Source organism: Streptomyces adustus (assembly GCF_009377175.1).
Lineage (GTDB): Bacteria > Actinomycetota > Actinomycetes > Streptomycetales > Streptomycetaceae > Streptomyces > Streptomyces adustus.
Window position 1 is genome coordinate 1 of the sequence record NZ_VJZD01000039.1, and the last position, 51,684, is coordinate 51,684.

Sequence of the window (51,684 nt, forward strand, 5' to 3'; positions counted from 1 at the left end):
GGCAGGGACGGTGCCGGGCGGGCCTCGACGGGGCGTGCCGGGTGTGTCCGCGCGCGCCGGCAGGCTCGTACGTCAACTGCCAAGCGGGATCTGTGAGTTACACATGGGGCGCCTGTGATTCATGTCATGGATGGGGAAAGCTGGCCGGTATTGCATGTGCACTTCACGTGAAGAAAAGATTCCTTGACCTTCTTTAGACCCTCTTTAGCTGCGGGTGATCTGTGTTCGAAGCAGGGAAGACGTGGCGGCGCAGTGCTGTCACTTTCGTGACAGGTGCATTACTTGTCTTTGGGGTGGGCTTAGGCGGAACACCAGCCGCTGCCGCCGTCGCGTGCCCGTCCGGAGTCGAGTCCGACTTCAACGGCGACGGCATCCGGGACACGGCGATCGCCGACCCGGAGGCGACCGTCGACGGAATGGCGAAGGCGGGCCTCGTGCACGTCGTCTACGGCGGCGGCAAGGGCACCCTCGCCCTCTCGCAGGCCACCGACGGCATCCCCGGCGCCCCCGAGACGGGCGACCAGTACGGCTACTCCCTGGCCGTCTACGACGCCGACCTCGACGGATGCAGCGACCTGGTGGTCGGCTCCCCGTACGAGGACATCGGCACCGTGCCCGACTCCGGTCTGGTCCAGGTGATCTACGGCGCTCCGGCCGGCCTGGGCAGCGGCACCAAGGCCGTGACCGAGTTCCTCCAGGGCAGCGACAAGCCCCTCGGCGGAACCCCGGAGACCGATGACTGGGTCGGCTACGCGGTCGCCGCCGGGAAGACCTCCGCCGGCACCCCGTACCTGCTGATCGGTGGCCCCGGCGAATCCATCGGCACCGTCGAGGACGCGGGCGACTTCTACTACGTGAGCGGCACCGCTCTGACGGTCGTCGGCATCACCCAGAACACCGAGACCGGCGGCGCCGTCCCCGGAGTCGCCGAACAGGACGACCGCTTCGGCTCCACGCTCGCCGCGACCCCGACCCACTTCGCGGTCGGCACCCCCGGCGAGGCGCTCGGCACCACGACCTTCGCGGGCGGCGTGGCCTACTTCAGTCACACCCTCACCTCCGGTTACCCGAAGCCGCTCGGCGGACTCGGCCAGGACCAGGACGCGATCAGCGGGGCCGAGGAGGTCGGCGACCAGTTCGGCGCCGCGCTCGCCATGGTCCCCTACCGGGCCGCGGGCGCCACCTCCACCACCGAGTCGCTGCTCGCGGTCGGTGTCCCCGGCGAGGACCTGTCGACCACCGTCGACGCGGGCGCCGTCCAGGTCTTCCGGCTCGCCGCGAACGGCACCTTCACCGAGACCGCCTGGATCGACCAGAACACCGCGGACGTGGACCAGGAGGCGGAGGCCGGCGACTTCTTCGGCCGACGGCTCGCCGCCGTCAACACCTCCCCGAACGCCACCTCCACCGGTACGAACACCCGGCTCGCGATCGGCGTGCCCGGCGAGGAGTCGTCCGAGGACAACCCCGAGCAGGGCGGCGTCCAGATCGTCCCGCTGGTGGGCGCGCCCGGTGCCTCCGACCAGTGGCTCGAACCCGGCTCCGGCATCCCGTCCGGCCCCGCGCCGCGCATGCTCACCGGCCTCTCGCTGGCGGCCACTCCCTCCCTGCTGTACGTGGGTACGCCCTACGGCCCGGCCGCGGGACAGGCGGTCTACGGATTCCCCTGGGGCGTCGCCTCGGGCGGTGCGCCGACCCAGACGTTCAAGCCCGGCGAGGGCGGCATCCCGGCGACCGGCGTCGCCTTCGGGACGACCGTCCGCTGACCTCTCGTACGGCCGTCGGGCCCGTACGTCCGCCGGACCCGCACGGCCCCTGGGCCCGCGGGTCCGACGGACCTCGGACGTCCGACGGACCCCGGACGTCCGACGGCCGCGTCGGCCTTCCCGTCTTCCCGGGCTTCCCGGACTTCCGACACAGACATGACCCGACTGGAGAGTGGACGCGTGTCCGCAGACAGACACAGACCGATACGGCGCGGCCCGGTGCTGCGTGCCGCCGTCGCCGCGGCCGTCACCGGCGCGGTGGTGGCGGGCACCCTGGCGGTCCTGCCGGGCGGCGGCACCCGCGCGACCCAGACGCCGGTCGCCGCCGACCAGCCCATGCAGACCGAGCAGCAGGCCATGGCCGCCGCGCAGGACAGCGGCAGGAAGACCGAGGTCGTCGGACTGCGCACCGAGCGCAGGGAGATCTTCGCCGAGCCCGACGGCACCTTCACGGCCCGCGAGTACACCGAGCCCGTCCGTACGGTCCAGGGCGGCAAGTGGGTCGACATCGACCCGACACTGGTGAAGCGGTCCGACGGGAGCTGGAGCCCCAAGGCCGCCACCGTCGACCTGGCCTTCTCCGCCGGTCAGGCGGGCGAGCCGTTCGTGACGATGCAGCGGGCGGGCCGCGAGTTCGCCCTGACCTGGCCGTACGGCAAGCTGCCCGCGCCGACCGTCGACGGCGACACGGCCACCTACGCCGACGCCCTGCCCGGCGTCGACCTGACCGTGCGCGCCGAGGCCGACGGCTTCGGCCATCTGCTGGTCGTCAAGACGCCCGAGGCGGCGGACGACCCCAGGCTGGCCCGGCTCGACCTGGGCATGACCACCGACGGCCTGAAGGTGACGGAGGACTCCTCCGGCGCGATCGTCGCGAAGGACGCCGAGGTCGGCGGCACCGTCTTCGAGGCCGGCAAGCCCGCGATGTGGGACTCGGCCGCCGTCCGGGAGACCGCCGCCGCCAAGCAGGGCCCCAAGGCCGTAGCCAAGGCACTGACCGCCGCGGCCGCCGACGCGCCCGGCACCCCGGCCGCCCCCGAGCCCGCCCTCGAAGGCCCCGGCGGCGGCGGACGGGTCGCCCCGCTGGACGTCGAGGTGGGTAAGGGCAAGCTGAGCCTGGTCCCCGACCAGAAGCTCCTCAAGGGCGCGGACACCGTCTTCCCCGTCGTCATCGACCCGATCCAGCGCACCACCTCGCGCACCGCCTGGACCGGCGTCATGTCCGGCATGCCGAGCGAGCAGGACTGGAAGTACTCCGGCAGCGCGGGCGTCGGCAAGTGCCCCACCGACTACAACCCGGTCTCCTGCAACGGGGTCGGCACCCGGCGCGTGCTGTTCACGATGCCGCTCTCCTTCTACAAGGGGAAGCAGATCCTCGGCGCGACCTTCTCCGCCCGGGTCGAGTTCATCTACAGCGCCACCCCGACCGCGGAGCCCATCAAGCTCTACCGGGTCGGCGGCAAGAACTACACGATCAATTCGTCCAGCAACTGGTCCAACACCAACGGCGACTGGGTCGACTACCTCCAGACCGTCGACAAGGCGATCTCCCCGACCTCCTGCTCCAGCCAGGCCAACCTGAACTTCGAGAGCGGCGCGACCGGCGAGCTGACCAGCGAGATCAAGACGGCCGCCGCCGACGGCTGGAACTCGATGACGCTGGGCCTGCGCGCCTCCGACGAGTCCCGCTTCGCCGAGTGGAAGCGGATCTGCGGCAACGCCTACCTGTCGGTCAAGTACAACAACCTGCCGCGACAGATCAAGACGAGCGACATGTCCACCGACCCCGGTGGCCTGTGCAAGTGGGGTGCGAGCCGCGAGTACACCGAGGTCCCGCCCAAGCTCCAGGCCATCGCGAGCGACCCCGACCACGGCAACGGCCAGACCGACAAGGTGAAGGTCGAGTTCAAGGTGGAGTGGACCGACCCCACCACCAAGGAGGCCAAGTCCTACAGCTACACCACCCCGGACTGGCTCTCCCCGACCGCCAACACCCGGTTCACGCACACCGTCAAGTCGTCCATCCCGCAGAACACCGTCATCTACTGGAGCGCCCGGGCCAACGACGGTGACGGCAACGGCCCGTGGAGCTACGAGGGCGACACTCCGCAGCGCTGCGAGTTCATCTACGACAAGACCATGCCCGGCAAGCCGAACGTGCTGTCCAAGCAGTACCCGTCCGACACCGTCTACCACGACGGCGTGGGCACCTACGGCACCTTCACCTTCGCGCCCAACCCGAACGACTCCATCCCGGACACCGACGTCGTCAAGTACCGGTACGCCTTCGACAGCACCGCGAGCCCGGCGACCGTCCTCACCCCGTCCGCGGCGGGAGGCTCCGTCTCCACGACCTGGATGCCGACCCGGTCGGGCCGGCACTGGGTGGACGTCGTCGCCGTCGACAAGGCGGAGAACCCCAGCACCAGGGCGCACTACGAGTTCCTCGTGAGCGAGGGCAAACCGGTCGTCGCCCAGTGGAACCTCGCCGACCAGACGGGCGACACAGAGGCGCACGACGAGAGCGGCGAGTTCTCGGCGACCGCGGGCAGCGCCGTCGCCTTCGGCGCGGACGGCCCCGGCGGCAAGGCCGACAAGGCGGCGCACTTCGACGGCACCGCCGACTCCTACCTCGACGCCGACGAGACCGTGCTCGACACCACCAGGAGCTTCAGCGTCAGCGCCTGGGTCCGGCCCACCGCACTGGACCGGAACATGACCGTGGTCAGCCAGGACGGCACCGGCGAGCCCGGCTTCTTCCTCGGCTACGACGCCTCCGCGGCGACCTGGAAGTTCTCCGTCCCGGTCAACGACGTGGACTCGCTCGGCGAGTGGAAGGCCGTCTCCACCGGAATCTCCGTGGTCAAGGACCAGTGGGTGCTCCTGACCGGCGTGTACGACGCGCAGAAGACCGACGGCCCGCTGCTCCAGCTCTACATCAACAAGGACCTGAAGGGCTCCGCCGGCCGACGCTCCAGCTGGAAGTCGTACGGCCCGCTCCAGATCGGCCGCACCACGGCCAGGAGCGGCTACCGCGACAACTTCACCGGTGACCTCGCCGAGGTCCGGGTCTTCGACCGGGTGCTCCCGGCCGCCCAGGTCGCCGAGCTGATGACCGTCAAGCCGGAGCGCAAGGGCTACTGGCAGCTCGACACGGCCACGAGCGGCGCGGCGGCCGAGACCGGCGGCGGCCAGGCACTGACCCTCGCGGGCAACGCCTCCATCTACCGCCCGGCCGACCCGCTGTTCGACACGGCGGCCCTGGTCGGCGACGGCAACCTGGTCCTGGACGGCGACGGGGACTACGCGTCCACCGCCACCGCCCCGGTCCCCGGCAACAGCAGCTTCACCGTGACCGCCCGCGCCCAGCTCACCTCGCTGGACCCGGAGAAGTCGCAGACGGTGCTGTCCCTGCCGGGCGCCAACGCCAACCGCGTCCAGGTCCGCTACCAGGCGGCCACCGGCCAGTGGGAGCTGGCCGTCGCCAGGACCGACGTGACCGCCCCCGAGATCGTCACCTTCACCGACGACCAGGAACTGCCCGACACCGGCGGCTCCGGCCAGCACCTCGCGGTGGTCTACGACGCCTTCGCCAACTCGATCCGCCTCTACGTCGAGGGCCAGCTCGTCGCCGGCGCCTACGGCAAGGACGACACCCGGTGGACCGCCACCGGCGGCCTCCAGGTGGGCCGTTCGCTGCGCGGGGCGAGCGAGTACTTCGCCGGCGCGATCGACGAGGTCCGCGTCTACAGCGGCGCGGCCGACCCGGTCGCGGTGCAGCAGATGGCCTCACTGACGGCACTGCCGGACATGTAACCGAACCCCCATCCCTCCGTGTGCCGGGCCCCGACGGGCCCGGCACACCCTTCCCCATGCCTTTTTCCTCCGACCAGGGAGTTGTTCGATGTTCTTCCGTGGCCGCTCATTGAGCCGCCGCATGCCCAGATCGGCGGTCGTCGCGACAGTGCTCGGGCTCTCGCTCGCACTGTCCGCATCGTCGGTCCAGGCATTGGCGCTCGACGACGGCGCCCGGGGCCGCACCAGCCGCCCCGGCGTCCAGGACGACGGGGATCCCGCCAAGGGGTCCGACGCGAGAGCGAAGTCCCGCCCCTCCGACGACCCGGCGCGCAAGGCCGCGGTCAAGGGGCTCGACAAGGCGGTGTGGCCCAAGCAGGGCGGCGCCGAGGTGAAGCTCGGGGCCACCGCGGCGGCCGGCGGTCTGCCGGTCAAGGTCACCGCGGCGAAGTCCGAGGCGAAGGCCAGGGCGAAGGCCAGGGCGGCGCAGGCGGCCGACAAGGTCCGGGTCGACGTCCTCGATCCGAAGCGTGCCGCCCAGCTGGGTGCCGGTGTGCTGCTCGGCGTGCAGCGGGCCGACGGCGAAGGCGAATCCGCCAAGGTCCGTCTGACGGTGGACTACTCGGAGTTCGCGGAAGGCTTCGGCGGCTCCTACGCCTCGCGCCTGCGGCTGGTCCAGCTTCCGGCCTGCGCCACGGTCGCGACACCCGGCAGCAAGGCCTGCCCGGAGCAGCCCAAGGTGCTGCCCACGGTCAACGACGTGAAGACGGGCACCGTCTCGGCCGATGTGACCGCTGCCCCGGCCCCCGTCGAGGGTGCCTCCACGATGGCGGCCACCGCGACCTCCCTGGTCGCCCTCGCCGCCGGCCCGTCGAGCGCGCAGGGCACGTACAAGGCGACGGCACTGTCACCGTCGGCCAGCTGGAGCGTCGCCACCTCCTCCGGCGGGTTCAACTGGAACTACCCGCTGCGTACGGTTCCCACCCCGGGCGGTCTCGTCCCCACGGTCGGTCTCGGCTACTCGTCCCAGTCGGCGGACGGCCGCACCTCGGCGACGAACAACCAGGGTTCCTGGCTGGGTGAGGGTTTCTCCTACGACCCGGGTTACATCGAGCGCCGCTACAAGCCGTGCGCGGACGACGGCCACTCCGGTTCGGGGGAGCAGTGCTGGGCGTTCGACAACGCCACGATCATGCTCAACGGCTCGTCCGGGGAGCTGGTCAAGGACGACACCACCGGTGAGTGGCACATGTCGGCCGACGACGGCACCAAGGTCGAGAAGCTGACCGGCGCCACCAACGGTGACGACGGCGGCACGGGTGACAAGGGCGAGCACTGGAAGGTCACCACCCCCGAAGGCATCGAGTACTACTTCGGTCTGAACCGTCTGCCGGGCTGGGCCACGGGCAACGAGGAGACCAACTCGGTCTGGACGGCGCCGGTCTTCGGTGACGACTCCGGTGAGCCGTGCTACAACGCCACCTTCGCCAGCGCGTACTGCCAGCAGGCGTGGCGGTGGAGCCTGGACTACGTCAAGGACACGCACGGCAACGTGATGTCCTACTTCTACGACCGCGAGACGAACTACTACGCGCTGAACGCCAAGACGGACGTCAACGGCACCGCGTACCACCGCGGCGGCTACCTGAAGCGCATCGACTACGGCCAGCAGGACGGCAAGGTCTACGCGGCGAAGGCCCCGGCCCGGGTCGTGTTCAACACGGCCGAGCGCTGCCTGCCCACCGCGGACTTCGACTGCGCGGAGAGCAAGCGCACCAAGGCGAACGCCGCCTACTGGCCGGACGTGCCGATCGACCAGGAGTGCAAGTCAGCCACCAAGTGCACCTCACCGGTCACGACGTTCTTCACCACGAAGCGGCTGACTTCGGTCGTCACGCAGATGCGCAAGGACGCCACGAACTACCAGGACGTGGACGCCTGGAGCTTCACGCACCTGTTCACCGACAACGGTGACGACTCCAAGACTCTGTGGCTGTCGAAGATCGAGAACGAGGGCCGGGTCGGCACGGCGGTCAAGCTCCCCAGCGTGGACCTCTTCGGCGAGCAGCTCGCCAACCGGGTGGACGCGATCGGCGACAACATCGCGCCGTTCTACCGCTTCCGGCTGTCGATGGTGCTCAGCGAGACCGGCGCGCAGCTGGACGTGAACTACGCGCCCACCGACTGCACCAAGGCGACGCTGCCCAGGCCGGGTGAGTCGACCAAGCGCTGCTACCCCGTGAAGTGGGCCCCGCCGGGCTACATCGACCCGATCACGGACTGGTTCCACAAGTACGTCGTGTCGGCGATCATCGAGACCGATCGCACCGGCGGCAGCGACGGCATGGTCACCCGCTACGACTACCAGGGCGACGCGGCCTGGCGTAAGGCGAAGCCGGACGGCATCACCGACGACAAGTACCTGACCTGGGGCGGCTGGCAGGGCTACGGCAAGGTCAAGGTCACCAGCGGCTCCGCCGACCAGCAGACCACCCGCGTCGACCACACGTTCATGCAGGGCATGGACGGCGACAAGGACGCCGACGGAAAGACTCGTTCGGTGACGGTCAAGGACTCCACCGGAGCCTCGTACACCGACGAGGAGGAGTTCACCGGCCAGGAGCTGGAGACGGTCACCTACGACGGGGACAAGCTCGTCGGCAGGACGATCAACACGCCGTGGAAGTACTACACGGCCACCCAGACCAAGAGCTGGGACACCACTCACGCGGCGATCGTGCGCACCCAGACGGGCCGTGGCTTCAGCCTGAAGTCCGACGGTTCCTGGAGCGAGACGAAGTCCACCACGACGTACGACACCTCCAACGGCACCGGCCGGGTGCTGAGCGTCGACGACCAGGGTGACGTCTCCACCACCAAGGACGACACCTGCACCCGCACCACGTACGCGGACAACACGGCGAAGAACATCCTCTCGCTGCCCGCACGCAGCGAGGTCGTGTCGGTCAAGTGCGCCACTACACCCGACCGCAAGACGCAGGTCCTCGGCGACGAGCGCACCTCGTACGACGGCGGTGCGTTCGGGGCGGCGCCCACCAAGGGTGACGCGACCAAGACGGAGCGGCTGACCGCGCACGACGGGACGACGGCGACGTACCAGGTCACGGGCGCCACGACCTACGACTCCTACGGTCGTCCGCTGACCCAGAAGGACGCCAAGCAGTACGGCACCACGGACCAGACGAAGACCGTCTACGCCGAGACCAACGGCCTGCTGTCCAAGACCACGGTCACCAACGCCCTCGGCCACAACACCGTCACCGACTACGCCCAGGCCTGGGGGATGTCGACTGGCCAGACCGACCCCAACGGCAAGCGCACCGACCTGGCCTACGACGGTCTGGGCCGGCTGACCTCCGTCTGGCTGGCGGACCGGGCGAGCACGCAGACGCCGAGCATCAAGTACTCCTACAACGTCCGTAAGGACAAGGTCACCTCGATCAAGACCGAGAAGATCGAGAACGACGGCTCCTACGGCGCCGAGTACCAGCTCTACGACAGCATGCTCAGGCCTCGGCAGATCCAGACCGAGGGCCCCGACGGCACCCGCATGTCCGCCGACACCTGGTACGACGCCACCGGCAACGTCAAGAAGACCAACGCGACCTACAACGCGGCCGGTGCGGCCTCGGACGAGCTGCTGCTCGTGCACAACGGCGAGGTCGGCGAGCAGAGCCTGCTCGAGTACGACGGCCTGGGACGTACCACCGCCCAGATCTTCGCGGTCTCGGGTGTCGAGCAGTGGCGCACCACGACCGCCTACGACGGCGAGATCACCCGTGTCGACCCACCGGTCGGCGGAGTGCCCACCACGACGATCACCGATGACCAGGGCAACGTCTCCGAGATCCGTCACCACCGCGGCGCCTCGCCGAACGCGGGCGTGCCGTACGACTCGACGAAGTACACCTACAACACGGCCGGTCTGCTGGAGACGGTCACCGACGCCAAGAACAACGTCTGGCGTTACGAGTACGACCAGCTCGGGCGCAAGACCAAGTCGATCGACCCCGACGCGGGCACCTCGCGCACCGAGTACGACGAACTGGACCGGCCGGTCGTCTCGTACGACGGCCGGAACAAGAAGACGACCACGGTCTACGACAAACTCGGCCGGGTCACCACGACCTGGCAGGGCGACGCCGACACCGGTACCAAGCTGACGGAGACGAAGTACGACAAGGCCGGCTGGCTGGGGCAGGCCTACGGCACCCTCAGCTACATATCGCCGACCGAATACTTCGCCACGGCCATCCAGTCGATGGACGAGTTCTACCGTCCGCTGAAGACCGGATACCAGGTCCCCGCATCCCAAGGAGCCCTGGCCGGCACCTACGTCTACACCTCCACGTACAACCGGGACGGAACGCTCCAGACCACCGGCCTGCCCGCCATGGCAGACCTGCCGTCGGAGGCGGTCACCTACACGTACGACACGTTGCAGCGCCCGAAGACCATGACGGGCAGCACCTCGTACGTCACCGACACCGTCTACGACAAGAACAGCCTCCTCAAGCAGCTGGAGCTGTCGACGGGCGGAAGCGGCAAGAAGGTCTGGCAGACCTACGACTACGAGACGGGCACGGGCCGGCTGACCCGCTCGGTGGTGGACGTCTACGGCGCGACCACTCCGGTCAAGGAGTCGACGTACTCCTACGACCAGGCGGGCAACGTCCTGTCCATCGCGGACGCGGCGAACACCGCCTCGCCGGACGTGCAGTGCTTCGCCTACGACAGCCGGCAGCGGCTGAGTGATGCCTGGACCCCGTCGGCGACCGCGGCGACCGCGGCCGGCTCCGGCACCCGTGGTTCCACCGCCCCGCTGGACGGCACCGGCCCCACGGCCTGTGACTCGGCGGCGGGTTCGAGCGCGCTGGGCGGCCCCGCCCCGTACTGGAAGTCGTACGAGACCGACGCCATCGGCAACCGCGTCACCGAGGTCAACCACGACACCGGCCTGAACGCGGGCAAGAACGTCACGCGCAGCTACGAGTACGGCGGCGCGGGCGCCCTCGGCGACGGACCGCACCAGGTCACCAAGGTCACCGAGAACACCCCGACCGGGGACCGGCAGTCGACGTACGAGTACGACGACGCGGGCAACACCACCAAGCGCACCATCGGAGGCAACGCCCAGGTCCTCAAATGGGACGACTCCGGCGCGCTGAACAAGGTCACCGAGGCGTCTGGCTCGGAGACCGGTTACCTGTACGACGCGACCGGCAACCGGGTGCAGCGCAAGGACCCCTCCGGCACCACCGTCTACCTTCCCGGCACGGAACTGAAGCTGTCGGCCGACGGCACCAAGACGGAGGCCACCCGCTACTACGAGTACGCCGGAGAGACCGTCGCGGTCCGGACCGCCGCGAAACTGTCCTTCCTCACCGCCGACCACCACGGCACGAGCGAGCTGGCGATCGACTCCGCCACCGGGGCGGTCTCCCAGCGGCGCTACGACCCCTTCGGCGTCGCACGCGGCGCGGAGACCGGCACCTGGCCGGGGGAGAAGGGCTATGTCGGAGGCACGATCGACGCCTCGACCGGCCTCACCCACCTGGGCGCGCGGGAGTACGACGCGACGATCGGCAAGTTCATCTCGGTCGACCCGGTCATCGACTACACCCAGCCGCAGCAGATCAACGGCTACGCCTACGCCAACAACTCCCCGGTCACCCACGCCGACCCCAGCGGCATGATCGTCCCGGAGTGCCGGGAGGGCCTGATCGAGTGCCGTGGCGGCGTGCCCGTCACGAACACCGACCCGGACGTCGTGAAGGCGCAGTCGGATCAGAGCAAGGCGTCCAGCGATGTGGCGGCGGCGGAGCAGCAGCAGGCGAGCGCCAAGCAGCGGATCAAGTCCGCGGGCAAGGCGCTGGTCAAGATCGCCCGGGACATCCTCGGGGTGGACGCCGCCCTGGACTGCATCTCCACCGGTGACCTCGGTTCCTGCGGCGAGACCCTGCTCAACATCGCCGGCTCCTTCGCGGGCGGCCTGGCGGGCAAGATCCTCGCCAAGTACGGCGCGCCGTGGAAGTGGGCCAAGGGCCTCAGGCTCGTGAAGCGGGTCACCGGCCTGGTCAAGGACCTGGTCGGCAGCGTCAAGGGCCTGTGGAACGCCAGCAAGGCAGTGGGCAAGGCGAGAGTCGGCCTGGCCAAGGCGGCCGAGAAACTGGCGGCAGCCAGGAAGAAGGCGGCGGCGGCACTCAAGAAGTCGAAGACGGAGTGCCACAGCTTCCTGCCCGGCACGAAGGTGCTGCTGGCCGACGGCACGACCAAGCCGATCGAGAAGATCGCGCTCGGCGACAAGGTCGCCACGACGGACCCGAAGACGGGCCGGACGACGGTCCGTGAGGTCGCGGGCACCATCGTCACCGAGGACGACAAGAGCTTCTCCGACCTCATGGTGAAGACCGCCTCGGGCAGGGAAGCGAAGCTGGTCGCCACGACGACCCACCCCTTCTGGGTGGAGTCCGAGCAGGCGTGGATCAAGGCCGGCGACCTGAAGCCCGGCATGAAGCTGCGCACCCCGGCCGGCGACACGGTCGAACTCGCGGCCAACCGCCACTTCGAGGAGCGCCAGCGCACGCACGACCTGACGATCACGGGCATCCACGCGTACTACGTGCTCGCGGACGTGACGCCACTGCTGGTGCACAACTGCGGAACGATGACGCTGCACAAGTGGGCCGATCCGGACGACCCGGGCGGCACGCCGCACTTCAGCGTCGAGATCGACGACGGCAAGCTCAAGCCTCTGCACACGGAACAGGTGCACTCCGAGGACTACAGCCAGACGTGGATCACGCGGTTCGACCAAGGAGACCTGGAGCACGTCAGCTCGATATCGGTCCGAATCCCGAACCCCCGCGCGGCCATGCGTGCGCAACTGGATCTGATGCGCAAGGGAGATCTCGGCAAGTACGACCTGGTCACCAACAGTTGCGCCTCCCACTGCAGAGTGGTGGGCGACGCCGGTGGCCTGGCAACCACCGGGTTGCGTGACTTCGCGGGACGGTTCGGCCTCCATTGGCGGGAATTGATGGAATGAGGAAGGACCTTGCGATGACCGGACACACCGGACATGAAGGAGTGGCGCCCCCGGGCACCCCGTTGCTCGGGGAACTGCTCTCCAGCGGGCTGTGCGACGACGCCGTGCAGTACGAGACGGGACGCGTGCTCATGGCGATGTCCCGGTCGGCCTTCGGCTCGCCTCGGGAGATCAAGGCTCTGGGCGGCGAAGCGATGCTGGAGGCGCTCGAACGGCTGGATGACAGCTGGGAGAGCGTACGGGCCGCGTGGGCCGGGCTCGCCGCCGCGGGAGCGGTCCTGGCCGGCGAGAAGGCCGCCGCTGTCGAGCGAACGGGAGGCGATCGTGCCGCTCGCCTCGAAGCCCTCTCCGGGCTGCCCTCCGACGCCTCCTACCGGGCGGCCAGGGCCGGGATGGCCGAAGCACTGGGGCGGCTGGCGGACGTCTACCAGCGGTACCCGGCGAGCGGCCGGAGCTGACAGCAGCCGTCCCTTGACGTGACATCGCGTCGCTTCTGATGTGTGCCGGGCTCTTCATGGGCCCGGCACACTCGTTCTGTCCCTCCTGCAGGAAGCAGATCGATGTTTTTTCGTGGCCGCTCATTGAGCCGCCGCATGCCCAGATCGGCGGTCGTCGCGACGGTGTTCGGGCTCTCGCTCGCGCTGTCCGCTTCGTCGGTCGAGGCATTGGCGCTCGACGACGGCGTCCGGGGCCGCGCCAGCCAGCGAACTGGAACCTGGGCATGGAATATCCGGACGGCCTGCCGGGCATGGGCTTCTTCCGGAAGGGGCTGAAGATCGCGTTCGTTGCGCTCGTCCTCACCCGCCCGGATCAGCAGGTGGCGCCTTCCCAGGGACTGGACTTCGCCCTGAGGGCGGCGGCCGCCCGGCCCTCCGATGTCCGCATCGACTCCTTCACCCGGCTCGCGGACTTCGAGGCGGCCTGCCGGCAGGGGGGCGGAGGAGCCGCTGCGGACACACGGCCTGCCCGCCCTGTGGGAGCTCGCCGAGGCGAGGTCCGAGCGGTACCGGCGGGTGGCGGAGTCGCTCGTCGGGTAGGCGCACGGGGCCCGGTTTGACCCCTCAAGCCGGGCCCCGTAACCTTGACCGTCGGCGTGTCGACTGGCATGCCACATCCCCGTAAACCTCTTCCTCTCGGGCGCTTCGGTGGCCGGGAGAGGCCGCCCGTGTTCGTTCCCGGGCGGCTGGACTGCGGGGGTGCCGTTCCCGAGCGAGAGAGTGAGATCCGCGTGTACGCCATCGTGCGCAGCGGTGGCCGCCAGCACAAGGTTGCTGTCGGTGACATCGTTGAGGTTGACAAGATTTCCACTGCCAAGGTTGGCGACACGGTCGAGCTCTCGACCCTGCTCGTTGTCGACGGCGACGCTGTGACCAGCGACCCGTGGGTGCTGGCCGGCATCAAGGTCCAGGCCGAGGTCGTGGACCACCACAAGGGTGTGAAGATCGACATCCTTCGCTACAAGAACAAGACCGGCTACCGCCGTCGTCAGGGCCACCGCCAGCAGTACACGGCGATCAAGGTCACTGAGATCCCCGCGGCTGCGAAGTAAGGGACTGAGGAGACATGGCACACAAGAAGGGCGCATCGTCCACCCGGAACGGTCGCGACTCCAATGCCCAGCGGCTCGGCGTGAAGCGCTTCGGCGGTCAGGTCGTCAACGCTGGTGAGATCCTGGTCCGTCAGCGCGGCACCCACTTCCACCCGGGCTCCGGCGTCGGCCGTGGCGGCGACGACACGCTGTTCGCGCTTCAGCCCGGTGCGGTGGAGTTCGGTACGTTCCGCGGCCGCAAGGTCGTGAACATCGTTCCGGTCGCCTGATCGGAAGCTTTCGCGAGGCGGACCTCACTTCCCGTTCGGGAAGGCGGGTCCGCCTTTCGCGTGTTACGCAGGAGAGAGACCGGCAGCGCACAGGCCGGCAGCAAGAAAACCGTAAGTAAGACCGAAGTGCTGGAGGCACCCCACCATGACCACCTTCGTGGACCGCGTCGAACTGCACGTCGCCGCGGGTAACGGAGGCCACGGCTGTGCCTCCGTACACCGGGAGAAGTTCAAGCCGCTCGGCGGCCCGGACGGCGGCAACGGCGGACGCGGCGGGGATGTCATCCTCACCGTCGACCAGTCCGTGACCACCCTCCTCGAGTACCACCACTCCCCGCACCGCAAGGCCACCAACGGCAAGCCCGGCGAGGGCGGCAACCGCTCCGGCAAGGACGGCCAGGACCTGGTCCTGCCGGTGCCGGACGGCACGGTCGTCCTGGACGCGGCGGGCAACGTGCTCGCGGACCTCGTCGGACACGGAACGTCCTACGTCGCCGCCCAGGGCGGCCGCGGTGGCCTCGGCAACGCGGCGCTGGCCTCCGCCCGCCGCAAGGCGCCCGGCTTCGCGCTGCTGGGGGAGCCCGGCGACCTCGGGGACATCGTCCTGGAGCTGAAGACCGTCGCCGACGTGGCGCTGGTCGGCTACCCGAGCGCGGGCAAGTCCTCGCTGATCTCCGTGCTGAGCGCCGCCAAGCCGAAGATCGCCGACTACCCGTTCACCACCCTCGTCCCGAACCTGGGCGTCGTGACCGCCGGCTCGACCGTCTACACGATCGCCGACGTCCCGGGCCTCATCCCCGGCGCCAGCCAGGGCAAGGGGCTCGGCCTTGAGTTCCTGCGCCACGTGGAGCGGTGCAGCGTGCTGGTGCACGTGCTGGACACGGCCACGCTGGAGTCCGAGCGCGACCCGGTCACCGACCTCGACATCATCGAGGAGGAGCTGCGCCAGTACGGCGGGCTGGACAACCGTCCGCGCATCGTCGTCCTGAACAAGATCGACGTACCGGACGGCAAGGACCTCGCCGAGATGGTGCGCCCGGATCTCGAAGCGCGCGGTTACCGCGTCTTCGAGGCGTCCGCGGTGGCGCACATGGGGCTGAAGGAGCTGTCGTTCGCGCTCGCCGACCTGGTGGCGAAGGCGCGCGCCGCCCGGCCGAAGGAGGAGGCCACGCGGATCGTCATCCGGCCGAAGGCCGTCGACGACGCCGGGTTCACCGTCACCCTGGAGGAGGACGGCCTGTTCCGCGTGCGCGGCGAGAAGCCCGAGCGCTGGGTGCGCCAGACCGACTTCAACAACGACGAGGCCGTGGGCTACCTCGCCGACCGGCTCAACCGCCTCGGCGTGGAGACGGAGCTGATGAAGGCGGGCGCCCGCTCCGGCGACGGCGTCGCGATCGGCCCCGAGGACAACGCGGTCGTCTTCGACTGGGAGCCGTCGGTCACCGCCGGCGCGGAGATGCTCGGCCGACGCGGTGAGGACCACCGCTTCGAGGCGCCGAGGCCCGCGGCCCAGCGCCGCCGGGACCGGGACGCGGAGCGCGACGACGCCTCCCGCGAGTTCGACGACTTCGAGCCCTTCTAAATCCCTTCCGGAGTCCTTACGGGACTCTCGCGAAGTTCTTACGGTGCCGTTCCGGATGCCTTCCGGGACGGCACCGGCATGAGGTGACACCACCGTCCGGACTGTCCACCCGCAGTCCCCGGGACCCGTTGCGGCAAGGGCGCGTTCGTCCCGCCTTCGCCACCCGGCAACGGGTCCCTTCTTGTCCGTCCGCTTGTCATGCACGCGAAGTCCGCTGTTCAGCGGACCGGCCGGCCGCCCGTGGGAGCTTCCGAACGACCAAGAGGCCAGCGAGGCAGGGGAGTTCGCCCCATGACCCCAGTGACCGGACCCGAATCGCCCGACCGCCGCCGCCTGTTGACCGCCGGCGCCGCCGCGCTCGGCGCCGCGGCCGCCGCCCAGCTGTGGCTGCCCGCCACCGCCAGTGCCGCCCAACCCAATTTGCCCGCAGGACTGTTCAGCCTCGGAGTCGCCTCCGGGGACCCGCTGCCCGACGGCATCGTCCTGTGGACCAGGCTCGCCCCCGACCCGCTGCACGGCGGCGGTATGCCGGCCCGTACCGTGCCGGTGCAGTGGGAGATCTCGGAGGACTCGCGTTTCGCCACGGGCGTGCGCCGGGGCACCGCGCAGGCGAAGCCCGCGTACGGACACAGCGTTCACGTGGATGTACGGGGGTTACGCCCGGACCGTACGTACTGGTACCGCTTCCGCGCCGACGGCCAGATCTCGCCCCGCGGCCGCACCCGCACCGCGCCCGACGCCACCGGCCGCGGCCCGCTGCGGGTGGCGCTCGCCTCCTGCCAGAACTGGCAGCAGGGCTACTTCACGCCGTACGCCGACATGCGGGCGCAGGATCCGGACGTCGTCGTCTTCGTCGGCGACTACATCTACGAGTCCCCGCCGTCGGCCACGGGCGTACGACGGCACGAGGGCGCGGGGGAGCCGCACACCCTGGTGCAGTACCGCAACCGTCACGCCCAGTACCGCAGGGACCCCGACCTGCGGGCGATGCACGCGGCCGCCCCCTGGGTGGTCACCTTCGACGACCACGAGGTCGACAACGACTTCGCCGGCCAGGTCCCGCAGGACCCCGACAAGCAGTCGCACGCCGCGTTCGTCGCCCGGCTGACCGCGGCCTACCAGGCGTACTACGAGCACATGCCGGTACGGGCGAGCGCGGTCCCGAACGGTCCGCACATCCGGATGCACCGCCGGCTGGACTTCGGGCGCCTGGCCAGGCTCAACGTGCTGGACACCCGGCAGTTCCGCAGCAACCAGGCGACCAGTCAGGCGGGCGCCCGCAGCCCGTCGCGCACCATGCTCGGCGCCGCCCAGAAGAAGTGGCTCCTCGACGGGCTGCACGATTCCCCGGCGAGCTGGAACCTCGTCGCCTCGCAGATCATGATGGCCGAGACCGATCTGCTGATCGGCGCGGGCAAGCAGTGGTACTACGACGCCTGGGACGGCTACCAGGTCGAACGCAACGCACTGCTCGCCCGGTTCGCGACCGTACGCAATCCGGTCGTGCTCAGCGGCGACCGGCACGTCACGATGATCAGCGATCTGAAGCGGAACTTCGCCGATCCGCGCTCGGCCGTCGTCGGCGCCGAGTTCGTCGGCACCTCGATCTCCAGCGGCGGCGACCAGGACCAGGCCGCCTTCCACGCCTTCATGGATCCGCGCAAACCCGACAACCCGCACTGGAAGCTGGTCGACGCGCACCGCGGCTACCACCTCTTCGACATCCATCGCGACCGCATCGACGCGCAGGTCAGGGTGGTCGACACGGTCCTGCGGACGACGGCGCGGGCGCGGACGCTGGCCCGCCTGCGGGTCGACGACGGCAGGCCGGGCGTGCGGCGCGTCTGACCCGCCCGACGCGGGCGGCCCCGGCCTTCCGGGGCCGCGATCCGTGTGCGAGGAGCCTGGGACTCATCCATGTCCCAGGCTCCTCTCAGCATGCCCTCAGGAACGCCGTCTACCGTTCGTTGACCATGGAGACGGATGGAGACGGGCTGTACGACAGACCACATCCGGGTGAACGCCGCCGTGATCGCCGCCGCGCCGCCCGGGAACCGCGAACCGTTCGCGCGCCCTCGCGGAGATCGGAATGCTGTGCAATCCCGATAAGGAATTCCGCGGCAATGGACTGCCCGGCGAACCGAATTCGAGACGTGTCCGAAACGGTGCCGTCATGCATATGAAGAACACGTGCAGCCGGAGATCGTGGAAGGTGAAGATTACGACTCCCGGGTGGGCCGTCGAGGCCGCCGCGGAGATCGGCGCGGGAATGGCGGGACGCATCGAGACCACAGGGATCCATGTGGTCGACGATCCGGGTCCGCTGTCGGTGGCCGGAGTCCCGGTGACGTGCGATTCCGGGGCCCGGACGGCGGCCGTGCATCGTAGGTCGTCGAAGGAGCCCGCGCGGGTACACGGACACCACTGCCCCGAGCGACGACGGCGCCGCTGACCCCTCGCAGCCGTCGCTCCCGGGCGGGTTCGACCCCCTGTGGAGTTACTCACAGCAAAATGTCCGCATGGAAGGGTGGAAGGTCTTGCCGCGGCTCGGCTATCACCATCGGTGCAAGATGAATGACAGGTTGCGCGCACATATGCGGTGGAGGTCTCTCACCTTGCACAGCGGTAACCAGAAGTGGGACCCTTTCCAAGTTCCCTGTCGCCCCAAGGTAGGTCACCTGTGTTCCAGCACATAGCCAAGCCCCGTACCACCGCAGTGATCCTGGCCGGTGGCACCGGCCAGCGGGTGGGTCTGTCGATCCCCAAGCAGTTGCTGAAGATCGCCGGCAAGGCAGTCATCGAGCACACCCTGACCACCTTCGAGGAAGCCGACTCCATCGACGACGTCATCGTGCTGATGGCGCCCGGCTACGTGCCGGACGTGGAGAAGATCGTCGCCAAGGCGGGCCTGAAGAAGGTCTCCAGGATCATCGAGGGCGGCGCGACCCGGAACGAGACCACCGAGCGCGCCATCGCCGCCCTCGGCGAGGGCCTGGCCGAGGGCGAGGACGCCAACGTCCTCTTCCACGACGCCGTGCGGCCGCTGCTGTCGCAGCGCGTCATCGACGACTGCGTGACGGCGCTGGAGCGCTACCAGGCCGTCGACGTCGCCATCCCGTCCGCGGACACCATCATCGTCACGCGCACGCACGGCGAGGACGGCGAGTTCATCACCGAGATCCCGGACCGCTCCCGGCTGCGCCGCGGCCAGACGCCGCAGGCCTTCAAGCTGTCCACCATCCGCCGCGCCTACGAGATCGCGGCCGGCGACCCCAACTTCCAGGCCACCGACGACTGCTCCGTCGTGCTCAGGTACCTGCCCGACGTGCCGATCCACGTGGTCGCGGGCGACGAGTACAACATGAAGGTGACCCAGCCGGTCGACGTCTTCATCGCCGACAAGCTGTTCCAGCTCGGCTCCACCGCCGCCCCGGAGCAGAAGGACGAGGCCGCCTACCGCGAGCTCCTCACCGGCCGGACGGTCGTCATCTTCGGCGGCTCCTACGGCATCGGCAAGGACATCGCCGAACTCGCCGAGGCCTACGGCGCGCACGTGTACGCGCTGGGCCGCTCCACCACCGGCACCCACGTGGAGAACCCGGAGGAGGTCGACGACGCGCTGTCCAAGGCGTACGCCGAGACCGGGCGCATCGACTACGTCGTCAACACCGCGGGCGTGCTGCGCATCGGCAAGCTGGCCGAGACCGACAACGCCACCATCGAGGAGGCGCTGAAGGTCAACTACCTGGCGCCGGTGCAGATCGCCCGTTCCGCGTACAAGTACCTCGCCGAGACCAAGGGCCAGTTGCTGCTGTACACCTCCAGCAGCTACACCCGCGGCCGCGCCGAGTACAGCCTGTACTCCTCCACCAAGGCCGCCATGGTGAACCTCACCCAGGCCCTGGCCGACGAGTGGGCCGGCGACAGCATCCGCGTCAACTGCGTCAACCCGGAGCGCACCGCCACCCCGATGCGCACCAAGGCCTTCGGGCAGGAGCCCGCGGGCAGCCTGCTCTCCTCCGAGGCGGTGGCCCGCACCTCGCTCGACGTGCTGCTGTCCGAGCTGACCGGTCATGTGATCGATGTCCGCCAGCAGGACCCCACGGCGTCGGCCGGCAAGGCCTCCGGCTTCGAGCAGGCGCTGGCCAGTGTCCTGGACCGTCAGGACGGCGTGGCATAATTAGCGGCAATTAGCCTTAAGTCATTCAGGCCTCTGTGGTTGCCCGTTCATCCGGCATTCGCAGAGGCCTGAGTCCTTAAGGATTGCACAGTCTTCACAAGGTGATTTTCCGGCGTATTCCGGACTTTGATTTCGCCCAGACAACCAGCACCCCTCCCAGAGCAGGTTCCTCCGTGATATCCACAGCTATTCGCGTCGCCCGGGTGGGCAGCGTGGCCGAGCTGGCCGCGGCGGCCCTCATGATGCTGGGCTTCCCCTGCCTCATGCTGGCCGCGCTCGTCCCGAGCGTCCCCGCCTTCGCGGCCACGGCCGCGGTGACCTACCTGGCGGACCACTATCTGCACCGCAAGGACAGCTACCTGGTCAACCGCCTGAGCAAGGTACGGGCCGGCCTGTCGACCCGCTTCCTGATCCGCGAGCTGCTCCTGGTCCTGCTGCTCGCCCGCCTGGACCTCGGGGAAGACCTGATCTTCTACGGCGCCATCGCCTGCTTCATCGCCTTCTACGGCCTCCAGGCCCCGCACGGCGTGCTGGCCACCCTGATCGAGAACCGCCGCCGGATGCCGGTCGCCACCCGCAACGTCGACCTGGTCTCCCGCATCCGCATCCCGGACGCGCCGCCGCGCCGCCTGCTGAGCCGCGCCGCCGAGAAGATGCTCCACCTCGACCTCGCGGCCGTCGCCGGCCTGCTGGTCTCCGCGGCCACCGGCCGGACCCTGCCCGGCGCCATCGGCATCGGCGTCACGCTGCTCCTGGGCGCCTTCTACGTCCTCGCGCTCCTGCCCCACCTGCGCGGCAGGCGGATCCCGCCGAAGGCCGACAAGGTGCTGGGCGCGGTCAGCGGCTGGCTGCGCGAGTACCGCCCGGAGACGGTGCTGTACTTCTCGGGCTCCAAGGACTCCGCCTACCAGGTCAACATGTGGCTGGAGACGATGGAGCAGCTGGACACCCGGCCGCTGATCCTGCTGCGCGAGCACGTCGTCATGGAGAAGCTGCTGCCCACCACGGTCCCCGTCATCTGCGTGCCCGGAGGGGTGCACCTGATGAACCTGGACCTGTCGACCGTGCGCGTCACGCTCTACGCGGCGAACGTCGGCAAGAACATCCACATGCTGCGCGTCCCCACCATGAAGCACGTCTTCATCGGACACGGCGACAGCGACAAGCTCGCCAGCGTGAACCCGTTCAGCAAGGTGTACGACGAGGTGTGGACCGCGGGCCGCGCGGGCCGCGACCGCTACGCCATCGCCGACGTCGGTGTCCGCGACGATGACATCGTCGAGGTCGGCCGCCCGCAGCTGGCCCCGATCCGCACCGCCCAGGACGCGCCGGCCGACGGCCGCTGCCCGACCGTCCTGTACGCGCCGACCTGGGAGGGCTGGGACGACAACCCCGGCAACACCTCGATCCTGCTGGCCGGCGAGAACATCGTGAAGAAGCTCGTCGCGGCCGACCCCCCGGTCCGGGTGCTGTACAAGCCGCACCCCTTCACCGGCACCCGCAGCGCCAAGGCCGGCGCCGCGCACCGGCGCATCACCGCGCTGGTCGAGAAGGCGGCCGCCGAGCGCGCCGCCGACCCGCGGTTCGCGGGCGACGCGGCCGCCCAGGCCAAGGCGAAGGCCGAGCTGGCCCGCACCGCCGCCCGGCTCGCCCAGCTGACCGGGCCCGGCAGCGAGCGGGGCGACGAGGCGGAGGCCGCCCGTGACGGCCTGGTCGACCTCAGGAAGCACGAGGAGGTCGCCCGGCTGCGCGCCGAGTGGAACGACGCCTACTGGCGCTCCTTCGGCACGGCCGAGCACCGGGTCGTCACCGGCGCCGAGCCCCGCCTGTACGACTGCTTCAACGTCTCCGACGCGATGGTCTCCGACATCTCCAGCGTGGTCTCCGACTTCATCGCCAGCGGCAAGCCGTACGCGGTGACGGACTCCGCCGGGCTGGGCGTGGAGGAGTTCAAGCGGCAGAACACCGCGGTGCGCGCCGCGGTGATCCTCTCCAACGACGCGGACCGGCTCGGCGAGCTGCTGGACGCCGTGCGCGACCCGGCCGCGGACCCGCTGGCCGAGGACCGGGGGGAGCTCAAGCGGTACCTGCTCGGACCGGACGAGCCGACGTCCATCGAGCAGTTCAACGCCGCGGTGGCCGACCTCGCGCTGAAGGCCGAGGCCCGCAACGCGGGCCAGCACTCGCACGCGGCCCTCGACCAGGCGGTGCCGGCGAGGACCGTACCCGGACAGCGGGTCGCGACGGCCGGTGAGACGGACGGCGTGGCGGCGGCCAACTGACCGCCCCTGCAACGGAAACGGCGCGGCCCCCGGAGACTCTCCGGGGGCCGCGCCGTTTTTACCTGTGCTCTTACCGTCCCGGTATAACCTGATTTCTCGACGGCAGTTCTGTGATGTGGATCACGGATGCGACGGGGCGAGACAACCGCTTGCCGAGACCGCCCGTCTACCAGGTAGCCGGTCGGCTGATTCGAGGGGAAGTTCTCGTGATGAGGGGGAAACGTGTCCGTGGCGCAGCCTGATGTGAGCGTGATCATCGGGGCGTACGAAGCCATGCCGTACCTGGTCGAGTGCCTGGCGTCGGTCGAGGCGCAGACCCTCGACCCGGCACGCGTCGAGGTCATCGCGGTCGACGACGGTTCCACCGACGGCACCGGCGAGTACCTGGAGGAGTTCGCCGCCCGCGCTCCCATGACGGTCACGGTCATCCGGCAGGAGAACTCCGGCGGCCCCAGCGGCCCGCGCAACGTCGGCCTCGACAAGGCCACCGGGCGCTACGTCTTCTTCCTCGACGCCGACGACCGGCTCGGCCCCGAGGCCCTGGAGCGCATGGTCGCCATGGCCGACGAGAACGGCACGGACGTCGTCCTCGGCAGGATCGAGGGCGTCAACCGCAACGCGCCCAAGTCGATGTTCGGCAAGACGCTGAAGCGGACCGACGTCTACTCCTCCAACATCAAGTTCACCCTCAGCGCGCAGAAGCTGTTCCGCCGCGCCCTGCTGGAACGCCACGGCATGCGCTTCGACGAGTCGCTGTGGACCGGCGAGGACGCGCTGTTCACGATGGAGGCGTATCTGCGCGCCGACGGTGTCTCCGTGGTCGCCGACCACACCTGCTACTACCTGGTGGGCCGTGACGACGGCAAGCATGTGACCAAGAGCGGCAGTTACAAGCTGCGCTTCGACTCGGCGCGGGCGCTGATGGAGCTGCTCGCCCGGATGCTGCCGCCCGGCGCGGAGCGGGACGTGCTGATGGTCCGCCCGTTCCTGGTCACCCTGCTGCCGCAGTTCGGGCCGGTCTTCCTCAGGAACGACGAGGAGACCCGGCGCACCAAGATGGAACTGGCCCGGCCCCTGATGGACGCCCACTGGAACGAGGGCGTCGCCCAGCGGCTGCGGGTCCACGAGCGGCTGCGGCTGTACCTGGTGGCCCGGCAGCGCCCGGACCTCCTCATGGACGTGATCCAGTTCATCAAGGACAAGCGGGAGCCCGCCCCCGTCCTGAAGAAGGGCAACACCCGGCTCTACCTGGCCTACCCGCACTTCCGCTCCAAGGCGGCCGGTGTGCCCGACCGTGTCTACCTCGCCGAACCGCGCGAGGCCAAGGAGTACCCCGGCTGGCGGAAGAGTCCGGCGGAGTCGTTCCTGCGGAAGGCGGTACGCAAGGTACGGCGCCGGCTCTCCCGGCTGCGGACGGCTCCGCGCAGCGCCGCGGTCGGGTGAACGGCCGGCCGGGAGGGTGCGGCGATGCGCCGCCGCACCTCTCGGCTCCGCGGGGTTACTTCGACTTCAGCGCCTGCCGCAGCGGACGTCCGACCGCCCGCCGCGCCCGCCGGTAGATCGAGGGCGCGGGAAGCGCCGCCTTGGCGGCGGCCTTCGCGCCGGACCGCGCCTTGACCAGGTCCCGCTTCAACTGCGTGTTGTGGGTGTCCAGTTCGGTGATCCGCTGCTGAAGCCACCCGAACCGGCTGGTCAGGGAGGCCAGGTCGGCGTCGATCCACGGGCGCACGCCCGCCGGGAACGACAGCGACCGCAGCTTCTTCTCGAAGGCCGCGCCGCCGTCGCCGTGCGTGAAGGTGTTCTCCAGGCCGTTCTTGTCCAGGAACGAGGTGAAGCGGTCGAAGCGCTGCTTGTGATTGCCGGTCAGCGGGCCGAAGTCCGACTGCTCGTACAGCTCGGCCGGGTCGAGGTCCGCGGGCACCTCGCTCAGCAGCCGGTGCGGGATCTCGAAGTAGCGGCACAGCTCCAGCGTGCGCGAGTCGAAGGCCAGCACGGTCGCGGGCGTTCCCGCCAGCAGCGCCGCGATGTTGCCGTGGATTCGCGATCCGAACGAGTAGTCGAAGCCCTTCAGGTCGTCGATCCAGGTGACCGGGTCGACGTAGACCCGGGCCTTGCCCTCCCGGTACATCGGGTGGTCGGGGTGGGTCGGCATCTCGGTCATCCGGCCGGCCGGGGAGTTCACGTCCCGCCAGTGCAGCTGCTTGGCGTCCGTGAGGTTCTGGCCGATGTACATCAGGTTCGGGTACCGCTCGTGGGCCCGATCGATGATCTTCTTCAGGCCGCCGCCGCGCACCGCGGCGTGCGAGCCGTTCACCGCCACCCGGGAGTCCGCGGTCAGCGCAGCCGCCCGCTTCTCGACCGGGAGCCGGTCGCCGTGCATGAACATCGACGGGCAGCCGATCACCTCGACGTCCCGGAAGCCCATGTCGTTGAGGTACTTCTCGGTGAACTCGCCGCGCACGCCGATGGACGCGCTGCGGTCCAGGACCGCAGCGCAGAAGGCGCGGACGCTGGGCTCCATGGCCTTCAGCCTCGCCTGGTCGTACGTCAGGCCGGACTGCGCGCCGACCCCGACGACCACGACCGGGATCTTCAGCTTGTTGATCAGCCGGGTCAGCCGTTGCAGCCCGGGCTCGAACGACGGCCGGAAGGCGTTCGCGAGCGGCACGACGAAGGCGTCGTACTCCTCGTTGATCCGCCCCGCCGCGGCCACCTCGGTCCGCATGCCGTTGGAGACCACCTCGGTGCCGGGGGTCTCGAGGATCTTGTGCGTGGCGTCGCTGAAGATCAGGTTGCCGGAGTTGGTGGCGATCACGTCGCGGTGGAGGGCTTCCTCGACGCCGAGGACGTCGAAGGGGCTCTTCCCTGATCTCAGGAGTATGCGCTTCACGGGGTGAACTGTAGGTGGCACGACGATCACATTAAATTTAAATAGGCTTTGATTTCCAGTCGTAACCTGTACAACTTCTTTGCCATGTGCAATGCGTAAGCGGAAGGTCACCGCACGTCCTGTCCGCGAGGTGGACCGATGCGCGCCACCCGGCCCGCTTCGCGTAGATTGCCGGGCGGGACGCCAGACCTACGCGAGGGGACGTCGAGCAAGGTGGCAGGGGCAAGGCAGGCCGTGGGCGAGGCCCGCAGGATCGTCGTCAAAGTGGGTTCCTCGTCACTGACCACCGCCGCCGGCGGACTGGACGCCGACCGCGTCGACGCGCTCGTGGACGTCCTCGCCAAGAGCCGCAGCGGGGGAGAGCGCGAGATCGTCCTCGTCTCCTCCGGCGCCATCGCCGCCGGCCTCGCCCCGCTGGGCCTGCGCCGCCGCCCCAGGGACCTGGCCCGCCAGCAGGCCGCCGCGAGCGTCGGCCAGGGCCTGCTCATGGCCCGCTACACCGCCTCCCTCGCCCGCCACGGCGTCCGCGTCGGCCAAGTCCTGCTGACCGCCGACGACATGAGCCGCCGCGCCCACCACCGCAACGCCTCCCGCACCCTCGACAAGCTCCTCGCCATGGGCGCACTCCCCGTCGTCAACGAGAACGACACCGTCGCCACCGACGAGATCCGCTTCGGCGACAACGACCGCCTCGCCGCCCTCGTCGCCCACCTCGTCCACGCCGACCTGCTCGTGCTGCTGTCCGACATCGACGGCGTGTACGACGGCGATCCCGGCAGGCCCGGCACCTCGCGGATAGCGGAGGTGCACGGCCCCGCCGACCTGGCGGGCGTCGAGATCGGCAGCGCGGGCAAGGCAGGCGTCGGCACCGGCGGCATGGTCACCAAGGTCGAGGCGGCCCGGATCGCCGCCGCCGCCGGCATCCCCGTCGTCCTCACCAGCACCGTCCACGCCGCCGAGGCCCTCGCCGGCGGAGACACCGGCACCTACTTCCACCCGGCAGGCAAGCGCTCCGCCGACCGGCTGCTCTGGCTCCAGCACGCTTCCACCCCGCAGGGCTCCCTGACCCTGGACGACGGAGCCGTGCGCGCCGTCGTCGAACGCCGCAAGTCGCTGCTCCCGGCCGGAATCGCCGCCGTCGAGGGCGAGTTCAGCGCCGGAGACCCCGTCGAACTGCGTGACGGCACCGGGCGCGCGGTGGCCCGCGGACTGGTCAACTTCGACGCCAAGGAGATCCCCCGGCTGATCGGCCGCTCCACCCACGAGCTGGCGCGCGAACTGGGCCCCGCGTACGAACGCGAGATCGTACACAGGGACGACCTGGTGATCCTGCACCCGTAAACCGGGTCGAACGGGCGCTCCCGGTGGGGGACGTTCCGTGAAACCGCCACGCGAAGCCTCCCGGCCTGCTGAACTTTGACCCAGGGAACAATCCGCAGGAGCACTGCGCTGGCGCGAAGGAGGCCGTAGTGAGACGAGTGCGCCCTGGGACGGGAGCGTCCCGCGGCGGCGCCGAAGGCGCTCGTGCCACCCGCGGTGCCTCCACTCGTGCCCCCGGTGAGGAGCGCGCCCTGACCAGCGTCGCGGCCGGCGACCGGTACGAGGGCGAGCAGCCCGCCGACCTGCCCCGGCTGTGGCACATCACCCTCAGCCTCTCCGGCGCCGCGTCCCCGATCGCGGAGGTCCGGCGCGCCCTGGAACAGCTGGCGCACGACCATCCGTTCCTGCTGACCAGCCGGTACGCGCAGGACCACGCGGAGATCCGCTACTGGGAAGAGGCCCGCGACCTGCACGACGCCGCCGCGGTCGCCCTGCGGCTGTGGGGCGAGCACCGCCAGACCGCGGGCCTGCCGCCCTGGGAGATCGTCGGCCTGGAGGTCATCGACCGGGAGACCTACCACCAGCGCGTCGCCGAGGGCTACGGACCCCCACCGGCGACCCCGGTCGGCGTGCATCCCTACTAGAACCTGCCGGTCCTGCCGGTCCTTCCGGTCCTGCGGCTTTGCCGGGTCCTGCCTGGCCGTCGGGTCTTGGCGGTCCGTCGGGCCTTGCCGGTCGGCCGGGTCCTGCCGGGCCCCTTGCCCGGCCTGTCGGGGCAACAGATCCGGCGGGCCCCTTGCCCGGGCTGTCGGGGCAACGGATCCGGCGGGCCCCTTGCCCGGGCTGTCGGGGCAACGGATCCGGCGTGACCCTGGCCCTTTCGGTGCATGTCCGCCCGCGTGACCTTCCCCGTTCAGGGGTCTTTCGGGCTTTTCGGACCCTTCGGGTGTTGTCTCGGGGTTTGGGATGAGCCCTGGACGGCCCCGCCCGCGCACTACGCTTCCCTCATGACCACGCTTTCTCCGTACGACTCCATGTCACCGGTCACCCAGGCCGCCTACCGGGCCAAGGCCGCCGCCGCCGACCTCGCGCCGTTGCCGCGGTCCGTGAAGGACGACGCGCTGCTCGCCGTGGCGGACGCGCTGGAGGTCCGTACGAGTGAAATCGTCGAGGCCAACGCCAAGGACATCGCCAAGGCCCGCGAGGCCGGCACCAGCGAGGCGATCGTCGACCGGCTCACGCTCACCCCGGAACGGGTGCGGGCCATCGCCTCCGACGTGCGCGACGTCGTCGCCCTGCCCGACCCGGTCGGTGAGGTCGTCCGCGGCTCCACCCTCCCCAACGGCATCGACCTGCGCCAGGTCCGCGTACCGCTCGGCGTCGTCGGGATCATCTACGAGGCCCGCCCGAACGTCACCGTCGACGCCGCCGCCCTCTGCCTGAAGTCCGGCAACGCCGTGCTGCTGCGCGGCTCGGCCTCCGCCTACGAGTCGAACACCGCCCTCGTGCGCGTCCTGCGGGACGCCGTCGGCGGCGCCGGACTGCCCGCCGACGCGGTGCAGCTCGTCCCCGGCGAGAGCCGCGAGAGCGTCCGCGAGCTGATGCGCGCCCGCGGCCTGGTCGACGTCCTCATCCCGCGCGGCGGCGCCTCCCTGATCCGCACCGTCGTCGCCGAGTCCACCGTCCCGGTCATCGAGACCGGCACCGGCAACTGCCACGTCTACGTCGACGCCCACGCCGACCTGGACATGGCGATCGACATCCTGATCAACTCCAAGGCCCAGCGCGTCAGCGTCTGCAACGCCGCCGAGACGCTCCTGGTCCACCAGGACATCGCCGCCGAGTTCCTGCCGCGCGCCCTGGACGCCCTCGCCGAGGCCGGCGTCACCGTCCACGCCGACGAACGGGTCCTGGCGTACGCCGCGGACTCCAAGGCGACCGTCGTGGAGGCCACGCCGGAGGACTGGGAGACCGAGTACCTCTCGTACGACATCGCCGCCGCCGTCGTCGACTCCCTCGACCGCGCCGTCGAGCACATCCGGCTGTGGACCTCCGGGCACACCGAGGCCATCGTCACCACCTCGCAGCAGGCCGCCCGCCGTTTCACCCAGTTGGTCGACTCCACCACGGTCGCCGTGAACGCCTCGACGCGCTTCACGGACGGCGGCCAGTTCGGCTTCGGCGCGGAGATCGGCATCTCCACGCAGAAGCTGCACGCCCGCGGCCCGATGGGCCTGCCGGAGCTCACCAGCACCAAGTACATCGTCACCGGGGACGGCCACATCCGGCGCTGAGACGAGCCGCCGTGCGGGCACGGCGGGCCGGGTGGTTTCCGATGAGGCGGGAGCCACCGGTGGGGCGCCTGTGACGGGTGTGCCCTCCAGGCCGGTCTCGCCGCCACGACGGAACCGTCTCGGCAGGCGGATGAATTTCCATACCGTCTGCCCAAAATGACCCCCCAGGTCTACTCTGGATCCGTGCCGGAGGACGTGGGGGGCACGCCGTTCCCTGACGGCTGGGAGCCCGACGACGACCACGACCGCGGGGTGTCGGACGAAGAGTTCGCCTCCGTGGTCTTCGACGAGGCCTTCGTGCGGGCGGCCGAGGTGCACGAGCCGTCCGCCGTGGAACGCCTCCTGGCCGCCGCCCAGGCGAGAGCGGAGGCCTCCGAAGCCGAGGCCCGCCGCGCACACGCCAGGGGCGAGCGGTACGACGACGGGTACGGCCCCGACGGGCCCGGCGATTTCGGCCATGATCCGGACCTCGACGATCTGGCCGACCCCGACGACCCCGATGCCTCCGAACGCCGCTACGGCCCGCTGTGGGGGTACGGCAGGCAGGTCCGCTGGCATCGCCCCGTCGCCTGGATGCTCGCCCTCGTGATGGGCATCGGCATGGTCGCGCTGGCCTTCAGCGCGGTCTACCGCGGTGCCTCGTCCGGCGACCACGACCAGGTCCCGCCGCCCGCTTCGACCGGACTCGAACAGGGCAGCGCGGCCGCCCCCTCCGCTTCCGCCGACCAGCCCCGGCCGGCGGTCCCGGTGCTCCCGAGCACTCCTTGAACCCGCTCGGCGATTCTGGTGAGAACCTGTCAGAACTTGTCGTGTAGCAGGGCGTTTACCGGGGCTCCGCGCGACCTACCCTGAATGTATGGGCGGACCTGGAGACCCACCTGAGGGGACACCCGAGGGCGCTCCCGGAAGTGGCGAGGAAGAATACCGATCCGTCGTCTTCGACGAGTCGTTCGTCCGCGCTGCTCGCATCCAGGAGTACTCCGCGCAGGAGCGCATGACCGACCACACGCCCGCCGTGCGCCGCCGTCCGCCCCTGCACAGGGGCCTGTCCCGGCAGGCTCTGATCCTGGTCCTGCTGATCGCCGTCGCCTTTGGTACCGCGATCTACATGGGTGTACGCAGTCCCTACCAGACCCCCGGGGCGCTCCAGCCGGCCGAGCCGCTGCGGATGACCGTGATCCCGCTCTCCCCGTCGGGCAAGGTGCCCGGCACGGCCGACCCCGAGTACCTGTACGCACACAGCCCCGCGGCGCAGTTCCGCCTGGGCGCCGAGGGCGTACCGCTGCCCGCCACCCGGGCCACCGCGCACTTCTCCGAGAGCCAGGTCGTGACCGCCCTGACCACGGCCAAGGACTACATCGTCCGCTCCGCCCTCTACCCCGAGGTGCTCACCGGACAGCAGGTCCGTCCCGTGCGCGTCCTGCTCGACCCGGACCAACTCGACCAGTTCGACCAGAGCTTCGACCACCCGAGCGCCGACGGCCGGCACGCGCCCACCGGCTGGCTGATCCGCTTCGACCCCGCCCAGGTGGAGCTGGCCGACCCCAGGATCCGGGTGCAGGGCACGCTGGCGTTCACCGAGAGCGACGCCTCGACCCTGGAGGTCACCGCCGACCACACCTTCGTGTACGCGCTGCGGCCGACCGGCTCCGGGGCGAAGGCCGAGGTCTCCTTGTTCACCGTCCGGCGCGAGCTGCGCTTCCGGTTCGACCACGACGACCTGCGCCTGCGCCAGGCCCAGCTGGTCGTCTCCGCCGCCCAGGCCGGCCCGCTGTCCTGCTCCGACGACTCCGCGAACCGACTGCACCCCCTGCTCGCCGGCCAGACCGCCAAGAGCGGCGGCCCGGCAGGCACCGACCCGTACGCCACGGGCGACGCGGTCGCACTGTGCGGAGCACTGGCCCCGAGCGCTCAGCCGAAGGTGTGAGCCGACGGGCCCGGGCCGGTCCGCCCAGTCCTATCGGCCCTCGTCGGGCCAGTCCCCTGCGCGTCAGTCCTCGTCGCGTCAGTCCTCGTCGCGTCAGTCCTTGTCGTGCGGCGGGGTGTCCGCCGGGCCCTCCTGCGGGTCCGGCCCGTCCGACGACGGGCGGTCCTTCGGCGGCGGCGGGCCGGCGAACCCGCCGAAGCCGCGCCGTACCCGGCCGCCCAGGTCCCCCGCTCCGCCGGCGATGTCCGTGACCAGCTTCATCAGCGGGTCCTTGGAGCTTTTGACATGACCGGCGTAGCTGGCGGCGGACTCCCGGAACGAGTCCGTGACCGAGGTGTCCTTGTCGTCGCCGCGCCGCGGGTAATGACCGTCCATGATCCGCTGGTAGTCGCGGGACGCCGCCCACTTCTTCAGCTCGCCCGCGCGCACCGCGGCGAAGGGGTGGGTGCGGGGCAGCACATTGAGGATCTTCAGCACGGAGTCGCGCAGGTCGCCGGCCGCGTCGTACTCCTCGGCCTGCTGAAGGAACGCGTCCACGTTCATCTCGTGCAGGTGGTTGCCGCCCGCGATCTTCATCAGACCGCGCATCGAGGCCTGGAGGTCCTGGCCCACCAGCAGACCCGCCCGGTCGGCGGACAGCTCCGACTTGCGGAACCACTCCCGCAGCGCGGTCACTATCCCCATGATCGCGAGGTTGCCCAGCGGTATCCAGGCGACCTTCAGCGCCAGGCTGGTCAGGAACAGCAGGATCGTGCGGTACACCGAGTGGCCGGACAGCGCGTGGCCCACCTCGTGACCGACGACCGCCCGCATCTCCTCCTCGTCGAGCAGCTCGACCAGGCCCGTGGTGACGACGATGATCGGCTCGTCCAGGCCGATGCACATCGCGTTCGGCTGCGGATCCTGGGTGACGTACATCGGCGGGACCTTCTCCAGGTCCAGGATGTAACAGGCGTCCCGCAGCATGTCGTTGAGGTGGATGAACTGCTGGTCCGACACCCGCACCGAGTCGGACAGGAACAGCAGTCTCAGGCTGCGCTCGGGCAGCAGCCCGCTGAGCGCCTTGAAGACCGTGTCGAAACCGCTGAGCTTGCGCAGCGCCACCAGCGCGGAACGGTCGGCCGGGTGCTCGTACGCCCGGGAGGAGATCCCCTGGAAGCGCCTGCGCTGCCGGCTCGGCGCGTGCTCGTGCCCGTTGTGCGGGCGGCCGTCGTCGGACATGTCTTCCCCCATGTACGTCTGAGTGCCGTGCGGGCGGCGCGCGCCGTGCGGTGCCGCCGTGTGCCGGTCGGTTTCTGCCTGCCCCCGAGGCTGAGCCCAGCCTAGGCGGAGTTACCGTGTACGGGCAGTACAGCGAAGGAGTCCAACGCCATGGAGCACACCCCCGCAGCCGCCTGGCTCACCGAGGCCGCGAGCGCGGCCGCCCAGCAAGGGACGGGCAATCTGCTCCGGATCGTCCTGATCGTGATGGTCCTGGGCTGTGCACTGACCGGGTGGTTCCTGTTGCGGGGCTACAAGCGGAAAGACGACTGAGGGTCTTCGAAGGTTCCCCAACGGCGGAGTCGGCGTGATCGCCGCCGAGGCGCCCGCATACGATGGGCCGACGTCTTTATCCCGCCCTCCCCCATTCTCGGCCCCGCCGAGCGGGGGGACACCCATCGGATAGGTTCTGCTGAAGATGAGCTTCCACAGCGCCGCAGCCCAGCTGGTCACTCTCGCCGCCGAGGGCGAGGAGCACGGCGGCAACCACGACAGCCTCAACCCCCTGGTCACGGGCGGTGGAGCGTTCATCATCCTGCTGCTCCTGCTGTGGATCACCACCCGCTTCAACCGCGACCGCTGAACCCGGCGAAGGCCCTCCCGGGTCCGTCCCGGGGAACTCGTGGCCAAGGCTCTCGGACCGGGCCGGTAGGGTCTGCACGCATGGGAGAGCAGGACATGCCTACCGGTCCGGTGAACGACCCGGCCGACCCGGCCGACATGACCGACACGGCGCGCGGCACCTTCGGCGGGCCCCGGCACCACGGCTCGGCGCAGCCAGGGCCCGGCGGGCCGGGCAACGGGCCGTCGACGCCGGGCAAGCGCCGCTTGGGCGTCATGGGCGGCACCTTCGACCCGATCCACCACGGGCACCTCGTGGCGGCCAGCGAGGTCGCCGCACAGTTCCACCTCGACGAGGTGGTGTTCGTGCCGACCGGTCAGCCGTGGCAGAAGACCCACCGCAGCGTCTCGCCGGCCGAGGACCGCTATCTGATGACGGTCATCGCGACCGCCGAGAACCCGCAGTTCTCGGTCAGCCGCATCGACATCGACCGCGGCGGCCCGACCTACACGGTCGACACCCTGCGCGACCTGCGCGCGCTCAACCCCGACGCCGACCTGTTCTTCATCACCGGCGCCGACGCCCTCGCCCAGCTCCTGACGTGGCGGGACTCCGAGGAGCTGTTCTCCCTGGCGCACTTCATCGGCGTCACCCGACCGGGCCACCAACTCACCGACCCCGGCCTCCCCGAGGGCGGAGTCTCCCTGGTCGAAGTTCCCGCGCTCGCCATCTCCTCCACAGACTGCCGTGCGAGAGTCGCCAAGGGCGACCCCGTCTGGTATCTGGTGCCGGACGGAGTCGTGCGCTACATCGACAAGCGTGAGCTGTACCGCGGCGAGTGAGCCGAGAGGGGCACCGGTGAACGACCGATACGACGCGGAATACGGTGAAGACCAGTACGAACTCGTCGGTTACGACGAGTACGGCCGGCCGATGTACCAGCAGGTCCGGACGCAGCAGGCGCCCCGGCCCCCGCAGCAGGCGTACGACCCGTACACACAGCAGCAGGGCTACGGGTACGACCCGTACGCCACGGGCAGCCAGCAGCCCGTCTCCCCGTACGACCCCTACGACACCGGGCAGCAGCCGCAGGTGCCCGCCTACGACGACTACGCCCCCGGGGCGCACCCCGGCTTGGGCACGCAGGGCACGCGCTCGAACGGCGCTGCCGCCGCCCCGTACGACCCCTACGGGCGGGCCGCCGCCGGCGGCGGACAGCAGCCCCGCGTCGCCGAGCAGACCGCCTACATACCGCAGCAGGCCGGCCCCGCACCGGACCCGGAGCCGTCCGAGGAGGAGGCGCCCGACGCCTCCGTCCGGTCGCAACCCGATTACAGCACCGGGCAGTTCGCCTTCGTGGAGGAGCCCGACGGCGACTCCGAGGACGTCATCGACTGGATGGCGTTCACCGAGAACCGCACCGAGCGCCGCGAAGAAGCCCGCCGCCGCGCCCGCAGCCGTGTCGTCGCCCTGGTGGTGGTCATGGCCCTGTTCGCGGTCGGCGGCGTCGGCTACCTCTGGTACGCGGGCAAGATCCCCGGCCTCGGGAAGTCGGGGGGCAAGGCCGGCACCACGACCGCCGCGGGCGCCCAGAACCGCGACGTCATCGTCGTCCACCTGCACAACACCAAGAAGGGCGGCACCTCCACGGCGCTGCTCGTCGACAACACCACCACCAAGCAGGGCACCACCGTCCTGCTGCCCAACTCCCTCGCGGTGACCGGCGACGACGGCGCCTCCACGACGCTCGCCAAGTCGGTCGACGACGACGGCTCCTCCGGCACCCGCGACGCGCTGAACACGGTCCTCGGCACCGACATCGAGGGCACCTGGCGCCTGGACACCCCCTACCTCCAGAACCTGGTCGACCTGGTCGGCAACATCGAGGTCGACACCGACACCGACGTCCCCGACCCCGAGGCCGAGAAGAAGAACGCCGCCCCCCTCGTCCACAAGGGCAAGGACCAGACCCTCAGCGGCAAGATGGCCGTCGCCTACGCCACCTACAGCGCCTCCGGCGAGGCCCAGAACGCCCAGCTGGAACGGTTCGGGCAGGTCATGCAGGGCGTACTGCGCAAGGTGTCCTCCGACGCCCAGGGGGCGACGGTCACCGTGCAGACGCTGGCGCAGATCCTCGACCCGTCGCTGACCGACAAGGACCTCGGCGCCTTCCTCGCCAAGCTCGCCGACCTCGCCAAGGGCGGCGACTACAAGACGGCGCTCCTGCCCGTCCAGGACGACGGCACACTGAGCGCGCAGACCAGCAGCAGCGTGGTCAAGGACGTGCTCGGCGGTACCGCGAAGAGCCCCGACCAGGGATCCGCGGTCCGTGTCTCGGTCCAGAACGCCACCGGCACCAAGGGCAACACCGAGAAGGCCCGCGTCGCGCTCCTCAACGGCGGCTTCACCTTCCTGGACGGCGGCACCGCGGACGGCTCCGAGGCCACCTCCGAGGTCACCTACGCCGACGCCGCCGACAAGGACAACGCCACCGAGGTCGCCAAGACGCTGGGGCTGCCCACCAGCGCCGTGACCAAGGGCAAGGTCTCCGCGAACGCGGCCGTCGTGGTCGTCCTGGGCCAGGACTACAAGCCCCCGGCGCTCTAGAGCGGGCAACCCGCGCCCCACGTGATCCGGTCGTCACGTGGGGCGCCGTCGGCTGTCCGTGAGACCCTTGGTGACACATGACCGCCGACGGAAAGCCTTGTAGTGACCGCCACTGACCGTTCCATCGAGCTCATCAACACCGCCGCCCAGGCGGCTGCCGACAAGCTCGCGCACGACATCATCGCCTACGACGTCAGCGATGTGCTGTCGATCACCGACGCCTTCCTGCTCGCCTCCGCACCCAACGACCGCCAGGTCAAGTCCATCGTCGACGAGATCGAGGAACGGCTCAGCAAGGAGCTCGGCGCCAAGCCGGTGCGCCGCGAGGGCGACCGCGAGGCCCGTTGGGTGCTGCTCGACTACGTCGACATCGTCGTCCACGTCCAGCACAGCGAGGAGCGCGTCTTCTACGCCCTGGAGCGGCTGTGGAAGGACTGCCCCGAGCTGACGCTGCCCGCGGACGCCCAGGCGACCCGAGGCAAGGCCGAGGAGCACGCCAAGCTGCGCGCCGCCGAGGAGGAGGCCGACGGGGACGGTGAGTGGCGATGACCACCCCGGGCGCCGGGCCCGCGGCCGACCGTGAGCCCGGCCGCGGGCGCCGGATCATCCTCTGGCGGCACGGCCAGACCTCGTGGAACGTGGAGCGCCGCTTCCAGGGCAGCACGGACGTGGAGCTCACCGAGACCGGCGTGGCCCAGGCCCGTCGCGCCGCCCGGCTGCTGGCGTCCCTGCAACCCGACGCGATCGTCGCCTCCGATCTTCGGCGGGCCGCCGACACGGCCGGCGAGCTCGCCGCGCTCACCGGCCTCTCGGTGGCCCACGACGAGGCCCTGCGTGAGACCTACGCGGGCGTCTGGCAGGGGCTGACGCACGAGGAGATCCTCGCCCGGCACGGCGAGGAGTACGCCGCGTGGAAGCGCGGCGAGCCGGTCCGCCGCGGCGGCGGCGAGCTGGAGACGGAGGTCGCCGACCGCGCCGCCCCGGTCGTCCTCGGCCACGCCGAGAAGCTCCCCGACGACGGCACCCTCGTCGTGGTCAGCCACGGCGGCACGATCCGCACCACGATCGGACGCCTCCTCGGCCTGGAGCCGCAGCACTGGGAGAGCCTCGGTGGTCTCTCCAACTGCTGCTGGTCCGTCCTCGGCGAGGGCGCCCGCGGCTGGCGTCTGCTCGAGCACAACGCCGGCACCCTGCCGGAGCCCGTGCTCGGCGACGACGACTGACCGCCGTCCCGGGGCGCACAACGGGGCCCGGTACCCGGATTTCACTTTCCGGCAGGTCGCAGGCTAAAGTTCTTCTTGTTCGCACCGCAGAGCGGGAAGAACGCAAGGGGCTATAGCTCAGTTGGTAGAGCGCCTGCATGGCATGCAGGAGGTCAGGAGTTCAATTCTCCTTAGCTCCACAGAAAGACACTCTGTCGAGTTGTCAAAGATCGGTTGGACCAGGATCCCGTCCCCTCAGGGGGCGGGATTTTCTGTCTGCCACTGCCGGATGATCTCGGCGACCCCTTCGTCCGACGGCGGCCACAACCGCTGCCTGGTCTTCCGCAGCAGCTCGAGCCTGCTTCGTGCCTCCTCGCTCTCCGGTGTGTAGACGACGATCCGGCACTCCGGCATCCCATCGATCGACAGCGACTGCGAGGTCATCCGCAGCTCGCCGACCGCCGCATGCCGGAACGTCTTTATCCGTGGTCCCGGAGGTATGACCTCGCCGCTCGCCCACACCTCGGCGAAGTGCGGGCTGGCCGCCGACAGCCTTCGGATGAAGAGCTCCCAGGCCGGCTCACCGACGTGCCGGCCGTACGAGGAGCGCAGTGTCGCCACCATCACGGGCAGCTCACGCTCCCGGTGCACCACCGGGCAGGCCTCCTCGGAAACCGTGAACAGCGTCCACAGCACGTTCGGCACCCCGATCCGTACGGTCTCCGGGACCAGGAACAGGTCGCGGTAGGCCGGGTTGGTGGCGAGGACGTCGTAGCGCGAGTTGTAGACCACCGCCGGAAGCGGGTCGAGGGCGTCGATGACGTCCTGGATCTCCGGGGCGACGGTCTGCGTCAGGGACCCCGGATCGGGCTCGAAGGGGACCTCCGCCAGGCGGTACAGATGCTCCCGCTCCGGGGGATCCAGCCGCAGCGTGCGGGCCACGGCGTCCAGGACCTGAGCGGAGGCGTTGATCGGCCGCCCCTGCTCCAGCCAGGTGTACCAGGTGACCCCGACACCCGAGATCTGGGCCACCTCCTCGCGCCGCAGTCCCGGCGTACGGCGCCGCAGCCCCGGCGGCATGCCCACGTCGGCCGGTGTCACCCGGGCGCGCCTGCTGCGCAGGAAGGCCGCCAGCTCCGGCCGGCGCCGCTGTGTCGTCCTCATGGCCACGTCCCCCCGTCGTCCTGCCGTGCGTCGTCCTGCCGTGCGTTGCCCGTCGCCCGTCGTCCGGTCCCCGCCGTCGCGAACTCCATCGTCACCGCCCGGCACGGTCCCTGCCAGGTGCTGGCACTACCAGCATCAGCGGGCACTCCGCACCCGTACCGAAGCGTCGTCACGCTCGACCGCATGACGACAACACCTCGCACGAAGCCGGATCCCGCGCCGGTACCGCGACCTGAATCCAGTAAAGCCCCCGGCACCGACAACAGGTCCCGACGGCTGCTCGCGGTCGTGCTCGCGGCCCAGTTCATGGCACTGCTCGACGTCTTCATCGTGAACGTGGCGGCCCCCACCATCGGTTCCGACCTGCACGCCTCCGGCGCCGACCTGCAACTGGTGATCGCCGGATACGCCATCACGTACTCCGTGCTGCTGATCACCGGAGCCCGCCTCGGCGACCGGCTCGGCCACGGCCGGGTCCACCTGGCCGGGCTCGCGCTCTTCACCGCCGCCTCGCTCGCCTGCGGACTGGCCCAGGGCGCGACCGAGCTGATCGCCTTCCGGCTGGTGCAGGGCGCCGGTTCGGCGGTGATGATCCCGCAGGTGCTCAGCCTGATCCAGCGCTCCTTCACCGGGGAGGCCCGGATGCGGGCCCTCGGCGTGTACGCGGCGGTCATCGCCGTCGGCGCGGCGGCCGGGCAGGTGATCGGCGGTGTCCTGGTCAGCGCCGATCTGTTCGGCACCGGCTGGCGGCCCGTGTTCCTCGTCAACGTGCCGGTCGGCGCCGTACTCCTGGCCGTCGGCCGCCACGCACTGCCCCGGGGCGGCGCGGCGGACCGGACCCGCGCGTTCGACCTCACCGGGCTGGTGCTGCTGGGCGGGGCCGTCTCGCTCCTGACGGTGCCGCTGGTGCTCGGGCAGGAGGAGGGCTGGCCGCTGTGGTCCTGGCTGTCGCTGGCCGCCGCGGCCGGTCTCTTCGTGCTGTTCTGCCGCTTCGAGGCGCGGCTCGCCCGGCGCGGCGGCGCCCCGCTGATCGCCCCACGGGTACTGCGCCACCCCGGCATGGGCCTGGCCGTCTTCCGGATCGCGGCCGTCATGGCCGTCAACGGGGGCTTCCTGTTCGCGCTCACCCTGCACGTCCAGGGCGGCCTCGGCTACAGCGCGCTGCACGCCGGTCTCACCTTCGCGCCGACCGCGGTCGTCTTCGGACTGGTCGGCCTGACCTGGCGATCCTGGCCCGCCTCCTGGCAGCGCATACTGACCCCGGCCGGATTCGCGCTCACCGCGGTGTCCGTGGTGGCCGTCGGCCTGGTGCTCAGGGGTGGCGGCGAGGGCGGCGCCTGGCTGTACGCGGCCTACGCGGGGACCGGGACCGGTATCGCGCTGGGCTTCAGCCCGACGCTCACCCGGGCGCTGGCCACCGTGCGACCCGAGGACGCGGCGGACGCCAGCGGCCTCCTCGCCACGGTCACCCAGCTCGGTCAGCTGATCGGCGTCGCGGTCTTCGGCACACTGTTCCTCGACCGTCTTGAGTCACTTGGGGTCCCGGGGGCGTATACCTCTGCGGAAGCGCTTGTGGCTTGCATGTTCGCGCTTGCCGCGGTGGCCGCGACGGGCGCCGTGTCCGGACTGGTACTAAGGCGTCGCTGACCGTATCGGCCCGGCCGTGGCAGAATCAAACGGCCGGAAGGGGGCGCGGCCCGACTGGGAGGGAGTGGTGATGCCTGCGAGCATCCTCGAAGAGGTTCGTGACCTCTTCGACGCAGTACTGACACGGGATACGATCATCCGGCTCAGCTGCCCTTCCTGCGGTTCCGCGGACGTCGCGCAGGTACTGGGCGACAACGGCGGAATTTCCTATGTGTGCACGGCCTGCGGCCACAGCTGGAGCTGATCGATGGGTGCACACAGGCGAAAGTGCGACTGGTGCGGCAGCGGGACGCCGATCGTGCGCGACATGGAGCCGCTCAATCCCGACTACCAGTACTGGTGCGAGGAATGCGCGCGGGCGCTGATCATAAAAGGCGACCCCATCGAGACGTACCGCGAACTCGAGGGCGAACCGATCTACGGCCGGCTCCTCGAGGAGCACTGCACACTCAAACGGTTCTATTCGTTCGTCACGGCTTGAGCACGGCCGGGGTCCCGTAGCGAGATCCCGGCGAGGACGAGGAAGAGCAGACCCGCCCCCGCGTAGAGGGCCGACAGCGCCAACTCGGCACCCTGCTGATGCAGTTCGGGCCGCCCGTGGCCGTGCGGCACCCACCACAGCGCGTACGAGCCGAAGACGAGCAGCGCCCCCAGGGCCGCCGCCCGGTGTCCGCGTGTCACCAGGAGCAGGATCAGTGGCACACACCACACCCAGTGGTGCGACCAGGACACGGGGCTGACGAGCAGTGCCGTCACCGCGCAGACGGTCACCGCCCAGGCCCGCAGCCCGCGCAGCTCCGCCGCGACCGCCACCGCGAGCCCTCCCAGGGCCACCACGGCCGCTGTGGCGACCCAGGGGCTCCCCGGCTCCGGCGTGTGCAGGAAACGGGCCAGGAGGCCCCGCAGAGCCTGATTGGCGGTCTCCTCCGCGTGACCGACCCGTCCGGCGCGGAACATCATGTCCGTCCAGAACCGTCCGGAGTCCCGCGGCAGGACCGCCGCCGCGAGCAGGGTGGCGCAGGCGAACGTGGCCGCCGCCCCGCGCGCGTGCCGCAGCCGGTGGCCCGCGCAGCCGTGTCCGACCCGGGCCGTGACACCCGCGGCGAGCAGGAACACCACGAACAGCGCGGGCGTCAGCTTCACCGCCGTCGCGAGCCCGATGCCCAGGCCGGCCCAACGGTGCCCGGGGCGCCGGGTCAGGTCCCACAGCACCAGGACGGCGATCAGCAGATTCACCTGCCCGTAGCGCAGCGTCGTCCACACCGGCTCGCACCACACGGCCACCGCGGCGGCCCACCAGACGCTCTCCACGCGCGTGTGGCCCACGAGCCGCAGCGACAGTCTGACGAACACCACCAGGAGGACGAGGTTCCCGGCCGTCGCCAGGGCGCGCAGGCTCGCGGTGCCCGGCAGGGTCAGCGCGGTGAACAGCAGGGCCGCGAACGGCGGGTACGTGGTCGGCAGGTGCTCCGCCGTCGCGCGCAGTGCGTACAGGTCGCCTCCGGCGCGCACGGTCGCGCCCTCGGCCCGGTAGACCATCAGGTCGATCATCGAGACGTGGGCGGCCCGCTGGGCGATCCAGAAGGCGATGAAGGAGAACATGCAGGCCCCCAGGGCCAGCGGTGTGCGGCGGTGGCCTGCGGAGAGCGTGAGCGCGGTCACAACGAACGACACTATCCCGAGCGAATCCGTACAGAACGGAATCGATTTGGTGGTGCACCCCGGTGACCGTGTAATGTTGGCGTCGCCGCCGGGGAAACCGGGCGACACGGTCAAGGTGCGGGTCAACCGCATGACCGCGAGGGGCTATAGCTCAGTTGGTAGAGCGCCTGCATGGCATGCAGGAGGTCAGGAGTTCAATTCTCCTTAGCTCCACAGAAGTAGAAGGCGGATCACTCGTTCGGGTGATCCGCCTTCTTCGTGTTCCAGGGCTGATTCCAGGACTGAGGGTCGGCGTCCGTGCGACCGCCGCCGAACGGCGGCGCGCCGGTGGCCGACCCCGGGCGGGGCCGTACACCGGCGCGTCGGGTCAGCGGCCGAGGGCGCGACGGCCGCGCCCCTGGGACACGACCGGCAGGTTGCGGGCGGGCGCCTGCGAGCGGGTGTCCTCCTCGATGCGCAGGGCGAGGGCCGGGCAGCGGCGCACCGCACGCAGCGCCTTGGCCTCCGCGAAACGCGGGACCTTCGCCTGTGCGACGGTCGGGAAGCCGTCGGCGCCGAGCTCGAACACCTCCGGGAGGAGGTCCGCGCACAGACCGTGGCCCCGGCACAGGGTCCAGTCGACGAAGATCTTCTGGCGGCTCTCGCTGTCGTCTGCGGGCTTTTCGGCGCCCATGATGGCCGCCGGCGCCATGCCCGGCTCGAAGAGCGGCAGAACGCCCTCCACGGGCCGCCCGCAGCCGTTGCCGAGGACGTGCGCGGCCAGGTCGTCGGTGAACGCCTTGATGGTCGACTCCAGGAACATCGCGGAGCCGTCCGGGTGCGAGCACGCGCCGCGCCGCTTGACGTTCTTGGCGACCTGCTTGAGGGCCTCCAGCGCGGCGGGTCCGCCGCCGTTGAGGATGTCTTCCATGCCGCGCGCCGCGGCCGGCAGACCGAGGTAGCAGGGACCGCACTGTCCCGCGCTCTCCTCGGCCAGCCACTGGGCCACGCGCAGCGACTCGCCCAGGGGGCAGGTTTCCTGAGTGATCGGCAGGATCGCGCCCGCGCCGAGCGCGCCGCCCACCGCGTCCAGGGAGTCGCGGGAGACGATCGCCTCGTTGACCGTGGCCGCGTCGATCCACTTGCCGTGGTAACCGCCGGTCAGCACACCCTGGGGGACGGGCGGGGCGCCGGCCAGCTGGAGCACGTAGCGCAGCGGTACGCCCGTGGGCACCTCCAGGACCATCGGGCGGGCCACGGCGCCGGACACCGTCAGCATGACGGTGCCGGGTTCGTCGTACAGGCCGGTGTTGCCGTAGCGCTCGGGGCCGATGCGGGCGGCGATCGCCAGCTGGGCGAAGGTCTCGGCGTTGGACAGCAGGGTCGGGGCGCCGCCCACGCCGTTCTGCGAGGCGCTGACCTTGCGGCCGGGCGGGATCGCCGGGCCGCCGTCGATGGAGCGGATCACGGACGCGGCCGCGCCGGTGACCATGCGGATCGGGTTGCGCTGGACGAAGGCCTTCAGCGCCGAGCGCCGGCCGTTGCTCAGGCCGCGCTCGGCGAGCGCGGCCTCCATGGAGCGTTGGGTGGACTCACGGGTGACCGCCACCACGAGCGTGCGGGCACCCAGCGCCTCCGCGACCAGCAGCGCGCCGTCCAGGATGAGGTGCGGGGCACGGTTGATGAGCACCGTGTCCTTGCGGCAGGCCGGTTCGTCCTCGCTTCCGTTGACGACGACGACCGGCCGGACGCCGCGCTTGATCGCCGCGTCGGCGACCGAGCGCAGCTTCTTGTGGAAGGGGAAGCCCGCGCCGCCGCGGCCCTTGAGGTTGATGCGTTCGGAGAGCTGCGCGAGCTTCTCTCCGCCCAGGGGTTCGAGCGGCCCGTGCACCTTCAGGTGCATGGGCAGATCAAGTCTCTCGACAAGGTCGAAGCCCGACGTGAGTTGCGGAAGGCCGACCACGCGGACTTCTGGAACGTCGGGCAGGGCCTCGTTCACCTATAGCCTCCGGAAGGCATGTTCCAAGGTTCGCCCGAACCCGGTGTGTCGTACGACGCACCGGGGTTTGGTTCATTGGCGGGACCGCTGTTGTACGTGTCGTTCTGGTTGTACGTGTTGTACCGGGCGTTCGTCTCACCGGTGTCGTACACATCACTTCCGCGGTACCCGGCGGCACCCTGACTGCCGTAGGCCGGGATGCTGAATCCCGTGTCCTGGAGCGGGTCGTAGGCGGACGGGGGCGCCTCGCCGACCGGCGGCGGGGACGGGACCGGCCAGCTGCCCGCGGTGTTGCCGCCGGCGTCCATGCGCGGCATGGCCGCCGTGGCCTGCGCCTCGAACGGCATGTTCGCGCGCCCGGTCTGGCCGCCCGCGTAGGGCTGCTGCCCGCCGCCGGCAGGCGCGTTGGCGGTGCGGTAGGCGGCCGCGAAGCCGTTCCCGGACTCCGGGGCGGCGGGCGTGCCGTACGACGGTGACGCGGCCGACGGCGCCGTCCGGGGCGAGGCCATCGTCTCGGCGGTCGGCGACGGACGGCCGCCACGGCCCTCGTAGCCCGGCAGCGACGATCCGGCCTCCGCCACCCGGGCCCGGCTCGCCTCCAGGCCGTCCATGGCGGACATGTCGCTGTTGCCCATGAACCTCATGAGCTGGTCGGCGACCTTGCGCTTGACCGAACGGGGGGAGCTGCGCAGCGCCAGGGCGGCCAGCACTCCGGCCAGGCACAGCTCGTACGAGATCATGAAGAAGGGCTTCGCCGCACGGCCCGCGAACAAGCCGTGCGTCAGGGCCGCGCACAGCGCGGGGTAGGCCAGCATGTGCATCGCGCGCCAGCGGGCGGCGACCACGGCCGGTGCGGCGAACTGGTTGCGCAGCGCGCCCGTGATGCCCACGAAGATCATGAGCAGGCCGGCCAGCGAGCCGAGACCGATGAGTCCGGCGCTGCCCTTGACGCCCAGGCTGAAGGGGAGCAGCGCGGCGATCAGGACGGTGTGTCCCAGGAGCAGCTTGACGCTGATGTGGACGATGAGGAAGGCGATCGAGCCGACGGCGGTCACGCGGTGGACGCCCTGCGCGACGATCCGCTGACGTGTGTTGAGGATGAGCCGGTCCTGGGCTATGAGGCCCCAGATCACCGAGCAGGTCAGGCAGACCAGGGACAGCACGCCGGCGCCGAAGTTGAGGAACTGCTGGAACTGATCACCTCCGGCCAGCACCACCACGGGGATGAGGATCAGAACGACAGCCGACGCCACCCCATAGGCCGACCGGCCGGGCTTGGGGAGCGAGCTGTTACTACGACGAGGGTTCATGGGGGCAACTCCGAGCAGTTTCGGGAAAGCGGTCCCGCTGCCGAACTCTAAGTGGCTCCATACCGATGGGTACGAGGTTTGAGTTATTGCGTCGTTATCAAAGGACAGCGCGTCCGTTGCGATGTCCCTGTTGCTGCTGTTACGCGAAGTAATCGTTGAACTTGATTCAGCTTTCGTGTGGTGTGCATGATCTCCAACAGAGACATACGCAAGTACGACGCAACGTGCTCAGAGCCTGCGGTACCCTAGCGCCATGCGTGCTGTACGCCTTCTGCTTAGCGAGCCGCGCTGATCAGTCCCGACCACCGGTGAGACCCGTGGTCGGCATCGGCGCGGCGTCCCCTCCTGTGCGAGGGGCTTTTTCATTTCCGCAGGCAGAGACGATCGATGGAGCTTTGAGGATCATGAGCGAGACGAACCCCGCTGCTGCCGCCGCCGTGTCGGCGGACGCTGCGCCGCACCGCTACACGGCAGCCATGGCCGCCGAGATCGAGGCACGCTGGCAGGACTTCTGGGACGCCGACGGCACCTACGCGGCGCCGAACCCCACGGGTGATCTGGCCGGTGACCCCGAGCTGGTCGCCAAGCCCAAGAAGTTCATCATGGACATGTTCCCGTACCCGTCCGGTGCGGGCCTGCACGTCGGCCACCCCCTGGGCTACATCGCCACCGATGTCTTCGCCCGGTTCCAGCGGATGACCGGCCACAACGTCCTGCACACCCTGGGCTTCGACGCCTTCGGCCTGCCCGCCGAGCAGTACGCCGTGCAGACCGGCACGCACCCGCGCGTGTCGACCGAGGCCAACATCACCAACATGAAGGCCCAGCTGCGCCGGCTGGGCCTGGGCCACGACCGGCGCCGGTCCTTCGCCACGATCGACCCGGACTACTACAAGTGGACCCAGTGGATCTTCCTGCAGATCTTCAACTCCTGGTACGACGACGAGGCGGACAAGGCCCGTCCGATCTCCGCGCTGATCGCCCAGTTCGAGTCCGGTGAACGCGCCGTACCGGGCCACACGCGCGCGTGGAACGAGCTGACCGCCGCCGAGCGCGCCGACGTCCTGAGCGGGTTCCGCCTGGCGTACGCCTCCGAGGCGCCGGTCAACTGGTGCCCCGGACTGGGCACCGTGCTGGCCAACGAGGAAGTCACCGCCGACGGCCGCTCCGAGCGCGGGAACTTCCCCGTCTTCAAGGCCAAGCTGCGCCAGTGGAACATGCGCATCACCGCCTACGCGGACCGGCTGCTGGACGACCTGGACGCGCTGGACTGGCCCGAGGCCATCAAGCTGCAGCAGCGCAACTGGATCGGCCGCTCCGAAGGCGCCCGCGTCGACTTCCCCATCGACGGCGAGCACATCACCATCTTCACCACGCGCCAGGACACCCTGTTCGGCGCGACCTACATGGTGCTGGCGCCCGAACACCCGCTGGTCGACAAGTTCACCCCGGCCGCCTGGCCGGAGGGCACCCACGACGTGTGGACCGGCGGTCACGCCACCCCGGCCGAGGCCGTCGCGGCGTACCGCGCGCAGGCCGCCTCGAAGTCCGACGTCGAGCGGCAGGCCGAGGCCAAGGACAAGACCGGTGTGTTCACCGGCGCGTTCGCGACCAACCCGGTCAACGGCGAGCGCATCCCGGTCTTCATCGCCGACTACGTCCTGATGGGCTACGGCACCGGCGCGATCATGGCCGTCCCGGCGCACGACAGCCGCGACTTCGCCTTCGCGCGCGCCTTCGAGCTGCCGATGCGCTGTGTCGTGGAGCCGGCCGACGACCGTGGCACGGACCCCTCCACCTGGGACGACGCCTTCGGGTCGTACGACGCGAAGATCGTCAACTCGGCGAGCGACCAGGTCTCCCTGGACGGCCTGGGCGTCGTCGACGCCAAGGCCCGCATCACCGAGTGGCTGGCCCGCAAGGGCATCGGCGAGGGCACCGTCAACTTCCGTCTGCGCGACTGGCTGTTCAGCCGCCAGCGCTACTGGGGCGAGCCCTTCCCGATCGTCTACGACGAGGACGGCACCGCCCACGCCCTGCCCGAGTCGATGCTGCCGCTGGAGCTGCCGGAGGTCGAGGACTACTCGCCGCGCACCTTCGACGCGGACGACGCCGACACCCAGCCCGAGACCCCGCTGTCGCGCAACGAGGAATGGGTCAACGTCACCCTGGACCTGGGCGACGGGCCGAAGAAGTACCGGCGCGAGACCAACACCATGCCCAACTGGGCCGGTTCCTGCTGGTACGAACTGCGCTACCTGGACCCGCACAACGACCGCGCGCTGGTCGACCCGGAGATCGAGCGGTACTGGATGGGCCCGCGCGAGGGCCGGCCGCATGGCGGCGTCGACCTGTACGTCGGCGGTGCCGAACACGCCGTGCTGCACCTGCTGTACGCGCGCTTCTGGTCCAAGGTGCTGTTCGACCTGGGCCATGTCTCGTCGGCCGAACCGTTCCACAAGCTGTTCAACCAGGGCATGATCCAGGCCTACGTCTACCGCGACAGCCGCGGCATCGCGGTGCCGGCCGCCGAGGTGGAGGAGCGCGACGGCGCCTACCACTACCAGGGCGAGCAGGTCACCCGGCTGCTGGGCAAGATGGGCAAGTCCCTGAAGAACGCGGTCACTCCGGATGAGATCTGCGCCGAGTACGGGGCTGACACGCTGCGCCTGTACGAGATGGCGATGGGCCCGCTGGACGTCTCGCGCCCGTGGGACACGCGCGCGGTGGTGGGCCAGTACCGGCTGCTGCAGCGGCTGTGGCGCAACATCGTCGACGAGGCGACCGGCGAGGTCACCGTCACCGACGCCGAGCCCGACGAGGAGACGCTGCGCGCCCTGCACAAGGCGATCGACGGCGTGCGCCAGGACCTGGAGGGGCTGCGCTTCAACACCGCCATCGCCAAGGTCACCGAGCTGAACAACCATCTGACCAAGGCGGGCGGCGCGATCCCGCGCTCCGTCGCCGAGCCGCTGGTGCTGCTGATCGCGCCGCTGGCCCCGCACATCGCCGAGGAACTGTGGCGCAGGCTGGGTCACACCGACTCGGTCGTCCACCAGGACCTGCCCGTGGCCGACCCCGCCTACGTCGTGGACGAGACCGTGACCTGCGTCGTGCAGATCAAGGGCAAGGTCAAGGCACGCCTGGAGGTCTCCCCGGCCATCTCCGAGGAGGACCTGGAGAAGGTGGCGCTGTCCGACGACAAGGTCGTCGCGGCGCTGGACGGCGCGGGCATCCGCAAGGTGATCGTGCGGGCGCCGAAGCTGGTGAACATCGTCACGGCGTAGCCGCGGATCCTCCGGGCGGCCGGTCGCGAGACCCGGCCGCCCGTGCGCTCGGCCGTCCCGGTCGGTCGTACGGTCGGTCGTACGAGTGGGCCGGTCGTGCGGCTCGGGGTAGTCCCCTACGGGCAGGTTCGGGGTTCTGACGGAACTCCGCACCTGCCCGTCGCGTTTACCGTTGAAGAGCGGCGCGGTGCGTGCCGCGGCAGTCCGAGGAGGAGCACCGTGGCAACCGTGATCACAGTCATCGCCCTGCTCTTCCTGCTCTTCGTGCTGCTGGGCGCCTATGCGACGGTGAAAGTGGTCGGCGCCGCCAAGCGCGGTGTGGACCGCACCATCGACCAGGCCCGCCGCACGGTCGAGGACCATGCGCTGCGGGCCAAGTCGTTCGCCCAGCCCGGGCCCACGGGCGAGATCGCCCAGCTCCGGCTCCGGCTGCGCACCTCGATGCGCGCCACCCAGGAGGCGCTGCGCGCGGGTGCGGCGGAGGACGAGTCCCTCAAGGAGTCCCTCGGCCTCTTCGAGCGCCTCAGCGCCCACGGATACGAACTGGACCGCGACCTCAAGGGTCTGGAGTCCGAGCCGGACCGGGCCACGCTCGCCGAGCGGCTGCCCGGCCTGCGCGAGCGCACCGAGCGCATCACCAAGGCCGCGGACTCCCTGCGCTGGGCGGCCCGCGACCGGGCCGGCCGGTTCGCCCAGGACGACCTCGACTCCCTGAGCGCGCAGATCGACGTCGAGGCGGGCGCGCTGCGCCACTGGACCACCGCGGATCCCACCCCCGAGTCCACCCCGTGGCCCGAGGCGCCGGCGGCCGGTGCCCCGGCGGATGACCGGACCGGATCCGGGTCCCCCTGGTCCCGCCCGGCGGACGAGCCGACCCGGCCGGCCATCGCCCCGCCGGTCCGTCGCCCCGCCTACCCCTGGCAGAAGAAGCCCCGGCCGGAGAGCACGACCTGATCCGGTCGTACACCGTCCGGGTGCGAGGGGCCGGACTGCCGCTCGGGCGCTACGCCAGGTAACCTCCAGCTCATGTCCCGCCATGTCGCGATCGTCACCGATTCAACGGCCTACCTGCCGCCCCGGACGACGGAGCGCCATGGCATCACCACGGTTCCCCTGACCGTGGTCATCGGCGGACAGGCATTCGAAGAGGGCACGGAGATCTCCACCCGCTCCCTGGCCCAGGCACTCCAGAAGCGGCGCCCGGTCACCACCTCCCGGCCCAGTCCGGAGCAGTTCGCGCAGACCTACCGCCGGATCGCGGAGTCCGGCGCCACGGACATCGTCTCGCTCCATCTGTCCGCCGAACTGTCCGGGACGTACGACGCGGCGGTCGTCGCGGCGCGCGAGGCGCCGGTGCCGGTCCGTGTGGTGGACACCGGCATGGTCGCGATGGCACTCGGCTTCTGCGCGCTCGCCGCGGCGCGAGCGGCGGAGTCGGGCGGCACCGCGGACGAGGCCGTCACCGCCGCGGAGAAGCGGGCCGCAGGCACCTCCGCCTACTTCTACGTCGACACCCTCGACTATCTGCGCCGCGGCGGTCGGATCGGCGCCGCGCAGGCCCTGCTGGGCTCCGCGCTCGCGGTGAAGCCGCTGCTGCAACTGGACGGCGGCCGGATCGGCCCCCTGGAGAAGGTGCGCACGGCCTCGAAGGCGATCGCCCGCATCGAGGAGATCGTGGCCGAACGGGCCGGCAGCGCCCCCGTCGACATCGCCGTCCACCATCTCGACGCCCTCGACCGGGCCTCCGCCCTCGCGGACCGCCTCAGGACACGCCTCCCCGGGCTGGCCGACCTGCATCTGAGCGAGGTCGGAGCCGTGATCGGCGCGCACACCGGGCCGGGACTGCTGGGCGTCGTGGTGTCGACCCGATGACGGTGTGACATCACCGGTCGCGCGGACGGTGATTCCTGACCGAGCGGCCGGAGAGCCCGGCCGCGCCGGAGGAGTCACCCGTGCGAGGGGCGAAGTTATCCACAAAGCAGCCGTGTTCCACTGAATTCGAGCAAGATCAACACGAAATGCCGGGATGCCCGATTCTCGTGGCATGGCACTTCGATCACGCTCACACGCAGGATCCGTGACCAGCGGTCCCGGCCGCGGTCCCGCCTCGGACGTCCGCGCCCGCCACCGCCGTTCCCCGGCCCGCAGCCGCTCCCGGCACCGCCACACAACGGCGCAGGAGCTACGCCGACGCGCACAGGTCCTCTTCGCCGACCGCACGGGTAAGCGGCACGAGCCCGGGACCGGGCCGCCGGACCCGGCACCCGTGCCCGCGGGCGACGGCGGACCACGCCTCGGTCGGCGGGTGCCACGTGCCCGAGCCGCCGTGCCCGAAGCCCACCCGGAAACCGAGTTCGCCGCGCCGGGCATGAGGGGCATGACCGGCATGGCGGGCATGAGGGCCGCGGCAGGTCGGCTCGGCGTCGGCGCCGCAGCCGACTCCGCCCGTACGCGGGGGACTTGGCGGGAGCGGGTCGGACCGGCCCTGCGGGAGCGCATGCCGGTGTGGTTGCAGACACGGTGCGGTCTGGAGCGCAGGAACGTGGTCGCGCTCACGGTGGTGCTCGTCGTCGCGGCGGGCTTTGCGGTGCAGCACTTCTGGACCGGCCGGCCCCGGTCCGTCCAGGCGCCGGAAACGGTGCGGGCGGCCGCGCCGTACGGGGCACGGGCCGCGAGCGGGCCGACCGCATCGGGCACTTCGGCCGACTCCCCGGGCACGGCGGGTGCGCAGGGCGCGGAGGGCCAGGCGGGTATGGAAGGCGCGGCCGCGACGGCGGGCGCGACGGGCGGGACCGGTGCGGCCGGGACCGAGATCGTCGTCGACGTCAGCGGCAAGGTCCGTGATCCGGGGATCCATCGCCTGCCCGCCGGTTCGCGCGTCGTCGACGCACTTCGCGCGGCTGGTGGGGTGCGCCCCGGTACCAGTACCGACGGCCTCAACCGCGCCCGGTTCCTCGTGGACGGGGAGCAGGTGGTCGTCGGCGGTCCGGCACCGGCCGCGGCGGCCGGGCCCGGTACGGGCGGTGCCCCCGTCGGCGGGCCGAACGGCGGTGCCTTACCCGCGGCTCCGGTCTCGCTCAACACGGCCACCGTGGAACAGCTCGACGCCCTGCCCGGCGTGGGGCCCGTACTGGCCCGGCACATCCTCGACTACCGCGGGCAGCACGGCGGCTTCCGGTCGGTGGACGAACTGCGTGACGTCAACGGCATCGGCGACCGCCGCTTCGCCGATCTGCGGAATCTCGTACGGCCGTGAGCGGCGACCTTCGCCGCGGTTCCCCGGTTCTCTCCTCCGAACCCCGGCGGACCGTGCACGCCGACTCGGGGAGACGGCTGGGAGCGGCCCACCCACGGGAGGAAGGACCGACCGACCTCCGACTCGTACCGCCCGCTCTCGCGGCCTGGGCGACGGCCGCGCTGACCCTGGACGCACCGACGGGACAGGTCGTCGCCATCGTGGTCGCGGGACTGTCCCTGGGCGGCGCGCTCCTGCTGACCCGCAGGCTCACCGGAGTCGGCCGGCGCACACCCGGACCGGACACCGCAGGGCGGTGTACACCGGGTCGGGACATCGTCGGCCGACTTGCGTCCGGACGGGACACAGCCGGTCAAGGGGAGTCAGGATCGCGCACCTGGCCGCGGGCGACGCTCGCCGCCGTGCTGCTGTGTGTGGCGGCGGCCGCGGCTTCGGCCGGGCTGCACGGGGCGGATCTGCGCCGGGGACCGGTTCCGGCGCTGGCGCGGCAGTACGCCACCGTCACCGCCGAGGTCGAGATCACCTCGGACCCGCGGCTCTTCGGACCTCGTGTCAGAGGTGATCGCGCGGCGCCGGTCTCCGCGCTGATCGAGGCCGAAGTGCGCGGGGTGGAGCAGGCGGGCGGGGCGATGGTGTCGACCCGGACGCCGGTCCTGGTGATCGTCGACGTCCGCGCGGGTCGCGCCCGGCCGGGACGGGGTGACGGTTCGGACGGGTCGCCCGGACCGGGCCGTACGGACACGCGGGACGACTCGCAGGGCCAAGGCCAGGGCCAGGTTGTCGGTACGCCAGGGTCCGGGTCCGGGGCCGGGCAAGAGGCCGGGGC

General features: G+C 70.5%; 34 protein-coding genes, 2 tRNA genes and 1 pseudogene. 31 read left to right on the forward strand and 6 right to left on the reverse strand.

The window, feature by feature from the left end; all coding sequences use genetic code 11:
* Nucleotides 1-293: 293 nt before the first annotated feature.
* The 11 genes from FNH09_RS12520 to FNH09_RS12570 all read left to right on the forward strand — a co-directional run bounded on the left by FNH09_RS12520 (nucleotide 294) and on the right by FNH09_RS12570 (nucleotide 23,935).
* Nucleotides 294-1,766 carry a VCBS repeat-containing protein gene (locus FNH09_RS12520; RefSeq protein ID WP_162468484.1) on the forward strand — a complete coding sequence of 491 codons (1,473 nt, stop codon included), beginning with the start codon at nucleotides 294-296 and terminating at the stop codon, nucleotides 1,764-1,766.
* A 180-nt stretch (nucleotides 1,767-1,946) separates the two neighbouring features.
* Nucleotides 1,947-5,582: a LamG-like jellyroll fold domain-containing protein gene (locus FNH09_RS49790; protein ID WP_152887181.1), complete on the forward strand. Its 3,636-nt coding sequence runs from the start codon at nucleotides 1,947-1,949 to the stop codon at nucleotides 5,580-5,582.
* A 121-nt stretch (nucleotides 5,583-5,703) separates the two neighbouring features.
* Nucleotides 5,704-12,630, forward strand: coding sequence for an RHS repeat-associated core domain-containing protein (locus FNH09_RS12530; protein ID WP_238426635.1), 6,927 nt, complete (start codon nucleotides 5,704-5,706; stop codon nucleotides 12,628-12,630).
* A 14-nt stretch (nucleotides 12,631-12,644) separates the two neighbouring features.
* On the forward strand, nucleotides 12,645-13,088 hold the full coding sequence (locus tag FNH09_RS12535) for a hypothetical protein (RefSeq protein ID WP_152887183.1): 444 nt from the start codon (nucleotides 12,645-12,647) through the stop codon (nucleotides 13,086-13,088).
* A gap of 770 nt (nucleotides 13,089-13,858) precedes the next feature.
* A complete protein-coding gene (gene rplU / locus FNH09_RS12540; RefSeq protein WP_007381993.1) occupies nucleotides 13,859-14,179 on the forward strand; it encodes a 50S ribosomal protein L21 in 321 nt (106 codons plus the stop codon).
* A gap of 14 nt (nucleotides 14,180-14,193) precedes the next feature.
* Entirely contained in the window at nucleotides 14,194-14,448 is a 255-nt protein-coding gene (gene rpmA / locus FNH09_RS12545) for a 50S ribosomal protein L27 (RefSeq protein ID WP_040253648.1), read from the forward strand.
* Between the two features lie 145 nt (nucleotides 14,449-14,593).
* Nucleotides 14,594-16,030, forward strand: coding sequence for a GTPase ObgE (gene obgE, locus FNH09_RS12550; protein WP_152887185.1), 1,437 nt, complete (start codon nucleotides 14,594-14,596; stop codon nucleotides 16,028-16,030).
* Between the two features lie 291 nt (nucleotides 16,031-16,321).
* Entirely contained in the window at nucleotides 16,322-17,878 is a 1,557-nt protein-coding gene (locus tag FNH09_RS12555; protein WP_152887187.1) for an alkaline phosphatase D family protein, read from the forward strand.
* A gap of 832 nt (nucleotides 17,879-18,710) precedes the next feature.
* Nucleotides 18,711-20,210: a D-ribitol-5-phosphate cytidylyltransferase gene (locus FNH09_RS12560; protein ID WP_162468485.1), complete on the forward strand. Its 1,500-nt coding sequence runs from the start codon at nucleotides 18,711-18,713 to the stop codon at nucleotides 20,208-20,210.
* 173 nt (nucleotides 20,211-20,383) lie between these two features.
* The gene (locus FNH09_RS12565) at nucleotides 20,384-22,492 is read left to right on the forward strand and encodes a hypothetical protein (RefSeq protein ID WP_338017548.1); all 2,109 of its coding nucleotides are present in this window, start codon (nucleotides 20,384-20,386) and stop codon (nucleotides 22,490-22,492) included.
* 222 nt (nucleotides 22,493-22,714) lie between these two features.
* Complete coding sequence (locus FNH09_RS12570) at nucleotides 22,715-23,935, forward strand: glycosyltransferase (RefSeq protein ID WP_162468486.1); 1,221 nt, start codon at nucleotides 22,715-22,717, stop codon at nucleotides 23,933-23,935.
* A 55-nt stretch (nucleotides 23,936-23,990) separates the two neighbouring features.
* On the opposite strand, the gene FNH09_RS12575 is transcribed toward FNH09_RS12570, so the two are convergent.
* Nucleotides 23,991-25,382, reverse strand: a complete 1,392-nt coding sequence (locus FNH09_RS12575) for a polysaccharide pyruvyl transferase family protein (protein WP_162468487.1) — start codon at nucleotides 25,380-25,382, stop codon at nucleotides 23,991-23,993.
* Nucleotides 25,383-25,616: 234 nt separating this feature from the next.
* On the opposite strand from FNH09_RS12575, the gene proB reads away from it, so the two are divergent.
* The 5 genes from proB to FNH09_RS12600 all read left to right on the forward strand — a co-directional run bounded on the left by proB (nucleotide 25,617) and on the right by FNH09_RS12600 (nucleotide 30,923).
* On the forward strand, nucleotides 25,617-26,723 hold the full coding sequence (gene proB, locus FNH09_RS12580) for a glutamate 5-kinase (protein WP_162468494.1): 1,107 nt from the start codon (nucleotides 25,617-25,619) through the stop codon (nucleotides 26,721-26,723).
* A gap of 137 nt (nucleotides 26,724-26,860) precedes the next feature.
* Entirely contained in the window at nucleotides 26,861-27,346 is a 486-nt protein-coding gene (locus FNH09_RS12585; RefSeq protein ID WP_162468495.1) for a hypothetical protein, read from the forward strand.
* A gap of 363 nt (nucleotides 27,347-27,709) precedes the next feature.
* Nucleotides 27,710-28,996 carry a glutamate-5-semialdehyde dehydrogenase gene (locus FNH09_RS12590; RefSeq protein ID WP_152887192.1) on the forward strand — a complete coding sequence of 429 codons (1,287 nt, stop codon included), beginning with the start codon at nucleotides 27,710-27,712 and terminating at the stop codon, nucleotides 28,994-28,996.
* A gap of 183 nt (nucleotides 28,997-29,179) precedes the next feature.
* Nucleotides 29,180-29,764: an SCO2584 family spore wall biosynthesis protein gene (locus tag FNH09_RS12595; protein WP_446447304.1), complete on the forward strand. Its 585-nt coding sequence runs from the start codon at nucleotides 29,180-29,182 to the stop codon at nucleotides 29,762-29,764.
* Between the two features lie 88 nt (nucleotides 29,765-29,852).
* Nucleotides 29,853-30,923, forward strand: a complete 1,071-nt coding sequence (locus tag FNH09_RS12600) for an SCO2583 family membrane protein (protein ID WP_152887196.1) — start codon at nucleotides 29,853-29,855, stop codon at nucleotides 30,921-30,923.
* Nucleotides 30,924-31,016: 93 nt separating this feature from the next.
* On the opposite strand, the gene FNH09_RS12605 is transcribed toward FNH09_RS12600, so the two are convergent.
* The gene (locus FNH09_RS12605; RefSeq protein WP_152887198.1) at nucleotides 31,017-32,144 is read right to left on the reverse strand and encodes a M48 family metallopeptidase; all 1,128 of its coding nucleotides are present in this window, start codon (nucleotides 32,142-32,144) and stop codon (nucleotides 31,017-31,019) included.
* A 150-nt stretch (nucleotides 32,145-32,294) separates the two neighbouring features.
* Here FNH09_RS12605 and FNH09_RS47630 point away from each other — a divergent pair, with 150 nt between their 5' ends.
* The 7 genes from FNH09_RS47630 to FNH09_RS12635 all read left to right on the forward strand — a co-directional run bounded on the left by FNH09_RS47630 (nucleotide 32,295) and on the right by FNH09_RS12635 (nucleotide 36,754).
* Nucleotides 32,295-32,456: a hypothetical protein gene (locus FNH09_RS47630; protein WP_152887199.1), complete on the forward strand. Its 162-nt coding sequence runs from the start codon at nucleotides 32,295-32,297 to the stop codon at nucleotides 32,454-32,456.
* Between the two features lie 145 nt (nucleotides 32,457-32,601).
* A complete protein-coding gene (locus tag FNH09_RS47635; RefSeq protein ID WP_202919654.1) occupies nucleotides 32,602-32,766 on the forward strand; it encodes a hypothetical protein in 165 nt (54 codons plus the stop codon).
* 80 nt (nucleotides 32,767-32,846) lie between these two features.
* Nucleotides 32,847-33,587, forward strand: coding sequence for a nicotinate-nucleotide adenylyltransferase (nadD, locus tag FNH09_RS12615; protein WP_152887201.1), 741 nt, complete (start codon nucleotides 32,847-32,849; stop codon nucleotides 33,585-33,587).
* Nucleotides 33,588-33,603: 16 nt separating this feature from the next.
* Complete coding sequence (locus FNH09_RS12620) at nucleotides 33,604-35,352, forward strand: LytR C-terminal domain-containing protein (RefSeq protein WP_162468488.1); 1,749 nt, start codon at nucleotides 33,604-33,606, stop codon at nucleotides 35,350-35,352.
* Between the two features lie 102 nt (nucleotides 35,353-35,454).
* Nucleotides 35,455-35,901, forward strand: coding sequence for a ribosome silencing factor (gene rsfS / locus FNH09_RS12625; protein WP_162468489.1), 447 nt, complete (start codon nucleotides 35,455-35,457; stop codon nucleotides 35,899-35,901).
* On the forward strand, nucleotides 35,898-36,575 hold the full coding sequence (locus tag FNH09_RS12630; protein WP_152887203.1) for a histidine phosphatase family protein: 678 nt from the start codon (nucleotides 35,898-35,900) through the stop codon (nucleotides 36,573-36,575). Before rsfS ends, FNH09_RS12630 begins: the two co-directional genes overlap by 4 nt.
* 106 nt (nucleotides 36,576-36,681) lie before the next feature.
* Nucleotides 36,682-36,754, forward strand: a tRNA-Ala gene (locus FNH09_RS12635).
* A 55-nt stretch (nucleotides 36,755-36,809) separates the two neighbouring features.
* Here the strand turns inward: FNH09_RS12635 and FNH09_RS12640 are convergent.
* A complete protein-coding gene (locus FNH09_RS12640) occupies nucleotides 36,810-37,718 on the reverse strand; it encodes a helix-turn-helix transcriptional regulator (RefSeq protein ID WP_152887205.1) in 909 nt (302 codons plus the stop codon).
* A 288-nt stretch (nucleotides 37,719-38,006) separates the two neighbouring features.
* On the opposite strand from FNH09_RS12640, the gene FNH09_RS12645 reads away from it, so the two are divergent.
* Nucleotides 38,007-39,365, forward strand: coding sequence for an MFS transporter (locus tag FNH09_RS12645; RefSeq protein ID WP_338017550.1), 1,359 nt, complete (start codon nucleotides 38,007-38,009; stop codon nucleotides 39,363-39,365).
* Nucleotides 39,366-39,612: 247 nt separating this feature from the next.
* Nucleotides 39,613-39,846, forward strand: a complete 234-nt coding sequence (locus FNH09_RS12650) for a hypothetical protein (RefSeq protein WP_019523121.1) — start codon at nucleotides 39,613-39,615, stop codon at nucleotides 39,844-39,846.
* Here FNH09_RS12650 and FNH09_RS12655 read toward each other — a convergent pair.
* Entirely contained in the window at nucleotides 39,825-41,027 is a 1,203-nt protein-coding gene (locus FNH09_RS12655; RefSeq protein ID WP_338017549.1) for a glycosyltransferase 87 family protein, read from the reverse strand. The genes FNH09_RS12650 and FNH09_RS12655 overlap by 22 nt on opposite strands.
* Nucleotides 41,028-41,167: 140 nt before the next feature.
* Between FNH09_RS12655 and FNH09_RS12660 the strand changes: the two genes are divergently transcribed.
* Nucleotides 41,168-41,240: transfer RNA gene (locus FNH09_RS12660), tRNA-Ala, on the forward strand.
* A gap of 154 nt (nucleotides 41,241-41,394) precedes the next feature.
* Here FNH09_RS12660 and FNH09_RS12665 read toward each other — a convergent pair.
* Both FNH09_RS12665 and FNH09_RS12670 read right to left on the reverse strand, forming a co-directional pair.
* Entirely contained in the window at nucleotides 41,395-43,005 is a 1,611-nt protein-coding gene (locus tag FNH09_RS12665; protein ID WP_162468490.1) for an NADH-ubiquinone oxidoreductase-F iron-sulfur binding region domain-containing protein, read from the reverse strand.
* On the reverse strand, nucleotides 43,002-44,315 hold the full coding sequence (locus FNH09_RS12670) for a ferric reductase-like transmembrane domain-containing protein (RefSeq protein ID WP_152887207.1): 1,314 nt from the start codon (nucleotides 44,313-44,315) through the stop codon (nucleotides 43,002-43,004). Before FNH09_RS12670 ends, FNH09_RS12665 begins: the two co-directional genes overlap by 4 nt.
* Nucleotides 44,316-44,719: 404 nt before the next feature.
* On the opposite strand from FNH09_RS12670, the gene leuS reads away from it, so the two are divergent.
* The 5 genes and pseudogenes from leuS to FNH09_RS48450 form a co-directional block, all read left to right on the forward strand.
* Nucleotides 44,720-47,602: a leucine--tRNA ligase gene (leuS, locus tag FNH09_RS12680; protein WP_152887210.1), complete on the forward strand. Its 2,883-nt coding sequence runs from the start codon at nucleotides 44,720-44,722 to the stop codon at nucleotides 47,600-47,602.
* 219 nt (nucleotides 47,603-47,821) lie between these two features.
* Nucleotides 47,822-48,556 carry a hypothetical protein gene (locus FNH09_RS12685; protein WP_162468491.1) on the forward strand — a complete coding sequence of 245 codons (735 nt, stop codon included), beginning with the start codon at nucleotides 47,822-47,824 and terminating at the stop codon, nucleotides 48,554-48,556.
* A 72-nt stretch (nucleotides 48,557-48,628) separates the two neighbouring features.
* Nucleotides 48,629-49,474, forward strand: coding sequence for a DegV family protein (locus tag FNH09_RS12690; RefSeq protein ID WP_152887212.1), 846 nt, complete (start codon nucleotides 48,629-48,631; stop codon nucleotides 49,472-49,474).
* Between the two features lie 172 nt (nucleotides 49,475-49,646).
* A complete protein-coding gene (locus FNH09_RS12695; protein WP_152887214.1) occupies nucleotides 49,647-50,858 on the forward strand; it encodes a ComEA family DNA-binding protein in 1,212 nt (403 codons plus the stop codon).
* A pseudogene (locus FNH09_RS48450) lies at nucleotides 50,855-51,684 on the forward strand (hypothetical protein); the annotation flags it as partial. The gene FNH09_RS12695 and the pseudogene FNH09_RS48450, both read left to right, overlap by 4 nt.

What these genes read in the sequence shown, in the direction of transcription:
- FNH09_RS12670 (WP_152887207.1), bottom strand. Translation starts at nt 44,315, where the DNA reads ATGAACCCTCGTCGTAGTAACAGCTCGCTCCCCAAGCCCGGCCGGTCG.
- FNH09_RS47630 (WP_152887199.1), top strand. Translation starts at nt 32,295, where the DNA reads ATGGAGCACACCCCCGCAGCCGCCTGGCTCACCGAGGCCGCGAGCGCG.
- FNH09_RS12695 (WP_152887214.1), top strand. Translation starts at nt 49,647, where the DNA reads ATGGCACTTCGATCACGCTCACACGCAGGATCCGTGACCAGCGGTCCC.
- FNH09_RS12590 (WP_152887192.1), top strand. Translation starts at nt 27,710, where the DNA reads ATGACCACGCTTTCTCCGTACGACTCCATGTCACCGGTCACCCAGGCC.
- FNH09_RS12600 (WP_152887196.1), top strand. Translation starts at nt 29,853, where the DNA reads ATGGGCGGACCTGGAGACCCACCTGAGGGGACACCCGAGGGCGCTCCC.
- obgE (WP_152887185.1), top strand. Translation starts at nt 14,594, where the DNA reads ATGACCACCTTCGTGGACCGCGTCGAACTGCACGTCGCCGCGGGTAAC.
- FNH09_RS12650 (WP_019523121.1), top strand. Translation starts at nt 39,613, where the DNA reads ATGGGTGCACACAGGCGAAAGTGCGACTGGTGCGGCAGCGGGACGCCG.
- FNH09_RS12640 (WP_152887205.1), bottom strand. Translation starts at nt 37,718, where the DNA reads ATGAGGACGACACAGCGGCGCCGGCCGGAGCTGGCGGCCTTCCTGCGC.
- FNH09_RS12530 (WP_238426635.1), top strand. Translation starts at nt 5,704, where the DNA reads ATGCCCAGATCGGCGGTCGTCGCGACAGTGCTCGGGCTCTCGCTCGCA.
- leuS (WP_152887210.1), top strand. Translation starts at nt 44,720, where the DNA reads ATGAGCGAGACGAACCCCGCTGCTGCCGCCGCCGTGTCGGCGGACGCT.
- FNH09_RS12605 (WP_152887198.1), bottom strand. Translation starts at nt 32,144, where the DNA reads ATGTCCGACGACGGCCGCCCGCACAACGGGCACGAGCACGCGCCGAGC.
- FNH09_RS12630 (WP_152887203.1), top strand. Translation starts at nt 35,898, where the DNA reads ATGACCACCCCGGGCGCCGGGCCCGCGGCCGACCGTGAGCCCGGCCGC.
- FNH09_RS12555 (WP_152887187.1), top strand. Translation starts at nt 16,322, where the DNA reads ATGACCCCAGTGACCGGACCCGAATCGCCCGACCGCCGCCGCCTGTTG.
- FNH09_RS12535 (WP_152887183.1), top strand. Translation starts at nt 12,645, where the DNA reads ATGACCGGACACACCGGACATGAAGGAGTGGCGCCCCCGGGCACCCCG.
- FNH09_RS47635 (WP_202919654.1), top strand. Translation starts at nt 32,602, where the DNA reads ATGAGCTTCCACAGCGCCGCAGCCCAGCTGGTCACTCTCGCCGCCGAG.
- rpmA (WP_040253648.1), top strand. Translation starts at nt 14,194, where the DNA reads ATGGCACACAAGAAGGGCGCATCGTCCACCCGGAACGGTCGCGACTCC.
- FNH09_RS12690 (WP_152887212.1), top strand. Translation starts at nt 48,629, where the DNA reads ATGTCCCGCCATGTCGCGATCGTCACCGATTCAACGGCCTACCTGCCG.
- nadD (WP_152887201.1), top strand. Translation starts at nt 32,847, where the DNA reads ATGGGAGAGCAGGACATGCCTACCGGTCCGGTGAACGACCCGGCCGAC.